The following is a 57,671-nucleotide window of genomic DNA, read 5'->3' on the forward strand; positions in this document are numbered from 1 at the left end:
TTAATGCAGTGGCCAAAAGAGCTATTGTTAGTATTGACGAGGATGGTGTTACGTATAAGATTTTAGAATTTAAAAAGGTTAATAATTCTAAAGCCTACCTATTTGAAATGTTTAAGGCTTACGGGTTTACCGAGTGGAATGATATAGTTGGATTATTGGATGCAGAAACAGGTAAATACGTGAAGTCAAACTCACATAAACTTACTAAGCATCGACAACATCTAATTCTAACAGATTTGGATAAGGAATTGCCAAATAATGAGTGTACCTTAATTGACGAGACCAATATGTCTAGTGAAACACCAATAGGGACATTAACACTTGAGGATACCAAAAACGCACAAGACAATACTAGTACTACGATTTATGTAGATAGAGCTAAATTAAAGTTTCCACTTAAATTAAGACTTTGGCAAAAAGGAGAATACATATATCCGCTCGGAATGCAAGGAAAAAAGAAATTGAGCAAATTCTTAAAAGACGAAAAACTTACACCTTTTCAAAAGGATACAACCTGGGTGTTAGAGTCTAATGGAGATATCATCTGGGTTGTTGGGCGACGAGCGGATGATCGATTTAAAGTAACTAAACATACCGATAAAATCCTTAAAATTGAAATTCTTTGAAGGTTCGAGGAAACATAATAGATATTCTAAATAGAAGAATTTTCAAAGGTGAAATCACGATTGAAAATGATAAAATCGTTGAAATCCTTGAAAAGAATTGTCAAGAAAGCCATTACATCTTACCAGGTTTTATAGATGCTCACATTCATATAGAAAGCTCCATGCTTGTTCCTTCAGAATTCGCGAAAATTGCTGTAAAGCACGGCACTGTGGCAACGGTATCAGATCCTCATGAAATTGCTAATGTACTTGGCCTGAAAGGTGTTGAATTTATGATTGAAAATGGCAATAAAACGCCGTTCAAATTCAATTTTGGTGCACCTTCTTGTGTGCCGGCAACACATTTTGAGTCTGCCGGAGCTGTTATTGATGCAGATGGTGTTAAACAACTTATGGCTAATCCAGATATAAAATATCTTTCAGAACTCATGAATTACCCTGGAGTAATCCATGAGGATGATGAGGTCACAAAAAAAATAGAGTATGCCAAGTATTATAATAAGCCCGTTGATGGTCATGCTCCCGGATTACGGGGAGATGATTTAAGCAAGTATATAAAAGCAGGTATAAGTACAGATCATGAGTGTTTTGCTTATGAAGAAGGTTTGGAAAAACTTCAAAAAGGCATGAAAGTGCTCATCAGAGAAGGGAGTGCAGCTAAAAATTACGAAGCGCTAAAAAATCTGATCGATAAGTATTACGACGAAATGATGTTTTGTAGTGATGATAAGCACCCTGATGATTTGTTGTGCGGCCATATCAATCAACTTTGTGCTCGTGCTGTTTCGGATCGAAAAGATGTTTTTAAGGTATTGCAGATGGCTTGTATAAACCCTATAAAGCATTACAATTTGGATGTGGGATTGCTAAATGTTGGCGATAGTGCAGACTTCATTATTGTTGAAGATTTAGAATCTTTTAGAACACTTCAAACCTACATCAATGGAAAATTGGTCTATGATAATGGTAGATCAAATATAAAATCAGTAGATTTCGAGATTCTCAATAATTTCCGCGTTAAACCCAAACAGATTGCAGATTTTAAGATTAAGTCTATTGCAAAACAAATACGCGTCATCGATTGCTTGGATGGTGAGTTAATTACGAATGAGCGTATAGAAAATGCGACTGTTGAAAATGGTTATCTAGAATCAAATACCAAAGAAGATGTTTTAAAAATTGCTGTAGTTAATCGTTATAAAAATGAGAAACCAGCAGTAGCCTTCATTAAAAATTTTGGCCTCAAAGAAGGTGCAATTGCATCTTCTGTGGCCCATGATTCGCACAATATTATTGTTGTGGGCGTATGTGATGAAGCCATATGTAAAGCAGTAAATCTCATTATCAAAAACAAAGGAGGTATTTGCGCCGTTACAAACGCCGCGGAAGGTGTTTTGCCGCTCCCAGTAGCTGGTATAATGAGCGATAAACATATAGAGGAAGTTGGTAAAGCCTACGCTAATTTAGATAAAATGGCAAAACAAATGGGGTGCACTCTAAAAGCGCCTTATATGAGTTTGTCTTTCATGGCTTTGTTGGTTATTCCGTCACTTAAAATCTCAGATAAAGGCTTGTTTAATGGTCAAATATTTCAGTTTACCAGTTTAGAAGTCAATTAACATTTCCTTCAAACTTTTATGTTTTCAATCAATTATCTTTAGGAATTTAAAATCCAACTGAATTATGTTTATTAGAATTGCTCTTGTAACCTTACTTACAATTTATTTTGCGCATTCCAAAAATGTCATAGATTCCATTGCCACCGTACAACCTTTAGCAGTAGTTGAAGATAATTTTGTAGAAAATAATTACACAAAAAAAGAGGTAATGATAGAAATGCGTGATGGTATAAACTTGCACACTACTATTTATTCCCCAAAAGATATTTCAAAAACCTATCCTATTTTAATGATGCGTACACCTTACAGTTGCAGACCCTATGGAGAGGAAAATTATAGATCAAGAATAGGCCCAAATAAATACCTCATGGAAGAAGGTAATATTATGGTCTATCAAGATGTTCGAGGTCGCTGGAATAGTGAAGGGGTATACGATAATATGAGAGCTTACATTCCCAATAAGACTGGTGATGAGACGGATGAGGCCAGTGACACCTATGACACTATAGAATGGCTCATAAATAATGTCGAAAACAATAATGGTAACGTTGGAGTTTACGGTATCTCTTATCCAGGTTTCTATGCAACTTATTCACTGTTAGACGCGCACCCAGCCTTAAAAGCAGTTTCGCCTCAGGCATGTATTGGTGATTTCTTCTTTGATGATTTTATTCATAATGGCGCTTATTTATTAAGCTATTGGAGGGCGACTACAGTCTTCGGTTACATGAAAGATAAGCCTACCACCGAGTCTTGGTATACATTTCCCGACATTGGTACAGAAGACCAGTATCAATTTTTCTTAGATCATATGCCTCTGAGCAAATTAGAAAAGTTTTATGATGAGGACAACGTTTTTATGGAGCAACTCAAAACACATGTTGCATACGACGAGTTTTGGCAGAGTAGAGGAATAATTCAGCATCTAAAGGATATTAAGCCAGCAACAATGATTATTGGAGGGCAATTTGATGCTGAAGATCTTTATGGACCTTACAATACATACCAAAGCATAGAGGTAAACAGTAATAACTATAATACCTTAGTTTTTGGTCCATGGAGTCACGGCGATTGGGCAAGAACACGAGAAAGACAGGTTATCGGAAATATTTATTTTGGTGACGGCATATCAGACTATTTTCAAAAAAATGTTGAAACTAAATTCTTTAATCACTTTTTAAAGGGAGAGGCCAATGGTAAAACAGGATTGCCTGAAGCACACATGTTCGATACGGGTAAAAACACATGGCATTCATTTGAGTCTTGGCCACCTGCTAAAACTGAAAAAGAAATTTATTATTTACAGGCAGGAGAACAATTAACAAAGCAAGTGCCTAAAGAAGACGTTTCTTCAGATTTTATAAGTGACCCAAAAAAACCAGTTCCATATTCTGAAGATATTAAAGTGGTTTTCACCCCAAGAAAATTTATGACTGACGATCAGCGTTTTGCAGCACGAAGACCAGATGTATTAACCTTTGAAACAAATGCATTAGAGGAAGACGTCACCTTAGCCGGCGAGATAATAGCAAAACTCAATGTCTCAACTACAGGTACCGCTGCAGACTGGATTGTAAAGGTAATAGATGTGTTTCCAGCCGATACAAAAAACACAAATGATGTACAAGATCACTTAAAGTTAAGTAACTATCACATGATGGTTAGAAGTGAAACCATTAGAGGCCGATTTAGAAATAGCATGACAACACCTGAGCCTTTTGTGCCTAACCAAAAGACCAAAGTAAATTTAAAATTACAGGATGTGTTTCATACGTTTAAAAAAGGACATAAAATACAAATACAGGTTCAAAGTACATTTTTCCCTTATATAGATGCCAACCCTCAGACTTATGTTGAGAATATTTTCCAAGCAAAAGAAGAGGATTTTGAAGCTCAAACACATAAAGTGTTTAATGATTCAACAGTAGAGTTTACAGTTCTAAAATAAACTTATGACATGCCTGTAATCGATTCGGATTATAAACCGCCTTTCTGGGCTAAAAAAAGCTTTGTATCTACCGTTTTTTCGGGCCTTGCTAGGCAGGTAAAAGGTTTATCGCAATCTAGGGAACGCATTGAGTTGGCAGATGGTGACTTTATTGATGTAGATTGGAGTTGTGCCTCTAAAGCAACAGATAAAGTCATTATTCTATTACATGGACTAGAAGGTCATGCGCAAAGGCCTTATGTGACAGGTCCTGCTAAACTCTTCAATGAAAATTGTATTGATGCTTGTGCTGTTAATTTTAGGGGTTGTAGTGGAGAACCAAATCGACTATACCGTAGTTATCATTCGGGAGCAACTGAAGATTTGGAAGCGGTTGTTAATCATATTTTAACCAAAGATACATATAATAAGATCTATATAAAAGGGATAAGTCTCGGTGCTAATTTGGCATTGAAATATGTTGGAGAACGTGATAATATACCAAAGGAAATTAAGGCCGTTGTAGCGGTTTCTACACCATGTAGTTTAAAAGGCTCTTGTGATGAACTACTCAGTTTAAAAAACAAACATTACGCCATTCGGTTTCTGGACCATTTAAAGAAGAAGCTAAAACCAAAACTTAATCAATTCCCTGACAAATTGACGATTGCAGATTTTAATTCAATAAAAAGTTTAATTGATTTTGATCATGTTTATACATCTAAAGCACATGGGTTTAGAGATGCCTATGACTATTATGATAAAGCAAGTTGTCTTCAATTTTTACCAAATATTAAAGTGCCTTCATTAATTATAAATGCACTTAATGATTCATTCCTTTCGCCAGAATGCTATCCTGTTAAGGAATCAAAAAACAATCCAAGTCTATATTTAGAAATGCCGAAGTATGGTGGCCATGTTGGATTTATAGATAGTAACAATATCTACTACAATGAGAAAAGAGCTTTGGAGTTTGTGAATCAATTATAAATCTAAAATCTCATCAAAACTATTTTTTTGGACTACTGGTTTTATGAGTCTATCTTGTCTGGAGTGTTATGGATACTAAACTTAAAACCTATTTATTGTGTTTAGGTGTTCTGATATATGAATCAATTTATTCGTGAAATTCTAAAACTTTTATCTTGTTTCTTGTAGAAAATATCTTGCCTTCATCATGCAACTGCTTAATGACTCTTGTTATCACAACTCTCGAAGAATTCAGGTCTTGCGCTATTTCCTGATGCGTTATTTCCAGATCCACATCATTGTTTATTTTCACTTTATCGGTTAGATATTTTAGCAATCGTTCACTCATTTGCATGAAAGCTAAACAGTCTATAGATTCTACCATTTCGATCAATCGGAAATGATAACTGTCTATGATAAAATGTCTCCATGATTTAAAATTAGCTAACCAGCTATCAATATTTTCAACTGGTATGAAGATGGCTTCTATGTCGTTTTGGACCACACCTTTGAATATACTCTTTTTTTTATTGATGCAGTTTACAAATGATATGGCGCAAGTATCTCCTCGCTCAAGAAAATACAAAAGAATTTCTTCCCCTTCTTTTTCCTTACGAATGATTTTTACGACACCATCTAAAATAAGTGGGATGTGAGTTAGCTCTGAGCCTATATCTATTAAAAGTTCACCGCTCTTTATTTTATCATAGCGGCCAACTTTTACAATTTCATCAATTAATTTCTCTTCAAAGATATCAGAGTAGCATACGGCTAATTTCTCACGTAAAACAAGTTCTTGGTTTGTCACTGTACAAAAATGAAATTTATTTAGGTAAAGGTAATAAATTGACAAAGAAAAACCCTCTAACTTTTGCTAGAGGGTTCTAAGTTCAAAATTTAGTTTAATTTATACAGTGAAAACAATTAAAAAATTAGAACTTTACTTGTATCTGTGCTGCAATTTGGTCATTGTCAACATTTGTTACAGTTTCTATGTTTGCAAAATAGTTTATTTGTAATCGATACATTTTATTAAAGAAATAATTAAAGCCAAATGTCATTCTTTCCTGATAAATACCAGGGATATCGCTTACATCAACATTTTGATCAAAATATTCCCACTTGAAGACAGGTTGGAACTTCTCATTGACACTGTAAGCAGCCATAATATAAGCACCATCAGAGGTAAGTCCATCTAGTGATACTGGATCTAAACCACCACATCCACCTCCAGCGGCAGTTAAATATGCTCCAGTATCGTGAATGTATTCACCTTGAATTTTAAGTTTATTCAATTCGGCTAAGAATTCAAAACCATAAGTTGTTCGGTCAGATTCATTGTCGTTTAACAACGGGAATCCATAGCGAAAACTACCTCCTACTGTTAGGAAGTCCGTCAATCTATAGGTCGCTCTTCCGACAATATCTTTTTTAGTATTATTGTCTAAAGGTTTGAAGCCTCCAATACCCGAACCATTCATTATGGCAACAGCATAGTTGAGTCTATTGTATTTGTTGCCTCCAAATATACCGATACCAAAATCACGTTGTGGCGTAACTAACTGATCTACAACGATTGCCCTTTCAATGGTTGTTAAGGCAAAACAAGGTGTTGCTAGATCTAAGCTAAATGGTTGTTTGTAAGAACCAAGTGAAATTCTAGCCCAATTGTCTGCATGATACGTAATAAATACATCCATGAGGTAGACATCGCTTTGGTTACCAATAAATGGACTAGCTTCGAGCATGAAGTAGTAAGAGAAATCTTCATAAATGTCCCCTCTTACTCCAATACGCGCTCGTCTAAATTTAAAGGTGTTATTCTGGTCCCCATCTGTAAAATTATAGTCAAACTGAGGTTGTAAATATCCGAATAATTTAATCTTCTTTGTCCCTGTAGTATCACTGCTACTAGAAGGGTCATCAACATCACAACCTTGGGATAATATTGTACTGGTACTAAATAGCAGTACTAAAAAGATCAATTTATATATGAGTTTCATTATATGTGTTTTTTATTCAATAAAAATTTATGGCACTATTGGTAGATTTTTTGGTCCTGAATCACCACCCCATTGATTTGAGGTCCAGGCAGGATTATCATTGTATATACCATTCATTCCAAATGTCATTGAATAGGCGTCATAACCAAGAACTCTTAAACAAGCTGTCAATATAGCAGATGTCTGACCTGTGTAACAGTAAGTAACTAATTGTGCATTACTTCCAGAATTTAATGCTTTATAAGAGTCATCACCAAGGCCAAATGGTAAAATACGATAAGCACCCTCAATATGGCCAAATGCAGCATAATCTCCTTCACTAAAATAGTTATTGATAAAGTAATTTCCAGGGCTATTTAATACATCTGAACCACTTACAGTAGCAGGACCAAATCCAGCTGCTACAACAGCTTCAACACGTTGTTGAAGGATTGCTTGTCCATTTGTTAAACTGGTTGTAATTGTTGGGTCGTCAAATGTTAAATTTGTAGGTGCTGTATCAGTATCCGACCAATTTGGGTGGCCATTTGCAATGGTTCCTATGTTGTTATCCCATTTGCCAGAAGTTGCAGCATTCCATCCAGACATACCCCATTTTAGAGCATAGGTATCAGGATAGCCATATAATCTTAATAAAGCAGTTGCGTAACAAGCGGTTTGTCCTGTATAGCATACTACTAATATTGGTTTAGTAGTAGTCGCAGCCGTTGTTAAAATATCAGAAAAAGGGACATTGTTTGCACCATCAATGCGAGCTGCAGCAAAGTCAGCACTGCTTCTTATATCCATTAAATAATATGTGTCAAGAAAAGTCGCTAGATCTGCTTCTGCAGGAGCAGGTTTAACAAAGAAAGTAGGTTGACCTTTAGTGCCTTTTATATTATTTATATCCAGATTGTTGTCTACCATATACTCTTTCATAAGAGTAAAAGCAGGTGTTGCAACAAAATCACCATCAGTTGGTTCTTCACCTCTATCACAGGAGGTGAAAAGTGCAGGGACTAATAATAATCCTATTAGAAATAACGATAATTTTTTCATGATTTATTTGTTTATGTTATTTGATTAATTTGTTTTTATTCTATTACTGGGAACATGTTAATTTCCTTTTTAGTGAATGCGTTCCAGTCGTTATCTTTCATTACTCCATTCATAAATCCGTTTTCGCCGTAGGCAATGTTACCCGTGTTGTATCCCAACACATTTAGGTAAGCAACTATGTAAGCGGCTTCTTGCCCTGTAGCAGAATAAAGCGCTATTTTTTTGTCAATTGGAAGTGATAATAGATCAGATTCTAATAATATTGACGTACCGGGTTGATATTGAACAGCTCCAGGAATATGACCCTTGGTATAGGTTTCAGAGTTGTCAAAATTAACAACAAAGTAGTCTCCAGGCGCTTCAAAAACCTCTGCTGATTTTACTATAAAGTCACTGTAAGGTGTCGCAAATAGTTCCTCAAGTCTTGCATTAAGAATATCTTTTGCTTCTGTCTTTCCTGTTTTTATAACTGGGCTTTCACCTAATTCTGGTTTTGTGTTTGCAGTTGCCTCAAGCTTGTCAGCAAAGTCATTTTTTGCATTTTTAGTCCAAGCATTGGCGGCAAAGTCTTCTCTCCAGGCACTCATTCCCCATTTCATGCTATATACATTATCGTATCCAGCTAAATTGAGTAAGCTCGAGTAGTAAGCAGCGGATTGACCAGAATAACAAATAAGAACTATCTTTTCGAAATCTTCTGGGTTAATGGTCTCTTTAAAATAAGTTGGCAATTCTGTAGCGGGAACATTGGCTGCATTTTTAATATGACCATATTCATACCAGCTATCTGTTCTTAAATCAACAATGTGATATTTAGGATTCTTAAAGTTTTTCTTAACCTCATCTGCCATAATTATTGGCAATTCGCCTTTAAGAAAGCTTGTATTTGGTTCTAGATAATTTACCAGAGTTGTAAATTCATCTACCGTGTTTGCGGCATTAACTTTTTCTTGAGCATAACTATTAAAAGCAGCAAAAGAAATGGATAATGCAATTAAAATTAAAACTGATTTTTTCATGTCATAATTATTTAAAATTCAAAAAAATTAATTGTTTAAACTCGAGTATAAATTTATTGCTGAAGACCTGTGTTTTTTATGACTTTTATCAGAAATAGATAATGTATATTGGGTAAATACAGTATCATTTGTTACATTCTTTAGTGACTAATGTTACAAAGCAATTCAATTAGGAATGGTTTCAATGTTGTATCGTAAATAATTGATTTACAATATTTTATAATAAAAAAATAAAATTGTGAATATTTGCAAGAATAGCTATTTGGCACTAAATTTTAAATCCCATTCTATTGAATGGGATTGAAGACCTTTTTATGTGACTTGAGTTACATAAACTCACCTTATAAAGAAGAATATTTTTAGTATTGATGCTTGAAAGTTAAATCAATACATCAATCTTATTTCTGCCTAATTTAATCTTACCATCATGCTCTAAAGTTTTTAGAAGTCTCGATATAACTACTCTGGATGTATGTAGGTCGTTAGCTATTTCTTGGTGTGTGATGGATAGCTTTTCTGAATGCTTCAGTTCCACTTGTTTTTTAAGATAATCTATGAGTCGATCATCTAAATTTAAGAAGGCTAAACTCCGTATTGCTTCGCCAAGCTCAAGCAGTCTATTGTGGTAACTATCTATGATAAATATGCGCCATGATTTATATTTAATCAGCCAATCTTCAATTAAATTCACAGGAAGCATTAGGCATTCTGTTTCTTCTTCTACTGAAGCTCTAAAAATACTTTTGCTCAAGTTGATACAGTTAATAAATGAAATAGCGCAAGTATCACCTTTTTCTAAGAAATACAACAACATTTCATCTTCGTTTTGATCTTCTCTTAATACTTTAACCAGTCCTTTAATAATTAAAGGAATATGTGTCATATTGTCTCCAATATCCAATAAGATCTCTCCTTTTCCGTATCTCTTAAGCACACCTTTTTCAACAATTTCCTGAATCAGTTTTGGCTCAAAAATTTTATGGAATTGCCTAACAAATCTTGATTTGTTGAGACTTTTATTAGTTGCCATTTTGTTGGTTTTAAAGGTTAGTAAAAAAACTAAATTTTAAGACTAACAACCTCCTTCTACAGGCATTTTTTTCTTCTTTTTTGGGACTACTATCTTAGGGGCTATAATTGGTTTTGAAGCAACATATTTAGTTTTGGCAGCTGCATCTTTTGCCTTTTTCATGGCTTCTTCTTTCTTTTTTATTGATTCTTGAATAAAAGCATTCACATCTGCTAGCGCATTTTCGACCGTTACGTCTTTTGTAATCAACTTGTTCTGATAATAGCTGTTTACAACTGATAGTATTTTTATATTATCAAAACCTAATTGATACAAAACCATATAGGGTGCAATGGCTTCATTTGGGTTGTTACTATACAAGACCAAGGTTTTACCTTGTTCTTTTAAATCTGTTAATACATCTGAATTCTCATCATTCAAAATTTCAGGAGCATACATATTAATTGCATTTTCAAGATGCCCTTTATCAAAATCAAACTGGCTTCTTAGATCAATCAAAGCTTGGTTTGTCAAATTAATGTCCTTTTGCGATAATAGATAATCTGTGTTCAATATTTGAGCCAATGCATCAGTTGGCTGTGTTGTATATAAATGCTTGGGACGTTTATATGACAATAACGCAATTATGACTACTAAAATTGTCATTACAGCTGCTATGGAAATTCGTTTGGTTTTTTCTAATTCTTTCATAAGAAATATATTTTTAGCTGGTTAACAACCTCCTTCTAAAGGCATTTTTTTCTTTTTCTTCTTTGGTACTACTTTTTTTGGAGCCTCAGGTTGTTTAGGAACATACTTTTTAACTTCAGCTTTTTGAACCACCTTTTCTGGATAAGCCACACCAAAATACATGCTGGCCGCTTTACGAAAATTGTATTTTTCAAACTCGATAGAAGCCATATTCTCTGTTGGTTTTTTTGGATTTATAATCGTGTTGTACCATTCATTCAAACCGCCTTTTAGAACATGCAAATTCTTATATCCCAATCGGTTGCATAAAATCCAGGCCTGGTCTGAATGAAAGTTGTCATTGGAGAAAAGAATCACATCAAAGGCATTTTGATTAAGATAAGGTTGTGAGTCTTCTTCTAGTACCTTACTTAATGGGATGTTGATGGCATTTGGTAAGGTGTATGTCTTAAAGCTACTTTCGTCACGAACATCAAGCAATAATAAAGAAGGATCCTGGTTTATGATTCTATCTGCAAGCTCATCCGTTGTAATATATCGCTCTGGACTAAAGGCATTGGCTAATAAATTCTCAGGACTGATGCCTTCTTGTTTTTCATGTTTAGGAAGCAATAACAAACCTCCGGCAAGAATCACAAATACAACCGCCAGAATGACGTATCTGAAGGATAAAACCTTAACTAATTTTCGATTTAACATTATCCAATATTTAAATAATTTAGTAAAACACTTTTTTAACCCGTTTGCGAATCAAATCAGAAAAGGCAAAAATAATAACTGCGGCAATAGTAAATAAGAAAATAAACCAATAAGGATCAAAATCTAACGAATCCATTAAGGTAACGTATCCTTGAAAATATCCATTGTGAATAGGATCTAAAAGGCCATAGAGCTGTGAAAAAATAAAAATTCCAATCATAATACCAAAAACATATACTATGGCGTCAATTTTACCTATTGCTACAGCACATAAACTTGTGCCAGGACAAAATCCAGCGGCTACAAATCCTATACCCATAATAGCTCCACCTATTATAGCGCCCCATAGGTAGGTAGGATGTATATATAGCATACTCATATCTAAGTATCCCAGATAATCTAAGTATAGAATGCCTATTGCAGATACCAAAGCTGCTGTAAAGAACACTTTCAATACTGCAAAGTCATAACCATAAAATACACCAGCCAATTTTCTGGACGATGAGAATCCTGAGGCTTCTAATATAAACCCGAAGAAAATACCAATTACTATCGCGATGATACTATTCCACTCAAAAGGTATGATGTCGTTTGGAATTAGTGGTCCCATAATCTTATTCTGTTTTTAAATCCAATTTTTTCTAAAAAAGTAAGCCACCAGGAACCCTGTTCCGAATATAGCCAACATTGTTATAAATCCTCCTGTAGACAGCACAGCAATACCGCTTAAAGCAGCTCCACTTGTACATCCTCTGGCTATTTGTGAACCCACACCAAATAAAACACCTCCCAAAAGGGCAAATATTAAACGTCTTCTTTTAGTAATTTTTGGTGAATGTTGCGTACGCCAACCAATTCGTCCGGCTAATCCACCCGAAATGAAGGCGCCGATTAAAATACCAATAGTTTCAAAAACAATCCAGTTATTCATTGGATTTTTGTCACCTTCGACAAATTTGCTGTAAAAGGCACTTTTTTTGGCGTATTCATGTGATGTTGCATCAACCATGGTAACAACGCTACTTTTCATAGCTCCACTTGCACCAAGGCCTCTACCGGTTATATAGAATGTTAATATGATTAACAATCCCAGCAGGAAACCTCCAAAATAGGGGTTCCAATAAACGTGTCTGTTTTGTTCTTTATCCATTGCTTAATCTTTAATAGAGATAACGTGTTATTTGACCTGCTTCAACCATGACAAATCTAAAAATCAATCCACCAATTAATACCAGTAATGCAGGAATTGCTACGGGAACTTTATAGCCTTTTATTTCAAGAGCTTCCAGAATTCCAGGAATTATCAAACCTAGAATAACCACAAACCCAAAGAATAATACTGTGAACTCACCACCAACCAACAGGCGCATGGCTTCCAGTTGTACTTCAGACCCAGCATACATTCCCATAAGCATGTGAATGATCAATCCAAGTTCAATGATAATCAAGGCTAAGTCTACTTTTCCAAACAAATGACGTTCCTGGGCAGTCTTGGCAAGTAGAATGATGGCCGCTGCTCCTGTTGATAATCCAGAAGTCAAGAATAAAGGTCCCAAAATAGCATTATTCCAGAGAGGTCTGGCATTGAATGCTGATAACAGAATTCCGGTATACACCCCTAAAATTATCGATAATGGAACCAATAGGTACGCCATATTCTTTCGATTCTTTTTAACGAATTGTTCGAATTTTTTCAACCATTCAAACTTTAAATCCCAAGTGGGGAACAATTCTGAGAAATAGCTGAACACCCATAAGAAAGATAACGGTGTTACGATAAGTAATACCCATGCTCCCCAAGACATAGGCGATTCTATTCTAATAGTAGTATATAATTGCCATGAATAAAGGGGATTCTTTAAATCATAAATCAGGGCTATCAATCCAATTACCAGAGCAATAGGTGGAATTATGGATGCATATTTTACAGTTGTAGGATACTCATCTTCTTTGTTGAGAATAACGACTATCGAAGCAAACAATATAATACCTGCTGCCAAACCACCTAAAAACAAATACAATCCAATTGGCCAATGCCAAATTTCCAATGAAGGGTCTATATTCGGAATGTCTCTTCCGCTTACGAAAATTTCTTCTTGCATAACTTTAATCTTATATTAAATAATATACTTGTGGTTTGGTTCCAGCTTCGGGAGCCAAAGTTTTATATTTTCTATTCTTCAATAATCTGGAAACTTTACTGTTTGGATTATCCAGATCGCCAAAATACATGCAGTTGGTTGGACAGACAGATACACATGCAGGTAACTGTCCTTTTTCCAATCTATGATTACAGAACGTACATTTATCTACATAGCCACCTTCAGGATGAGAATAACGTGCATCGTAAGGACAAGACTCGATACATGCACCACAGCCAATACATTCATTTGGCGTAACCAATACGATTCCACCATCAATTATATGACTTGCGCCAGTTGGACAACATCGTACACAAGGTGCATTTTCGCAATGGTTACAGCGTTCTGATTTTAGTTCCAATACTACGTTTGGATACGAACCATCAACAGTTTCTGTTATCCAATCTCTACAATATCCAACAGGCACATCGTTTTCTGTTTGGCAAGCCACGACACAGTCGCTACAACCAACACATTTTAAGGTGTCTATAACCATTGCATATCTCATATCGTTACAGTTTTATGTGGGTTTTCAGTTAAAATTTCAACAAAGTTGCCTCGCATTCCTGTTCCTCCCATAATTGGGTCTACAGCAACTTTTGTTATCATTTGTGTGTCGTTGATTCCTTTACCAAAGGCTTTGGTCAGTTTTTTATTGTCATGACCAAAACCATGAACCATATACACAGAATCCCAACGAATTCTTTCGGTAATTCGAACTTTTATAGGAAATGTTGAAGTCACCTTATCCTGATTACGCAACCAAACTTTCTGACCTGTTTTTAAATCAAGAATTCTGGCAACTTTAGGGTTAACCCAAAGTTTGTTCTCATTCATTAGATCATTTAGATTAGGATTATTGGCAGTTCTGCTAAATGTATGCATAGGTGCTCTTCCATAATTTAATCTATAGAATCCTTGAGGTGGTTCCGGATGTTTGGTGAAGACAGGGATTGGGTCGAATCCAAGTGATTTCAATTGATTGGAATACAATTCAATTTTTCCGCTTTCGGTAGCAAACTCATGGGTTTTACCTTCTTCAAGATATAACGAACCAGATTTACGAGGGAATTGTTTTACGCCAATCTTTTTCATTTCTTCCAGAGATGTGCCTAGTTTATTCAATTGCCATTCAATGACTTCTTCATAATCATCAAATTTGAAATATTCACTTAAACCAAGACGTTCACCTATTTGTTTTGCAACCCACCAACCTGGTTTGGAATCATATTTTGGTTTCACTGCTGGAATTCTGACTGCAATGGATGGTTCTCTGTTAGGTGAAGAGCGAATGTCATCGTAACGTTCTAAATATGTACATTCCGGAAGCACAATATCAGCGTAACCAGTAACGTCCATTGGCATCGTATCTAATACAACTATGAATTCGAGATTTTCAATGGCATCCTCTAGTAATTTTTTATTAGGAATAGATTTCGTGATGTTAGTTCCAGCAATCATCATCGCCTTTACTGGATATTTTTCGTGGTTTTCTTCAGTTGGAATTGCACATTTCATTACTTCTGTAGTGATTCCCATTTGAGCCAATGGAAATTTTTTACCAATATCTTGCCAACCCCATTTTGGTTCTGGATATTTAGGATGAGGGAATTTTGGCACTTTCAAACTCTCCTTAAAGTAGAATCCGCCTCGTCGTCCCCAGGAACCTAATAAAGCGTTCAATATTGCCATTGCTCTAGCACGTTGTGAGTCGTCTCCATACCAAGTTACATGGCGACCAGGGTGTATAATGACAGATGGAGCAGCATTTGCCATTGCTCTTGCAGTTTTTCTAATTTCTGCGGGTTTGATGGTTGTAATACCATAAGCCCATTCTGGCGTGAAGTTCAATACATGGTCTCTAAGCTGGTTAAATCCAGTACAATATTTATCTACATATTCTTTATCATATAACTCCTCTTCAATCAACACATTCATCCAAGCCAACATTAAGGCTATATCTGTAGCTGGCTTAATTGCTAACCAATGCTGTGATTTACTTGCTGCTGTTGAGAATCTCGGGTCAACTGTAATGATTGTTGCACCATTATCTATAGCGTCAGACATTTCCTGTACTTGTGTATTATGCATGTTCTCGCCAATATGAGAACCAATTAACACCAAACATTTTGTGTCTCTTATATCCGTAGGTTCAGGAGAACCAACCCAAGAACCATAGGTTAATGCAAAACCTGTCTCCCTTGGTCCACGACATTGTGCGTAAGCTGGTTCTGCAATGGTATCCGATCCATAAGCTTTAAAGAGATGCTCTAAATGCTTGCCAGGTGAACCATGTTTTAATAAAGCAATAGACTCGGCACCATGAGTATCTTTAACTTGCTTAAACTTGGATGCAATTAAATCTAACGCTTCATCCCAAGATGCTTCCCTAAAGGTTTGCTCTCCATCAATAGTTGTTCTAATTAAAGGTGTTTTTAATCGGTCTTCATCGGAATACATACCAATTCCGCCTGTGCCTCTTGGACATAGTCTTCCGTTACAATGCGGATCGATATCATTACCAATGATTTTTTTGATATTTCCTTGTTCGTCTGAATGCGCCCAAGCTGCACATTTCCAAAAACATACTTCACAGTATGTAGCCGTCTTTTTTAATTTTTTCGCGATGTTTTCAGCAACTAATTCATTTAAAATTGAATTGCCGCCAAATGCACTAATTACAGAAGATGATGCAACAGCACCGCAAAAACCAAGGGCAGATATTTTAATAAATTTTCTTCTAGATGTGACCATGTCCAATAATTTCTTCGGAAACAAATCTATCAACTATTAGGCATTGAAATTGTGACATATGTCATAATAGACAGATTTTTAATGCAACCTAGGTTACATAAATTAGAATGTTTTTTTCGGATTCTTTACTTTGGAGATAATTTCCAAATTATTGTACATTTGATCAACTCGCATTTTTAATGAAAAAAAAAGAATATTCTATAGCCTTTTTTATCTTGATTTTTTTCGTATTTGCAGCGCTTTTTTTTGCAAGAAATGGGGCTTATTTTTTTTCTGAACCTGCATATCAAAGTACTACTGAATTCAGTCAAATAGCAGAAAAGGAATCATGCTTTCAATGTCATCAGGATACCAAGGGTTATTCAAAATATCATAATCCAGAATTTATAGGTTGCGCAGGTTGTCACTTAGGAAATATAGCTTCTAATGACAAAAATGAGGCTCATAAAGGAATGGTTTTGATTCCCGGAAACTTGTCCGACGCAAAAGAGACTTGTGGTAAATGTCATCCTAGTGAATTGTACAAAATAGAACAGTCTTTAATGACAACAAATAGTGGAATTGTCGCAGTTGACAAATTTGTTTTTGGTGAAGCGGATAGTTTAGATTATCATTATCATATTAAAGATTTGGGGTATTCGGCTTCAGATAAGCATTTAAGAGATTTATGCGCTAACTGTCATTTAGGTGCAGAAAAAATGGAATATGGTCAGATTACGCAATTAAGTCGCGGAGGTGGTTGTAATGCTTGTCACTTAAATTATTCTAACGAAGCTAAATACGATTTAGAAAGTTATTTAGCTTCCAATAAAAAGGAATTACCTCAATATCATCCTTCAACTGATATTTTTGTGAATGACACCCATTGTTTTGGATGCCATAGTCGTTCAAGCAGAATTTCTACTAATTATATGGGCTTGCAAGAGACCTTGTTAGAAGAAAGCGACATTATTAATAAAACTGATTATAAAGTTTTACAAGATAAAAGAGTTTATAAAATCCTTGAACAAGACATACACCATACCAAAGGGATGTTGTGTATTGATTGCCATTCGTCTCATGAAGTGATGGGTGATGGTAACACGTATGCACACGCAGAACAAGCCGTGAAATTGCAATGCTCTGATTGTCACTTCAAGGAAAAGCCTAATACGATTCCATACGATTCTTTAGATCGAGAGAGTTTGCTAGTCTTTTTGCATAGAGATTACAAGCATCATGACAAACAAATTATAGTCGCAGAAAAAGATGGTCATCCATTAGTAAATACTTTTGTGGATTCTCTTGGTAATGCCTTTTTAATTGGCAAAAAAGATGATACTCTATATAGTTTAAAACCGCAATCTGAATTTTGTTCTCGAGATAATGCGCATCAGGATGTGAGTTGTGCAACTTGCCATTCGTCTTGGACGCCAAGATGTATTGGTTGCCATAATGAATATGACAAAGAAGAACCGAGGGGATTTGATTTACTTGATAAAAAATATATTCGAGGACAATGGAAGGAATATGTTGCTGAGTTTTCATCGTCTTTGCCAGCCATGGGAGTTCGTGAAACTGAAGAAGGAAAACATATAGAGCCTGCAATTCCCGGAATGATAATGACCATTGATTTAAATAGTTATTCTCATAATGACGAGAACGAGAGTTTGTTATTTCACAGATTATACGCTCCAAATTCACCTCATACCACAACAACAGCAGTACGCGATTGTAAATCTTGTCACTCTAACTCAGCTAGTTTAGGCTATGGTAATGGTATCTTGGAATACAAAATAAAGAATAAAAAAGGGACTTGGATTTTCACTCCTGAATACGCATTAAACGAAAACGATAGCTTACCAGAGGATGCATGGATTCCATTTCTAAAAGAAGTAGATAAAGCAACTGTAAGATCTACACGGCATGACTTTAGACCATTTTCAGTTAATGAACAAAAGAGACTTCTATTAGTTGGTGCTTGTTTGCAATGTCATAAAGGAAATTCTGAGGTTATGCAGAAGACTTTAAATATTGGAATAGATTCTATACTGCCAATTATTAATAAAGCATGTATATTGCCTGAAAATTTTTAACCACATTAGCCTCCAATAGTAATCATACTTCTGTTATTGGAATGCAATTTAGGTTCTTTTAGCTTTTCAAGCGTATCCATGCCACCACGGACTTTAAGTTTTGCTTCAACAGCTTTCTGAATTACGGATTCAATCGATTTTCCAGAACGCAATACCGATAATAAATCACTTTCTTTGGAGGAAAACAAACAATTTTTTAATTGACCATTAGCTGTTAGGCGCAATCTATTGCACGAATCACAGAAGGGATTTGTAACCGTGCTAATAATGGCAAAAGATCCTTTATGGCCTTTTATTTTATAGTTTTTTGAAGTGTCATTTGGGGCGTCTTGCAGACGTTCGACATTATCATCTGTGAAGACTTCATTAACCTTATCCATTATTTCTTTGTAAGAAACCATTTTGCTAATATCCCATTTGTTACCATCAAAAGGCATAAACTCAATAAAACGAACTGAAATGGGCAGGTCTTTCGTGAAATTTATGAAGTCAATAATTTCATTATCATTGAAACCCTTCATTAAAACAGCATTTACTTTTACAGTAAAGCCTTCTTTAACCAATAGTAAAATATTATCATGGACTTTTTGAAATTCATCACGACGTGTAATCTGTTTAAATTTTTCACGGTCTAGAGAATCTAAACTCACATTAATTTTTTGAACTCCGTTTAATTTCAGTATCTGAATAAATTTATCAATAATTACAGCATTCGAGGTAATTGACAATTCTACAGGAAGCGTTGCTAACTTTTCTAAAATAATAGGAATATCCTTTCTTATTAAGGGTTCTCCTCCTGTTAATCTAATTTTAGTAACACCGTGTTTTACAAAAGTTTTTGCAATGTCATAAATTTCCTCATAACTCATTAAATGACTTTTTGGTGACAACTGAACACCTTCTTCTGGCATACAATAAGAACAGCGCAGATTACAACGTTCAATTAATGAAATGCGCAGGTAGGTATGTTGTCTACCGTGTGAATCTTGTAATATATTTTTATTGTCTTGCATTAATCGTGTCTTGCACCTTTTAAAATTCTAAAACTATGTAATACAGCAGGAAATATGGCATCCATAGATTCTTTTGCTCCGTTTGTAGAGCCTGGTAAAGCTAAGACTAGAGTATCTTTTATGGTCCCAGCTACACTTCGGGACAGCATTGAAAATGGTGTGCGTTCTTGACCATAATTTCTAATAGCTTCTTCAATGCCTGGGATTCTTCTATCAAGCAAGGGTAGTAATGCTTCTGGAGTTACATCACGACCAGAAAGTCCCGTGCCTCCCGTATAAATAATCATATCTACACCTTGTTCTTGGTAGGTTGTTACTTTTTCCTGAATAATATTAATTTCATCAGGTATTACGATATAATCTGCAATTTTTACTTGGTAAAATTCTAGTTTATTCATTATTGCCTTACCTGCTTTATCGTCTTTGTGACCTGCAGAAATAGTATCTGAACACACAATAACTGTTGCTGTTAGATCTTTCCTAAAGCGGTCTCTGAAGTCGGATTTCCCACCTTTTTTGTTTAAAAGTTTTATAGCCAGTATTTCAACACCTTTATCAATAGGCTTAAGCATATCATACATGTTCAATGCGACTACACTAGCGCCATGCATGGCTTCGACTTCAACACCAGTTTTATAAATGGTTTTTACTGTGAAAATGATGGTTATTTCTAATCCATTGATATCGTATTCTACACTTGTAAACTCAATAGGTAAAGGATGGCAATCTGGTAAAATATCTGGCGTACGTTTTACGCCCAATAGTCCTGCTGCCTTGCTCATAGCAAATACATTTCCCTTGGGAACCGTATCGTTTTGAATGGCAGTAATGGTTTCTAGCTTGCTAACTTTAACAATAGCTTGAGCTACTGCAATTCGTAATGTTGTGCTTTTTTCGGTGATATCTACCATATAAGTTCAATCATTATAAGTTCAATCATTTTTTAATTGTTTTGTTTCCATTGGTGTGTGCTGTCCTCAAAAATTTCCTTACCAAAAATGGGAACATCGGCTTTAATAGCTTCAACAATGAATTCTAAAGCTTCAAAAACCACTTTCCGTCGCGGTGAAGATACAAATACAAATAAACAGATTTCACCAACGTTTACTTTCCCTAAACTATGGTATATATGCATGCAAGTGAGTTCAAATTTTTCGAAAGCGGCTTCCCTGATTTCGTGAAATTTAGCATTAGACATTTCTTCATATGCAGTATACTCAATAGCAGAAACTGTTTTGTTGTCAATAACGTCAGCACGTACTTGACCTAAGAAAATATTGTGAGCACCAATACTTGTTTTAGTTTGATGTTTGTAAATAGAATTCCCAATGAATTCTGAGGATATAGCACCTTCTTTAAAAACGCTTTTAGGCTTTTTATCTTTCATTTAATGAAGTTTTTTGTATGTAATTATTGATTTCTACAGCACCTTCCGTTATACTAAAGCAATTAGTAATATTATAATCAAGTAAAAGTTTGAAAGCAATTTTACTTCTTATTCCAGATTGGCAAAACAGTGCTTTTATTTTTGAATCTTCGATTTTATCCAAGTTATTCTTAATGTCACTTAATGGTATATTGGTAACTTCCAAACGTTTTACTCTTGGTTTTTCATTTAGTTCCCTAACATCAATATATTGTATGTTTTCATCATCAATAAGGTCTTTGATAGAAATTTCTACGGGTTCTACGCCAAAATTAGACTTAGACGATTCATTTTCAAAATCCGCTACGTTATTTAAAACCGACTCAATATTGGCTTCATTTCTGTTTATTTTTAGAGTAACGGTTTTAGATGTTAATGCGTTATAGCATAACAGGATTCCTGAAAGAACATTTCCGATATTTAGAATAATCTTTAGGACTTCATTTGCTTGTATGCTGCCAATAATGCCTGGAAGGACACCTAAAACACCTATTTCTGAGCAGTTAGGATACGCACCTTTTTTTGGTGCTTTAGGAAATAAACACCGGTAACTAGGTCCGTTTTTATAATTGAAAACAGACACCTGACCTTCAAATTTATAAATACCACCAAAAACAAGAGGTTTATTTAAAATGACACAGGCGTCATTGACTAAATATCGTGTTTCAAAATTATCTGTACCATCAATAATGATGTCGTAAGTGCTAAACAAGTTCAGCGCATTCTTGTACGTTAATTTTTGAGGGTAGGCATTGATTGTGATTTCATCGTTTAAATCTTGCAGACGTTGTTTCGCAGCCATGGCTTTATTAACTCCTAACGAAGTTGTTCCATATAACACTTGACGCTGAAGATTAGAAATATCTACAGTATCAAAATCAATAATACCAATCGTTCCGACTCCTGCAGCTGCTAAATATTGTAGAACAGGGCAACCTAATCCACCAGCTCCAACAACTAAAACCTTAGCTTTAGCAAGCTTATTTTGACCTACTTGTCCAATTTCTGAAAGTACGATATGTCTACTGTATCTGCTCATATTATTTAACCACCTGCAAAAGGTGGCAATAGTGCGATTTCTTGTCCTGTTAATTCTGTTTTAAGTGCTACCAACTCTTGATTTTGAGCTACTTGAAAATCTTTAGTTTTTAGCAAAGTATATTTTGAATATAGCGATTCCATTAGTTCCGAAATCGTATGACCTGAAAACTCTAACACCTCTTTTTCCTTGTTGGTGATTTCAGCTATTTGGCCAAAATATCTAACTGTTATACGCATTTTCTATGGCTTTAAGGTCCTTTATTGTATTTACATTAGTTGTGCAGAGTTCCTGCTCTTTTTTTAATTCTATATTTTTATAATTACAGCTTTCAATAGCAACGCGAAGGCGTCTTTCGTTTGCGATTAAGAGTTTGTTGAAACAATCTTTTACTTGTCTTTTGTAAAATGCGATTAGGGGCATAGACTTACCCTTGCTTTCAACTTGAATAATTTCTGAAGTATCATCAATGGCATAAATTAGCATTTCTAATATCTCGGGAGTAATTAAAGGTATATCACAACTTAAAACCAAATTATTGTCATTGGATGAAGCTTCTAATCCTGAACATATACCAGCTACTGGGCCAGAATTTTTTGTAATGTCATTGATGCGCCTTAAGCTAAATACATCATAATTTGGATTGTCTGAAACAATAATTATTTCAGAGACAAAAGGTTTTAGAGCATCAATACTATATTGTATCATTGGTTTTCCATTTAGTAAGAGAAGGCCTTTGTCTTCTCCCACACGCGAACTTTTACCACCTGCTAAAATAATACCTGTTATGGTCGTTTTGTTTATCATTTATGTGAAAAATAATTTAAAAGAAGCAATAGTCAATACAAAAGCTAAAATGTACCGAAGTCTTCGGTTGTTTATTTTTCTACTTCCGTAGAAACCGCCTAAAACACCTCCAAATAGTGCAATAGCAACTAATAAAAAGGATTCTTTTTCAAGTGTTACACCCACACTGAGTTGGCCGATTAAACCTGAGGCTGAATTTACCCAAATAAATAGGGCAGAAACTGCAGCGGCTTCTTTCATCTTGCCCCAATGAAACAACAAAATAACAGGCGTTAATATTATGCCGCCACCAATACCTATAAGTCCTGAGAAAAATCCGATAATAGCACCAATAATAAATCCTTGCCATATTTTTACACGTTTTATAGTGTCACTTTCTTTTCCAAGAAGATTTAAAATTTTCAAAATGGCAAATACGAGCAAAATCGCTAGTGTTTTTTTGTAAAGTGATGCGTCAAGTTCAATTCTGCCTCCAAGCATTGAAAATGGGATAGAGGTAATGGCAAATACAAAAAATAGTTTTTTATTAAAGTAACCAGCTTTAAAGTAGTAGTAGAATGAAATTCCTGCTACGAATAAGTTAAGCAGTAGGGCAGTAGGTTTCATAGTTTCTGGAGCAAAGGAAAATAATGCCATTAGTGCTAAATAACCACTCGCACCACCATGACCAACACTAGAGTATAAGAATGATACTATAGGTAGTAAGCACAAAAAAATAAGTATGTTTTCGTTTTGTAACATACTATAACAGCTTAAATTTTTCAATTTGTTGGTCTAAAAACGCCCAACAATTTTTATTAATTTCATCAAAAGTAAAAATCAGAGATTTGCCATAATCGGTAAGTTCTGTACCGCCACCTCCTTTACCTCCTATATGATTAGTTGTAACAGGTCTTTTAGCAGATTTGTTTACGGCATCTAACAGTGACCAAGCTTTTTTGTAGGAAAGATTTAAGGATTTAGCCGCTTTTGATAGAGAACCTGTTTCGCCAATAGCCTTTAATAGCTTAACGCGACCCTCTCCTAAAAAAACACTTTTATCGGATTCTATCCAAATTCTACTTTTAATTTTGTAGCTCATAATCAATAGTTTAGGACGGCAATAAAATAACTTCTACCATATCATTGACAGAAATATTGGAAACGGTTTCTGGTAAAAAAACTAATGCATTTGAAAGCGCAAATGTTTGAAGCATTGATGAATTCTGACCTTCTAAAATTTGTACTTCATTATCCTTATATATTGCTTTCAAGAACTGAGGGCGGTCACCACTTTTTTTAAAGTTTGATTGCGACTTTGCGAATATCTTTGGTAATTCTAATGCATTCCGATTCATCATTTTCTGTAAGGCGATGTATACATAGCAATAGAAACAACTAAGCGTAGCTGCAGGATTTCCTGGTAATGCAAAAATGATGGTATCGTCTTTCTTTCCAAAGAATAATGGTTTTCCTGGCTTTTGTTTAACCTTATAAAAGATTACTTCTGTCTTAAGTTCTTCGAGCGATTTTCCAACAAAATCATAATCTCCAACTGAAATCCCTCCAGTTATGATAACTAAGTCGTTGAGGTTTATAACGCTTTGAAGTTTAGAAGTTGTATTCTCAAAATTATCATCAATGGTATGCAGAGTCACATCGTAAAAATCTAAATTACCTAAAGCGCTTTGAAGCATTACAGAATTACTTTCATATATCTTTCCGAAAGGCAATGGTTTACCTGCTTTTATCAACTCGTTGCCAGTGGTTACAATTGCAATAGAGGGCTGTTTATAAACTAAAACGTCTGTAATACCTAAGGATGTTAAATAGCCAATAGCTGCAGGTGTGAGTTTTGTCCCTTGTTTTAATGCAATCTCACCTTTTTTAACTTGTTCTCCTAGAGGTCTAATATTGTGTTCAGAAGGAATATTAGACTCAATGACAATTTTGTTACCGCTGACTTTAACTTTCTCTTGCATTACCACTGCATTTGCACTATCAGGAACAGGTGCTCCCGTGAATATTCTCACAGCCTCTCCTTCTTTCAAATACAATTTATGATTATCACCTGCCTTCATTTCTCCTTGAAGATAATATTCGAGCTTTTCATGCACGTTTAAAGCATAACCATCCATAGCAGATTGCCTAAATGGTGGCATATTAATAGGCGAGTGAATATCTTGAGACAATATAAAACCACTGGATTTCTCGACTTTTAAAACAGCTTCCTTCATTAAAGGTTTGCAAGTAGTTTTTATAGCTGATATGGCTTGGTGTATGGAAATCATTTACGTTGTATACTAACAAACATAACGAATTTTTCTATATTCATTAGGAGAGTCTAATAAGAAATTTTTTGAATGATCCTCTTCTGTTAGTCTTATATAAATAGTGGTATTATCTTTTAATAGATTCTTTTTATTCACTTCAATTGTTCTAGTATTAGGAAACAAACTTATCATTCATTCTAAAAAAATATTTGGAAGCGCTGTATTTGGCGTTAGGGCTTCCTCAATTACTTTTAAGGTCAATGCTGAAAAAACAATTTATTTTCTATCTTGTTGAAGCTATCTAATCAACACTTTATGAAACTTAGGTTTAAGTTACCCCACGTATTTATTTTTCTTTTTTTAATTATTGTTGCCTGTTCTGTATTGAGTTATCTTATTCCATCTGGTTCTTATGAACGTCAAAAGAAGGTGATTAATAAGGTAGAGCAGAGTATTGTTGTTTCCGGTAGTTATAAACAAATTCCAAAACACATTTCAATAAAAGGTGTTTTGTTAGAAGAGAAAGTAGATAGTCATGCATCTCCCACGTCCTTACTTAGCCTATTAACTTCAGTCCCCAAAGGACTTCAGCAGTCGGCCTCACTTATTTTTTTCATTTTTATGATTGGTGCGGTTTTCAATATCATCGTAGAGACTAAAACCATACATGCTTTTTTATCTGCACTAATAAGTCGATTTAAGCGAAAACCTATTGTTTTGTTTTTCCTTATTTATGTTTTAATTTCTACAGGTAGTGCTTTTATGGGTATATATATTGAATTAATCCCATTGATTCCCATTATAATTCTTCTGGCAAAACAAAACGGATATGATCATATGTTTGGCTTTGCTTTAGGCGTTTTGCCTGTATATGTCGGTTGGTCCACAGCAACAACCAATCCCTTTACGGTTCAAATTGCCCAGCAAATTGCAGAATTGCCCATTGGGAGTGGTATCGGATTACGCCTTATTGTTTTTTTAGCGGCTATTATCATTGGATTCGCCTATTTGCTTAACTATGGGAGAAAAGTAAAAAGTGGAAAACGAATATCATTAACACAATCAATAAATGGAGACGCAACAGAACAAATTGAACATGTTCCTTTAACTAAGATACATTTACGCATATTGGTTGTGCTCATTTTTGGTTATGCGGGAATACTATCTGCAGTTCAATTTATGGGTTGGGGACTTATAGAAATGAGTGCTGGTTTTTTAGCCATAGGGATTGCAACCATATTTATAAGCGGCTATTCAGGTGATAGAGCAATGGGGATTTTCGTAAAAGGGTTAGAATCTATGATTATCCCTGCACTGATAGTTGGTGTAGCAAGAGGCATTAGCATAGTGATGCAAGAAAGCCAAATAATGGATACCATTTTACATTCTTTTGCATCAACCTTAGGTGCATTACCCACCTCTCTGGCGGCGATTGGGATGCTTATTTTTCAAACATTTTTAAATTTCTTTATCCCTTCTGCTTCTGGACAGGCTTTGGTGTCTATGCCCTTAATGACACCACTTTCGGATTTGATAGGCGTTTCAAGGCAAACGGCAGTTTTAGCTTATGTTTTTGGAGATGGATTTTCAAACTTAATAATACCTACCAATGGCATTCTATTGGCTATGCTCGGTGTTGGAAATGTGCCTTTTAATAAATGGATAAAATTTGCTTTTCCTATATTTCTCATTTTAATGGTTTTAGCTATAATAACCATGATTATATCTATTTGGATAGGGTACAGCTGATTTAGAAATGTTGAATATTTTTTGAAATAATTCGTATAATATATGCTTAAAAAGGTTTTTGGAAGTGCTGTCTTTGGCGTTGAGGCAACAACGATAACCGTTGAGGTCAATGTTGACAAAGGAATCGGGTATCATCTAGTAGGGCTTCCAGATAATGCGATAAAAGAGAGTAATTATAGAATCGCTGCGGCTCTTCAAAATAATGGTTATAGAATTCCAGGAAAGAAGATTACCATTAATATGGCACCAGCTGATTTACGCAAAGAAGGATCGGCTTACGACTTAACATTAGCCGTTGGCATTCTGGCTGCTTCAGACCAAATAAAAGCAGATAACCTTGAGGATTACTTAATTATGGGCGAATTGTCCTTAGATGGTAGTTTGCAACCCATTAAAGGGGCTTTGCCAATTGCAGTTAAGGCTAGGGAAGAGGGTTTCAAGGGATTTATACTACCTAATCAAAATGCTAAAGAGGCAGCCATAGTGAATGACTTAAAAGTCTATGGTGTTGACAATATCACTGAGGTGATAAATCACTTTGATAAAGGTGAATTGATTGAAGAGGTTGTTGTTAACACAAGAGAAGAGTTTTATAAGAATCTAGATTTTCCAGAATTTGATTTTGCCGATGTCAAGGGACAGGAAAGCATAAAGCGTTGTATGGAAATTGCGGCAGCAGGAGGTCATAATATTATCCTTATTGGACCACCAGGTTCTGGTAAAACAATGTTGGCCAAACGTTTACCAAGTATTTTGCCACCAATGACTTTGCATGAAGCTCTAGAAACAACTAAAATTCATTCTGTTGTTGGTGGATTAAGCGCAAACACTGGGCTTATGTCGCAACGACCATTTCGGAGTCCACATCATACCATAAGTGATGTCGCCTTAGTTGGAGGTGGAGCCTATCCGCAACCGGGAGAAATATCCTTGTCCCATAACGGCGTTTTATTTCTGGATGAATTGCCTGAGTTTAAACGAAGCGTATTAGAAGTGATGCGGCAACCTTTAGAAGATAGGGAAGTCACTATATCAAGAGCTAAGTTCACCGTTACATATCCCTCATCATTTATGCTAGTAGCAAGTATGAATCCAAGTCCAGGAGGCTATTTTAACGATCCTGATGCTCCTGTGACGTCTAGCCCAGCTGAAATGCAACGTTACTTGAGCAAGATTTCTGGTCCGCTTTTAGATCGGATAGATATTCATATAGAAGTGACTCCAGTACCGTTTGAGAAACTATCAGATGACAGAAAAGGTGAATCGTCCGTGCAGATAAGAGAACGTGTTACCAAGGCTAGAGATATTCAAACCAAACGCTTTAAAGAACTGGAGAATATTCATTACAATGCACAAATGAATACCAAGCAAATAAGAACCTATTGTAAGTTAGATGATGCATCCTTACAATTACTTAAATCTGCCATGGAGCGTTTAAATCTCTCTGCGAGAGCTTATGATAGAATTCTTAAAGTTGCCAGAACTATTGCGGATCTAGAAAATTCTGAAAATGTTGCAGGAACTTATATAAGCGAGGCTATACAATACCGTAGTTTGGACAGAGAAGGCTGGTTGGGGTAAAATGAATTACCTAATACAATAAATATTAATATATCTAAAATGGTAAACTTCTTTATAATATTTTATTTGTCCATTACCCTCGCCATTGGATTTTGGGCTTCCAAAAAAATAAAATCCGCGGGTGATTTCGCACTTGCTGGTAAAAGTTTGTCTACCCTTTTAGTCGCAGTTACGCTGTTTGCTACATGGTTTGGGAGCACTCAAATTATGGGAAATCCTGGATATTTTATTACTGACGGTTTCTCATCTTATATAACACTTGTAGTATCAGGAGGTTTCTGTTTAATTATTGTTGGTCAATTCTATGCTAGAAAGTTGTATCGAATGAATATCGTTACCATAAACGATTTCTTTAGGGTACGTTATAACAAAACCCTCGAAACAGTTTCTTCACTCTTAATGGTATTGTCTTATCCGCATTGGATAGCGGCTCAATATGTTGCTTTAGCGTACTTGTTTAATACGGTTATGGATATTCCCTTTCAATATGGGATTATATTAGGTGCTTCTATTGTAGTTTTCTATACCTATATTGGTGGTATGTGGGCTGTAGCTTACACGGATATGGTGCAGAGTGTCATGATTCTCTTGGGTTTATTTATATTGTTATTTCAGGTTCTTGATGAAACTGGTGGAATTGCTGCAATTTTTGAGAAACAACCCAGTAAATTTTACCATTTAACGCCAGATGGTGGTTTGGATGAGTGGTCTGATTATATCGCACTGCTATTGGCATTTACAGCGGGTGCAATTCCTGTTCAGGAAATTTATCAAAGAGTATTTTCTGCGAAGGATGAAAAAACGGCCCGACATGGTCTTTTCTTAGGTGCTTTTTTAATGGTTTTAATACCTAGTATTCCCTTAATTATTGGATTGGGAGGTGTACAATTATATCCGGAACTTCTAGAGAATGGCAATAGTCAAGATATTATCCCAACACTAGTTAAAACTATGACTACTATACCAGTTCAGATACTATTTTATGGTGCTATGATTTCAGCAATACTAAGCACATCAAGTGGCGCCATGTTGGCACCTGCCACAGTCATTGCAGAGAATTTGATTAAACCAAATGTGAAGACGCTTTCCGATAAAAAATTACTACTATTTACAAGATTAAGTGTTGTTTTGGTAGCGATTGTTTCTTGTTATTTTGCTTTTGACAATTCTGATATCGTTGGTTTAGTAGAAGCATCTTTAAGTTTAATTTTAGTGTGTCTATTTGCACCATTTACTTTAGGTTTATTCTGGAGCAAAGCATCGGTAAAAGGGGCGTGGGCAGCTATAATTTTTGGAGGTTTAACGTGGTTTTGTTGTTTTATTTTTGAAACCAGAATTGACGCCACAATTTACGGAACCATAGTAAGTTGTTTTTCTATGGTCATTGGAAGCATTATATATCCCGATAAAAAACAAAACACCGATGTTTTATAGTTAGATGTAAGAGCTGGTTGTGTTAATTGTCTTTTGGCGTCAGGAATAAATATACTTATAATCTTTTTACAACAAATTATCGTTTAGCTTTTTTTAAATTGGCTATTTGATATGTCTTTGTATTATTTACAAAAGTTACATCATAGCACAATTAAATTGTATTTTTACTAGACTTGTAAACTTCCATTATGACCAAATATCATCTAAGTATTATTTTGCTCTTAACTATATTAAGTTGTAATACGGTAGAAGAAAAAAAGGATACATCTCTCGCAACTACTTCCATTGAAATTGCTGACACACCAACTTTAAACCTAGAACAAGCCAATACCTTGGCAGAATTGCCTTTAGCATGCGTATCTGTTGAATATCCCAACAAACTAGGTCAGACCCTTGGTGGTTCTGAGGACTTAAAGTCGCCAAATGAATTACATCCAACATTTTATGGTTGCTTTGATTGGCACTCAGCTGTACATGGACATTGGAGTATGGTGAGTTTGTTACGGCAATTTCCGGATTTGGAAAAAAAGGATGAAATAAAATCATGGCTTCAAACAAGCATTACCAATGAAAATGTAGGGCAAGAGGTAGCCTATTTTCATGGAATACACAACAAATCCTACGAACGTACTTATGGTTGGGCTTGGCTTCTTAAACTGGTTGAAGAACTTCATATTTGGGAAGATCCTTTAGCAAGAGAGCTCGAATCTAATTTAGAACCTCTAACGGATTTAATTGTTTCGCGTTATATAGAGTTTCTTCCTAAACTTAACTATCCGATTAGAGTGGGTGAGCACCCAAATACCGCATTTGGATTAAGTTTTGCTTATGATTATGCTATTTCACTAAAGCATGATGAATTAAAGACAGTGATAGAATCGAGAGCTAGGGATTTTTATAGTGATGATAAGAACTGTCCTTTAACATGGGAACCAAGTGGTTTCGATTTTTTATCACCTTGTTTGGAAGAAGCGGCCCTTATGAAACGCGTGTTGACTCAAGACGAATTTAAAGCTTGGATTAATGATTTCTTACCACAATTGATGGACAAATCATTCAATATTGATACGGGAAAGGTGTCAGACCGAAACGATGGCAAGCTTGTGCATTTAGATGGCGTCAACTTTTCTCGGGCTTGGAGTTTAAACTATATAGCCAAAGGCCTACCAGAGTTTCAGCATTTAAAAAACATCGCCAATGCGCATATCAATTATTCCTTGCCAAGTATTGTTGGTGACAGTTATGAAGGTGGGCATTGGTTGGGAAGCTTTGCTATTTATGCATTGAATTCTATCGAATAATGATAAAAAAATTCTTTAAAAACATTGGTCCAGGACCCTTGGTTGCAGCGGCATTTATTGGTCCAGGAACAGTAACGGTTTGCACCTTAGCAGGTGCGAATTTTGGTTTTGCACTATTGTGGGCCATGGTTTTATCCATTATTGCAACGGTAGTACTTCAGGAAATGGCGGCAAGATTGGGTATTATCTCGCAAAAAGGATTGTCGCAGGTAATAAGAGAGGAAATTAAAAATCCATTTTTTGAACGAATGGCCATTTTATTGATTCTTTCGGCAATTGTAATTGGTAATGCTGCTTACGAAGCGGGAAACATTAGTGGAGGTATGTTAGGCTTGCAAACCATATTAGGTGAGCATATAGTTACATTTGGAGGACTAAGCATCAATTTCATTGCTGTTGTAATAGGGATTTGCGCCTTTATACTGCTCTATATTGGTAGTTATAAGGTCTTGGAAAGAGTCCTTATTACATTGGTTATTCTAATGAGTTTGGCTTTTTTGGCAACAGCGATAATTACCAAGCCAGACCTAATTGAAGTAGCTAAGGGTGTTTTCACGCCTAGAACACCTAGTGGAAGCATTCTAACTATAATTGCCCTAATTGGTACTACAGTAGTACCCTATAATTTATTTCTCCATACCTCTTTGGTTAAATCCAAATGGAAATCAAAATCAGATCTCACTTATGCTCGAAAAGACACCTTTATAGCAATTGTATTAGGTGGTATTGTGTCTATGTGTATTATAATTTCTGCAAGTGCGATTCAAGATCAAAGTATAACAAATGCGATCGATTTGGCTAAAGGCTTAGAACCACTATTTGGAAGCTTTGCAAAATATTTTTTATCCATTGGGCTTTTTGCTGCGGGTATTACCAGTGCCATCACAGCACCACTTGCTGCTGCTTTTGTAACAAGTGGATGTTTAGGTTGGGAAAGTAATTTAAAATCGCTGAAGTTCAGATTAGTATGGATTTTTATTCTGATTCTAGGAGTTTTGTTCTCATCCATAGGGTTTAAATCCATAGAAGTTATAAAGTTTGCTCAAGTAGCGAATGGTTTGTTGTTGCCAGTCATTGCAATTTTTTTAATTTGGATTATGAACAAATCCAGTGTTTTAGATAGCTATGTGAATTCCAAATTACAAAATGGTTTGGGTATTATAGTTGTTCTAATTGCTACCTTTCTAGGAATTAAGGGGATTTTATCGGTTTTCAATTTAATCTAATGTGAAGTGAGTGCTTTCAAAATAGATATTAATGCAGATTTAGGCGAGGGGATTGGCAATGATGAATTATTAATGCCATTACTATCCTCTTGCAATATAGCCTGTGGAGGACATGCTGGGAATGAAATCAGTATGCGCATGGTGCTAGGATTAGCAAAGAAGCACAAAGTTAATATAGGAGCACACCCTTCTTTCCCAGATCCTGAAAATTTTGGCAGAAAAGTCATGGAGATGGAAGCAGAAGCTTTGATTAACTCACTTACAGATCAAATTTTAGCCTTGAAGGATATTGCGGACGAATTGGATTTACAAATAAACCACATTAAACCACATGGCGCACTGTATAATCTCATTGCTGTTGATAAAAACGCAGCCATAACCGTAATCCAAGCTATTGAAAAACTCGATTTTAAGACCAAACTTTATGCACCTTATAATTCGGTTATCGCTCGATTAGCCACAGAAAACAATATTGAAGTAGTTTTTGAAGCTTTTGCCGATAGAAATTATAATGATGATTTGACTCTAGTTTCTCGGAAAAAAGACAATGCTATAATTCATAAAGAAGAGGAAGTTTTGAGTCATATTTTGGAGATGGTTAAGAAGCAAAAAGTCACCTCAGTAAATGGTCGTAAATTAGACATAAAAGCATCTACTTTTTGTGTTCATGGCGATACAAAAAATGCAGTCGAAATCCTAAAATATTTGAATGAAGAATTACCCAAAAGGCGAGTTGAAATAGAGTAATTAGAATATGGCATTTAATCTTAAATATTCTCAGTATAATAATGCTTCAATTTTGGTGGAATGGCCACAGAAAATTGATGAATTAATATTGGATGACATCATTATATTTAAAAGTAAGATTGAAAATTACTATTCTAAACAAAAAGTTGAAGTAATCAATGCATATACCTCAATATTAATAATATATAGTTTTACTATAGATAAATTCAATGATGAATTATCTGTATTAAAAAACCTATATTCCAAAAAAAATTCACAATCTGAAGTCAATAAACAACTATGGGAAATTCCTGTTTGTTATGATCCTTATTTTGGCGAAGATTTAGTTCAATTTTCACGAACAAAAGAGTTATCAATTTCAGAAATTATTGAGCTTCATACCAACAAAATTTATACGGTTTACTTCATTGGATTTCTACCTGGTTTTTTATACTTAGGAGGACTCGATCCGAAACTTAAATTAGCTCGAAAAAGAACACCATCTTTAACTGTTAAAAAGGGTGCAGTTGGTATTGGCGGAAATCAAACCGGAATTTACCCTCAAGATAGTCCAGGTGGCTGGCACATTATTGGTAATTCTCCAGTTGAAATATTTAATCCAAATGAAAGTCTACCTTGTATTATATCTCCCGGAGATAAAGTACGATTTGTTCCAGTTAGTAAGTCAGAGCATTCTGAAATACTAAAATTGATTGAAGTTGATCAATATAACCTAAAATCAAAGCCAATTTATGCTTAAGGTCCTTAAATCTGGTCTTTACACTTCAATTCAGGATACTGGTCGATTCGGTTATAGATCTTTAGGTGTACCTGTTTCTGGTGCAATGGATGCTTATTCAAGTACTTATGCCAATACAATTTTAGGCAATTCAATTGATGATGCCGTTTTAGAGATTACCATGTCTGGTCCTCAATTGCAATTTTTAAAACCTACACAAATCGCAATTGCTGGTGCAGATCTGCAACCTAGATTAAATGGAAGAGCGGTACAGAACAATAGAGCTATTATGGTTACGGAAGAAGATGTTTTGACATTTTCTGGCCTAAATTCAGGTTTACGTACCTATTTGGCTGTTAAAGGAGGATTTATTACTAAAACAGTTTTAGAAAGTAAAAGTATGTATAGGGCTATCACGGATTCAGAACGTATCCAAGCTGGTGAAATCATAGAGTACACAGAATTCGCTAAAGCATCACAAACGACAAATGCACATATTAAATATGATTCAACAATACTTTCTTCAAAGGTATTAGAAGTCTCTAAAGGTCCAGAATTCGAGAGATTAAATGAAGTACAAGTAAAGAGATTGGAAAAACAACGTTTTGAGGTTTCCAAATTCAATAATCGTATGGCTTACCAGTTATTACCAATACTGCCTAACGATTTAAACCCAATCATTACGACACCTATTTTACCAGGAACGGTGCAACTAACACCATCAGGTCATCTCATTGTATTAATGCGTGATTGTCAGACTACAGGTGGTTATCCTAGAATCTTACAATTAACGGAAAGATCAATAAATATACTATGTCAGAAGCGTCAAGGGGAGGAGATTATCCTAAGAATTAAGGATTAATTGTGTAAGAAAAATTTGATGCTTTATTTTTTTCTGTTGAATTATTTCGATAATTTGGTAATAACTATTAATTAAAATTCTCATTATGAAAAAAATTGGACCTCTTGTTCTAGGAGTTATCATTGGTGCATTAGCAATGTACTTTTATTGCAATCAGACTCAATCTGAAATGGCTAAAGCTCAAGACATCGTAAAACCTAAAGGGGTTATTACGCCTAAAGAAGCAAAAACGTTAGATCAGGCTTATAATTTAAAGCATAGTATAATAAACGATTCATTATTTAAAAAGTCTGCTGATGGTGGTGACAATCGTTCGTCTTGGTGGTCTATAGAAGATATTAAAGATTACATCAAATATGCTGATAAACAGGCTGGTGAACTGGGATATACCATGGATGGCCTAAGAGTTTATTTAGGGTCTTATCCCGCAACCCCAGGAGAAATGGCAGGCTTAACAACCATGTTCATTGTACCAACTGGTAAAAAGAACACCTCACAAGGTGCTGTATTTGCACTACAACCAATGAGTGGTGATATACCAGGTGGTGATCCTTTGAATATTGGACAAAGCGGTCAACCACCAGGAGCAAACTACCCGCAATAATAATTTAAAGTGCCTACTCAGTTAGTAATTATTCACATAATTGAATTAATCGCTGCAATTGCAGGGTCGATTTATTATCTAAAAACAAAGGATAAGATATTAAAGCCATTTGTTTGGTATCTATGGTTCGTAGTTTTTGTTGAGACTGTAGGCATGTATGGTTATATCATGCAATGGAATTTTGATAATGAACTTTTCATCAAATTAAAAAATAGTGCATTTTGTGAAAACAGATGGCTGTATAATACTTTTGCTTTTGTATCTCTATTATTTTACTGGTTTTTTTATAACAGCATTATTTCAGATAAGAAATCAAAAGGGTTATTGGACGTTTTAGGTATCCTGTATGTGGTTTTTACTTTAGGATTTTTTATTGTAACTGATGGGTTTTTTGTGAAACAGATTCCCTATGATGCATTTTTAGAAACACTTTTCATATTTGTTGCAGTAATATTATATTATAGGCAATTGTTGATTGGCGAGAATGTTTTGTACTTTTATAGAGAACCATTATTCTATGTGAGTACCAGCCTCTTATTATGGCATTTAATTATTACGCCATTGGTAATTTTTGATGGTTATTTTAACTTAATCAATAAACGGTTTATTGGCTTCAGAATGAATTACCTATTATTTACAAATATTATACTGTATTCATGCTATACATTTGGTTTCTTATATACTTTACAATTCAGAAAACAATTTCGAATGAAGAAATAGCATTAGTTTCCTATGCAATCTTCATAATTTTTACTATTTCCGTAGTATTTATAATCTTTTTCGTGACCTTTCAGCGTCGTAAAAACCAACTTTTGATGGATAAGATTAATCAGCAAAAGGCCTTTGACGAAGAATTGGCTAAAACTCAACAAGAAATCCAGGAAGAAACCTTAAAACATGTTGGTAGAGAGTTGCATGACAATGTTGGGCAACTACTGGCCTTTGCGACCATGCAGTTAAATGCTGTAGAAAAGGTTTCAGATCAAACTATTCTGCCTAAAGTATCAAATGCTCAAGAGGCTTTGGCATCATCGTTAACAGAGGTTAGAGCACTATCGAAGTCTTTAAATAATGATGTAATCCTTAATTCTGGTTTTGACACTGCTGTAAGTAATGAGATTAATAGGCTTAACAATTCAGGTTTAATTGAAGCATCTATAAAAATAACAGGTAAGAAGGTGGATTTTGAAAACAACCAGGATGAAATAATGCTGTTTAGGATCTTACAAGAGTTCTTTTCAAATACACTAAAATATGCCAGTGCGGAAAGGCTTGACGTTGAAATTAACTATTTAGATAACGTTCTTGTGATTAGCGCTGTTGATGATGGTGATGGATTTGAATTAAACAATGGACATAATGGGTCAGGGCTGATTAATATGAAGAAGCGTGCAGAATTGATTAACGCTGAACTTGAATTAACTTCAGAGCTTGATAATTTCACAAGACTAATGTTAAAATACCCTTATAGAATTAATTAGAATCAGAGGCATTCCAAAGATTATCATCTGGTGTTGGAGCAACAATATTTATATGCTCCTTTTTTACTGGATGGATAAATTGCAATCTTCTTGCATGTAAGCTGATACTAGCATCTTTGTTGCTTCTGTCATAACCATATTTTAAATCACCTTTTATCGGACAACCAATTGTTCCTAATTGCGTTCTTATTTGGTGATGTCGTCCTGTTTCAAGATCTATTTCAAGCAAGAAAAAATTATCCAATGTCTTGATCACTTTGTAATGTAGAATCGCCTTTTTACTATCCCTAACTTCTTTCTTAAAGGCCGTTGACTTATTGTTTTTAGGATTTTTTCGTAACCAATGAATAAGAGTTCCCTCTGATTTTGGTGGTTTATTTTTTACAAGGGCCCAATAGGTTTTTTTAGCCTTTTTCTCGGCAAATAGCTTGTTGAGTCTTGGAAGAGCTTTACTGGTCCTGGCAAATAGAACAATACCTGTAGTTGGTCTATCTAAGCGGTGTACAACACCAAGATAAACATTACCAGGTTTGTTGTATTTTTCCTTTAAGTATTCTTTTACAACTTCAGAAAGCGGTTTATCACCAGTTCTGTCACCTTGTACTATGTCTCCCGGTCTTTTGTTTACAACAACGACGTGATTGTCTTCATATAAAACCTGAAGATTATCTTTATTAGAAAGTACCTTTGTATTCAACTATCTCTAATACTGTTCCTTTTCGTTAGGGAAGTCTTGAGATTTAACATCAGAGACGTATTGCCCAATGGCGCTCGTCATCTCCTCATATAAATTCATATATCGTCTTAGGAACCTTGGGTTGAACTCATGCGTCATACCTAACATGTCGTGTAATACTAAGACCTGACCATCAACACCATCACCAGCTCCAATACCAATAACTGGAATGGAAATGCTCTCTGCTACTGCTCTAGCAAGTTTTGCTGGAATTTTTTCTAGAACTATAGCGAAACAGCCTGCTTTTTCGAGCATTAATGCATCTTCCTTGAGTTTTTGTGCTTCTTGTTCTTCCTTGGCCCTTACCGTATAAGTTCCAAACTTATAAATAGATTGTGGTGTAAGCCCAAGGTGTCCCATTACAGGAATGCCAGCATTTAAAATTCGTTTGATAGATTCTTTAATCTCTTTACCACCTTCGAGTTTAACAGCGTGTCCACCACTTTCCTTCATAATACGAATAGCAGATCTCAAAGCTTCCTTTGGGTCACTTTGGTAGGTTCCAAAAGGTAAATCTACCACCACTAGTGCTCTGTCAATAGCTCTTATGACTGAAGAGGCATGGTAGATCATTTGGTCTAGAGTAATTGGTAAAGTTGTCTCGTGACCAGCCATAACATTACTTGCAGAATCACCCACTAAAATCACATCAACTCCGGCGCCATCAACTATCTTCGCCATTGTGTAATCATATGCAGTTAGCATTGATATTTTTTCACCCTTAGATTTCATGTCTACCAAGGTCTTAACTGTAACTCGTTTATATTCTTTTTTAGCTATGGACATAATGTTTAAATTAGCAGTTGTAAAAATAAGGGTTTTGATAAACTTATTGGTAATAGTAAGTTAATTAACCTTATTTCCTTCTAACAAAAAAATCATTAAAAATGAAAAAGCTAATCCTGGTCATTACTATTTGTTTTGGCATGAGCATAAATGCACAAGACGTTGAAATAGAAAATGTAAAATCTACAATCGATACATTTTTTGATGCCTTTCATAAACAAGATACAACTGCAATGAGAGCAATGGCCAAAGGTGATATTTTGATGCAATCCGTTTCCGTAAATAAGGAAGGTAAGACCGTCCTTAACGAGAATAGTTATAACGATTTTCTTAGAAATATTGCTAGCATCCCTGAGGACAGGTCTTTTGAAGAAAAAATTCTTGATTATTCTATACAAATAGACGGTAAAATGGCAAATGCTTGGACGCCTTATGAGTTTTGGTATATGGAAAAATTAAGTCACTGCGGCGTAAATTCATTTCAGCTTATTAAGGAGGAAGACAACTGGAAAATTATTTACCTAGTAGACACAAGACGCAGAGAGGGATGTAGTGAATAAAAAACAGTTTTGAATTATTTCAATTCAAAACTGTTAATAGAAAATATGTCTTCGTGTTAGCGTCTTGAAAACTCGGTAATACCAAATGCTTCCTGTACAGCTTCTAAATTAGATATGTCTATCCTACCAACATTATCTGCTGGTACGACAACCACTCTAAAAACCTGAGCGTCAGTGTAGGAAGGATCTAACAGTGAAAAGTCCGTTGTTCCGTCAAGAAAAAAGCGAACATCAGTTTGTGTAAAATCATAATTATAAACCAGAACGCCATCATTAAAATATTCTGTCTGCGGTAAAAGGCGCCATACATCTTGACCATTGTCAACTTCCCATGAAATGTAAACTAAAGTTACATCGGTAGGTAATACGTTAAACCCATAAGGCTCAATGAACTCATAATTATTTGCTGGCGTAAAATCCAAAACAATTTCAAAAGCAGATGATGCTATTACTTCACCATCCAAACCATTTAATCCGTCCCTTCCATCAAATCCTGGAGGACCTTGTGGCCCTTCACAAGCCAAAAATAATAATGTAAATACTGTAAAAAAGGATACTAATTTTCTCATAATAACTAATGTTTTTAAGTTGTATAACAAAGCCTGTACCAAAGTAAAGCATTATTGATTTTATTTTTTAAACTTTGGTATGACATCATGTCATATTTTTTGACATGGCATAATCCTTGACTTATTGAAAGCGAGTTTAAAATATAAAATCAACAAAACACAAATAAATATTATGAGTAAGATTATTGGAATAGATTTAGGAACAACCAACTCTTGCGTTTCAGTAATGGAGGGTAATGAGCCTGTGGTAATACCTAATGCAGAGGGTAAACGCACCACACCTTCAGTAATCGCTTTCGTTGAAGGTGGTGAAATTAAAGTTGGTGATCCGGCAAAAAGACAAGCTGTTACCAATCCCCAAAAAACGGTTTATTCGATAAAACGTTTTATGGGTAATAAATATTCGGAATCTAAAAACGAAGCAGAACGCGTACCATATAAAGTAGTAAAAGGAGATAACGATACACCTCGAGTAGATATTGATGGTCGTTTATACACACCACAAGAATTATCTGCAATGATTCTTCAGAAAATGAAGAAAACAGCCGAGGATTATTTAGGTGCAGATGTTACAAGAGCGGTAATTACAGTACCAGCTTATTTTAACGATGCACAACGTCAAGCTACAAAAGAAGCAGGTGAAATTGCTGGTTTAAAAGTAGAACGAATTATCAATGAGCCTACTGCAGCTGCACTAGCCTATGGTTTGGATAAGAAAGGTCAGGATCAAAAAATAGTTGTATTTGACTTTGGTGGTGGCACACATGATGTATCTATCCTTGAATTAGGAGACGGTGTATTTGAAGTACTATCCACAGATGGTGACACACATTTAGGTGGTGATGATGTAGACGAAAGAATTATCGATTGGTTGGCTGAAGAGTTTATTAAAGACGAAGACATGGATTTGCGTAAAGATCCTATGGCGTTACAACGTCTTAAAGAAGCTGCCGAAAAGGCGAAGATAGAATTATCATCTTCATCTCAAACTGAGATTAATTTACCATACGTCACTGCAACTGCGAGCGGACCTAAGCATTTGGTACGTACATTATCTCGTAGCAAATTTGAACAATTAATTGACGATTTAGTAAAACGTACTATAGAGCCATGTGCTTCTGCTCTAAAAGCGGCAGGTTTATCTAAGAGTGATATTGACGAAATTATTTTAGTTGGTGGTTCTACACGTATCCCAGCAGTACAGGCTGCAGTGGAAAAATTCTTTGGAAAAACGCCAAGTAAAGGTGTAAATCCAGATGAGGTTGTTTCTTTAGGAGCAGGTATCCAAGGTGGTGTATTAACGGGTGATGTAAAAGACGTTCTCTTATTAGATGTTACACCATTGTCACTAGGAATCGAAACTATGGGTAATGTAATGACTAAGTTGATTGAGGCAAACACTACAATTCCGACTAAAAAATCCCAAGTGTTCTCAACGGCAGCAGACAACCAGCCTTCAGTAGAAATTCATGTACTGCAAGGTGAGCGTCCAATGGCTGCAGATAACAAAACAATTGGTCGTTTCCATTTAGATGGAATTCCGCCAGCAAAAAGAGGTGTACCTCAAATTGAAGTTACTTTTGATATTGATGCCAACGGTATTATTAAAGTATCGGCAACAGATAAGGCAACAGGAAAATCTCAAGATATAAGAATTGAAGCTTCTTCTGGTTTAACTGAGGAAGAAATAGCAAAAATGAAGGCTGAAGCAGAAGCTAATGCTGAAGCAGACGCAAAGGCTAAGGAAACTGCCGAAAAATTAAATCAGGCAGATGCTATGATTTTCCAAACAGAAAGCCAGTTATCTGAATTTGGAGATAAGCTGTCAGATGATAAGAAAAAGCCAATTGAAGATGCTTTAGAAGAGCTGAAGAAAGCTTATGAGACAAAGGATATCGCTGTTATAGAACCGGCTTTAGAGAAAATCAATGAAGCCTGGAAAGTAGCTAGTGAGGAAATGTATAAGGCACAAGCTGAAGCGCAACAAGGTGGTGCTCAACCAGGTCCTGATGCAAGTCAAAGTGACGCAGGTGAGACTAACGATGTTGAAGATGTAGACTTTGAAGAAGTGAAGTAAAACTTCATAATTAAAAATTTTAAAAAACCCAGCTAAAGTGCTGGGTTTTTTTGTTGTAAAGGGACCTTTCTGTTTATCTTAGAAAATTATATGACGATAGAAAGACGGTACATATCTGAAGCACCAAAAAATCTGGCGGTTAAACTAAATGCGAAAGGCGAACAATCTGTAGTCAAGGGGCATCCTTGGGTTTTTTCAAACAGTATCGTAAAAATATCAGACAATCCAAAAACAGGTGATTTAGCTATAATTTTTAGTAAGAACAAGAATAAAGTTATAGGGATAGGACTTTATGATGCAGATTCTCCAATTCGTATTAAACTTATACATAGCTCAAATATTAAAGCAGAAATCAATGCAGAATTCTTTGATGATAAGATTAAAAGTGCTTTTAAGCAAAGAAATAGACTACTTCAAACACCAACCAATAGCTACCGTCTGCTATTTGGTGAAAATGATGGATTCCCTGGTTTAATTGTAGATGTTTACAATAAGGTCATTGTTGTTAAACTTTATTCTAGGATATGGTTACCTTATTTAAACAATATTTTTAGGAGTCTTTTAGAAACTTCAAAAGCGAAAACTATTGTTTTAAGATTAAGCAGAAGTCTTCAGGATAATGATAATTTAAAGCTCGTGGATGGCGAAGTGATTTACGGCGATCTAGAAAATGAAGTTGTATATTTCATAGAGCATGGTGTAAATTTTTCGGCAAATGTTATAAAAGGTCATAAAACGGGATACTTTTTAGATCACCGAGAAAATAGAAGGAGGGTAGGCAAGTTAAGCAAAGGGAAAGTGGTATTAGATGTATTCTCCTATGCTGGTGGTTTTTCTGTACATGCACTCGCAAATGAGGCTAGGGAAGTAACAAGTGTAGATATTAGTAAACAAGCTCTGAATCTCGCTAGAGAAAATGCCAGGCTCAATGACTTTACAGGAGTTCACAAGACCATTTCGGGCGATGCATTTAAAGTGTTAGAGAATTTGCTAGAACAAGGAAAAAGTTATGACCTTGTTGTTATTGACCCTCCGAGTTTTGCGAAGCAAAAGTCTGAAATAGAACTAGCTAAGAAAAAGTATCTGCAACTAGCGCTACTAGGTGAGAGGCTTACGGATAAGAATGGTATATTAGTTTTGGCTTCGTGTTCATCAAGAATTACGGCCCAAGCGTTTTTCGATATTAACCATCAAGCTTTAAAGTCTATTAATCGAAAGTTTAAACGTATTGATAAAACCTTACATGATATAGACCATCCAGTTACATTCCCTGAGGGTGCTTATTTAAAATGTGGCTACTACAAATTCGACACATAAAAAAGGCCCACTATTTTAACTGGGCCTTTGAAGTTTTACATACTACATAAAATCACCTTTTTCAGTTATCTTAACTTTCATTTTTTTGTTGCCATTTTCAAGTCTTACCTTGTAAAATTTATCAGTGATTTCGTTCATGTAGTGAAAATTAACTCTGTAAACATCACCTACAGCGATCCAATTTGGGAATCGCTCAGCAATTGCTTCTCTAACAGCAATTGGTAGTTTAATGTCTTTATACTTTTCAATAGTTCTAATGAGCTTTCCATTTTTATCGTAAGCCGCCAATATTTTACCATCTGGAATGTAGAAAGAAATATTATATGTGGCATACTCATCGTTGTAAAACTCTGAACTCTTAAGATCAAACATTGCAACTTTTTCTTGCAACATTTTTACTGAAATCGGCGTGTCATCAGAATCGACAGAACTCAAATATTTGTAGTTCACGGCCGTAATTTCAATTTCAGGTAATTCAATAACCTGTGCAAATACTTGACCACTAAATGCTAGTAGAAGTAAATAAATAGATAGCTTTTTCATGTTTGTGCTTTTTATGGTTAATAGCCTAAATATAAGATGGTTAATTAAATCTCAAAATGATGTAGGTCAGTATTTGATAAATATTCAAAAGTTAGTAATTATTATGCATGCATAATAAAATTTTCTATATTTGACAAAGCTATTTTTTTATGAAAACCAAGCTCACCGAATTACTTAACATAAAATATCCAATCATTCAGGCTCCAATGTTTTTAGTGTCTAATGTTGCAATGGTTTCAGAAGCGATGAGCTCGGGAATCGCAGGTTGTATTCCGGCATTAAATTATAGAACACTTGATGAATTGCGAAATGCCATAAGATCATTAAAAGATAATAAGGTAGAAGGAGGGTCCTATGGTTTTAATTTAATTGTGAACAAGTCCAATGTAAAGTATAAAGGACAACTGGAAGTACTATGTGAAGAAGGGTGTGATTTTATTATTACTTCACTTGGAAGTCCTGAAGAAACAATTAGACAAGCTCATAAAGCAGGTATAAAAGTCTTTTGTGATGTTACAGACTTGAAGTTTGCAAGAAAAGTTGAGGATTTGGGAGCCGATGCACTTATTGCCGTGAATAATGAAGCTGGAGGGCATAGAGGCAATTTATCACCAGAAGAATTAATAAGGCAATTAAAAGATAATTGTAGTATACCCGTTATTTCTGCAGGGGGAGTAGGCTGCAAAGCAGATATTGACGAAATGATAAGTTATGGAGCAGAAGGTGTATCTGTTGGAAGTCCTTTCATTGCATCTGTAGAAGCCAATGTAACAGAAGAATATAAACAAGCCTGTGTTAATTATGGCGCTAATGATATTGTTGTGACAGAACGTATATCTGGTACGCCTTGTACGGTAATTAACACACCTTATGTTCAAAAAATAGGAACAAAGGCCACCTGGATAGAGAATTTATTTAATAAAAACAGAAAGCTTAAAAAATGGGTTAAGATGATTCGCTTTTCAATAGGAATGAAGGCAACAGAAAAAGCCGCCAAGAAGGCTACCTACAAAACAGTTTGGGTTGCAGGTCCAAGTATAGAGCACACTAATGCTATTCTACCCACTAAGAAAATAATTGAGCGCTTAATCACCAATTGATTTTGCAAGAGCTCGTTTTTTCTTTTTTCTTTTACCTGTAAAAATATTAATCGTATAGCTTGCCACTAGGCCACCAGAAAAAGTTGCTACAGCCTCACCAGTGTCAAACCTTCCATCTATAATATAACCATCATATACTTCTTTGGCCAAACCAACAAAACCAGCTGTTGCCAAGCTAAACCAAAATGCTTTTTTCTTATTTTGAGTTTTGTTATATACGATTGTATAAGTAGCTCCTGAAATAACTGCACCAACTCCAAAATGGGCCATATCATCCGATGAAATAAATTGCGCATGTATTGTATTAATAAAAGCAAGAGAAATAATTGAGACAAAGATTTTCATTGATTGAATGTTAGGTTTTCAATGTATAAGAAATATGATTGTTTCAAGAGTTTTATCGCTAATTCGCAGGATATATCGGTGGAATTAAAATTGTAACAATTTTAAGTAATGTTCTACCAATAAGTAAAATAAGGTTTAATTTAACGAGAGAAATTATGATTCAGGTAAAAGGAGCATTAGTATTAGGCACAATAATTGGCGCAGTTGCTGGTGTTTTATTAGCACCGGATAAGGGAAGTGTTACGAGAGATTATCTTAAAAAAGAGGGTAAGGAAATTAAAGATAAACTGGTAGTCGACTTCAATGAGGTTAAGGACGATTTGTCTAAAGCAACAAAATCTGGTAAAAATAAGTTTAAAGAAGATGTTAGAGACTTTGCGTCTAAAGCTAGTTATAAAACAGAAGAAGCTATTACCTATTTAGAAAAGCAGTTGGCCTTATTAAAGGAAAAAAATAAAAGTTATCAAAACCCAATTTAAAGACTTTGAACAAGCCTCTTTTTTATTGTTGGCCATTCACTTTTTAGTATTCCATAGCAACAGGTATTACGTCTATATCCATCAACCATGAGGATGTTTTTGCGTAAAGTTCCTTCAAGTTTTGCACCGATTTTTTCAACGGCGCGTCTCGATTTTGAATTTCGTTCGTCAATTCTAAACTCAACTTTTTCAAAACCCATAGTTTCAAAAGCGTGTTGAAGCATCAGAAACTTCATATTTGTGTTTAAACCAGTACCTTGAAATTTTTTGCCAATCCAGGTCCATCCTATATGTAAAACCCTGTTCTTGTGATCAATATTTCCGAATCTAGTGGAACCAGCATAAGATTTCATTTTTTTATCATAGATAATGAACGGAATAATCGTTTTATGGTAATAACCGTTAACCGCAAGTTCAACATAAGATCTTAATTTTTCTGTAGTTAATATGTCTGATGGCGAATAATATATTAGCTTCTTTTCCTTCGCTATGTTTTTTAAATTTAAGTAGTTGCTCAAATCTAATAAACTCAGTTTAACACGTTCATTTTCTAATAAAGGCATACTCATCCTATTGCATTTATAAGGTCAATATTTACAATGTGTTTGCCCTTAAAAGGTTTTACATGCAATTTGTCATGGAATAATTTCTTTGCCTTTGCTGTTTCTTCTTTTATCCTATCGTCATTTAAATACTCATCCATTGTACCATAAACCAACAATACATTCGTGTTTTTATTTAAATAACTATAGTCTTCAGGATTCAATTCTTTAGGTATGCCACCTGAGTGTATAATCAATGTGTCACATTGTATCTTTCGTTTTGCGAGATAGCGTAAAGCAACACTGACTCCCTGGGAATATCCTAAAACGATCAATTTATGATTTGAAGGCAGTTTTTCATTGTCAAGAATTGCATCGAAATAATTTATGATGTTTTTCATACCGGATTTGGTATTGTCTCGAGTTAACCAATTGGCTCCTACATGCATTTTTGGTTGTTGATAATACTTGCTCGGAGCCTGTGGTGCTATAATGTAATTTTCTTCTGGATTGAGATCTTTAAAATACTTTAAAAAATATCTGCTCAAATAACCCATACCATGACAAACAAACCAGATATTTTTTGTCGTTTCGCTCAAGGTGTTTAATGTGGAATAAGAATTATTGGCTTGGTAGCTTATTTCTTTTTCGTAAGAATTCATTATTCTAAGTATCTTTGCAATCGACTTTAAAAATAACCATTTTCTATGCAACTTTCTAAAGAAGACTTTCTGAAAAAAGCTAACACAATTTGCAAAAACACCTTGATGGAAACCTTAGAAATCGAGATGATTGACTATGGAAGAGATTACCTTGTTGCTAGAATGCCTGTTACACCGAAGGTACATCAACCAGATGGCGTATTACATGGTGGCGCAACCGCTGCACTTGCTGAAAGTGTTGGTAGCTTTGCTTCTCATGTATTTATTGATGTAGAGAAATATTTTGTAAGAGGATTAGAAATAACTGCTAATCATTTAAAAAGTGTCAAATCTGGATTTGTTTATGCAAAGGCAACTTTTATTCATAAAGGGAGGACTACCCAATTGTTAGATATAAGGATAACAGATGAAAAAGACAATTTAATTTCCGTCTGTAGATTATCTACTATATCGCTACCCAAAACAAGCTAGAATGAATAGAAATTCATTTTTTTCTGTATTAGAGGATCATTATCACAAAAAATTACCCTTTGTAGTTTATAGCAGGCCAATAAATACTATCATAAAATGTTGGCTGCAACAAAATGATGAATTGTATACGACAGATTCTTATGAAGAATCTGGGTTTGTCTTCGCACCTTTTGATTCTAGTATGGATAGCATCCTAATTCCAGTTGAAAAATCTGCTCACTCAATTCTAAATATCAAACCTAACGAACAACTACAAGTTCGATTTTCTACAAAAAGGAGTGAACCATTAAACGTAGAAAAAGAAATCCATATTAATCTATTAGCCAAAGGTATATCTGAAATTAAAAAAGGTAATTTAAATAAAGTAGTTCTATCAAGATTTGAAAAACGTAATATCGAAACAGTAAGACCATTAGAGTTATTTAAACAGCTTTATAATACCTATAAAAATGCAATGGTGTATTGCTGGTATCATCCAAAAGTAGGATTATGGCTCGGTGCAACACCTGAATTACTTTTTAAAGTTGTCGGTAATCACTTAACAACTATTTCCTTAGCTGGTACCCAACCTTATATTAAAGATGAAGTGCCCAAATGGAAAGCAAAGGAAATTGAAGAACAAAAAATCGTAACGGATTTCATAGTTGAACAGATTAAAGACTATACATCACATATCAATATATTAGATACCGAAACCGTGAGGGCTGGAAATCTAATTCATATAAAGACACGAATTAAAAGTAGAATTAATAGTTCATCAAGCCTAAAAAATATTATACAAAATTTGCATCCCACACCAGCGGTATGTGGCAATCCAAAAGAGGCTTCAAAAGCGTTTATTTTGGCAAATGAGAACTATAATAGAGAATACTACACAGGATTTTTAGGCGAGCTAAATTTAAAAGATACGCTCAATAGGAACACAAACAAGCAAAATGTAGAGAACAGCGCATATTCGAGTGTGAAGACCATTTCAAATTTCTATGTCAATTTAAGATGCATGCAGATAAAAGGAGGTGTTGCAAAGATTTATGTCGGAGGAGGCATAACTAAAGATTCAGTACCTGAAAATGAGTGGCAAGAAACTGTAAATAAAACTAAAACTATCGTTAACGTATTAAGGTAAAACAGCTATAATCCTTATCTTTGCACGCTGATGAAATATTCCAAGATTCCTTTATCTCAGACCGTTGTTGCATTGTGCCAAATGTATAAAATTGAGCACGTTGTAATTTCGCCAGGAAGTAGAAACGCACCATTAACCATAGGTTTTTCTTATAATAATAATTTTAAGTGCTATAGTGTAGTTGATGAGCGTTGTGCTGCATTTTTTGCATTAGGAATTGCACAACAAACTAAAAATCCCGTTGCCCTAGTTTGTACCTCTGGCAGTGCTTTACTTAACTACTTCCCCGCTGTTTCAGAAGCATTTTATAGCAATATTCCATTAATAGTACTTTCAGCAGACAGACCAAAGCACTTAATTGATATTGGTGATGGACAAACGATAAATCAGCAAAATATTTACGGTGTACATGTGCATTACAGTACTAATTTAAAATTAGATACAAAAGATGAACTCAATACGCCAAAGGATGGAGAGTTGCCAATTATTAAAAACATTGAAAATAAATTAGAGCGTTTCCTCGGAATTCAAAAAGATATTCAAACTTATAATGAAACTGAAATTGCAACAGCCTTATCAATTGCAAGGTTAAAATCTGGTCCAGTTCACATAAACGTTCCTTTCGATGAGCCCTTATATGATACCCTTGATAGCCCAACCATAACTGTAAACCCAGTAGTACTCAAACAAAGGAAAGAAAAAGTTGATGATTTTGAAATTAAGAGTTGTTTGGATATCTGGCAAAGTTGTAAGCGTAAAATGATTTTAGTTGGTGTATTGTTACCAAATACGGTGGAGGAGAAATTACTCAACGAAATTGCAGATGAAGACAGTGTTATTGTATTTACAGAAACAACATCAAATCTAAATCACCCAGATTTTTTTCCAGGTATAGATAAGATTATTGCACCATTGGATGATGAAGATTTCAAAAAACTTCAACCCGATTTACTATTGACATTTGGTGGATTAATTGTTTCAAAGAAAATCAAGGCGTTTTTACGAAAGTATAAACCTGAACATCATTGGCATGTAGGTTTGAACAAAGCCAATGATACATTCTTTTGTCTTAGTAGGCATATTCAACTTTCTCCAAATACATTTTTTGAAGCCTTTTTGCCAAAGATAACGCACCATCCTAAGAGTGATTATAAACAGTTTTGGTTAGAGATAAGGCAAAGAAGACGAAAGTTGCATAAGGCATATATTAATGAAATTGAATTTTCGGACTTTCTGGTTTTTGAAAAATTGCTAAGTACCCTGCCAAAGCAGAGCCAATTGCAGGTTGGAAATAGTTCTGCTATTAGATATACACAATTGTTTCAATTAAGAAAAGACATATCTGTTTTTTGTAATCGTGGCACAAGTGGAATTGATGGAAGTACTAGTACTGCTATAGGAGCATCAATTGTATCTAAGAACCGAACGACCTTTATAACTGGCGATTTAAGCTTTTTCTATGATAGTAATGCACTTTGGAACGGTTATATACCATCTTCGTTTAGAATTGTGATTATAAACAATGAGGGTGGAGGTATCTTCAGGATTCTTCCGGGCCACAAGGATAGCGAAAATTTTGACACTTACTTTGAAACCAAGCACAATTTAAAAGCTCAGCACTTATGCGAAATGTATGGTTTTGAATATTCTACGGCAAACGATAATGCTTCATTAGACAATGTACTAGATACATTTTATAACAAATCAAATAAACCAAAATTGCTAGAGATATTCACTCCTGCTAGATTAAACGACCGGATACTACTCAACTATTTTAAGTTTATTAAATAAGATAAATTAAACTTTATAATTAAAGTGACTTTTAGGTTTTTTAGGTGTCTAAAAAATAGTTAACTTTAAAGAGTAAAAATTTTAATCTAAAACAACAAAAATGAGTAAAAGAGATGACTTAATCGCAAAATATGCGGCGGACCTCAAAGACAAGTGTGGAGTAAATCCTGATATGGACTTATTAACTAAGGTGACTGTGGGTTTAGGACCATCAATTTATAATGCAGATGCGGCTACAGTTTCTGGTTCTGATGAAAAGGAATTAGCAACTGTAAAAAATAATTTTTTAGTTAAGAAATTAGGTTTAAAAGATAGTGCTGATCTGGATAAAGCTATAGATTCTGTAATTGAAACATATGGTCGTTCAAATAGAAATAAATACAGAGCTGTTATTTATTATTTATTAACTAAGCATTTTAAGAAAGAATCTGTATATAAATAATTCAGAAATTAAATAAAACTAAAAGCGTCATAATTACCATTGTGGCGCTTTTTGTTGTCTTTTAATATATACCTTTGTGGAATGATTGTACTTGGCCAATATAATACCTTAGAAATACTTAGAGACACCAATCCTGGTCTGTTTTTAGGAGATGAGGAAGGCAATGAGGTATTGTTGCCTAATAGATATGTTCCAAAAGAATTTGAAATTGGAGAAAAGATTAAAGTATTTGTTTATTTAGATAATGAAGAAAGGCCCGTTGCTACAACAGATAAACCATATATAACTAAAGGCGATTTTGCTTTGTTAAGATGTAATCAGGTGACTAAATTCGGTGCATTTTTAGATTGGGGTTTGGTCAAGGAATTATTTTGTCCATTTAAAGAACAAGCCTTCAAGATGAAAGTAGGAGGCTGGTACTTAGTTCATTGTTATTTGGATGAAGAAACGGGGCGCCTTGTGGCCTCTAGCAAAACAAACAGATTTTTAGACAATAAAGAACTCACAGTATCCAGATTTGATGAGGTAAATTTAATTGTATCTCATCCTTCTGAAATAGGTATGAATGTAATTGTCAATAAAAAACACTTGGGGCTTGTATTTAAGGATGATATTTTTAAGGATATTAGTGTTGGAGATAAACTCAAGGGAATTGTAAAAAAAATACGAACAGACAATAAAATTGATATTTCACTGAGTCAAATAGGTTATAGAAATATAGAGCCAAATGCTCAGTTGATTCTAAATGAACTTAATGATAATAGTGGCTTTTTACCTCTGCATGATAAATCCAGTCCTAACGCTATTAAAGCACAGCTTCAAATGAGTAAAAAAAGTTTTAAAAAGGCCATTGGGAGTTTGTACAAAGAGCGAAAAATAGACATTAAATCAGACGGTATTTATTTAAAGTAGTCTATTTAAAAACTCAGACTCCAAGACATTGAATCCTTAAACAGATGTTGCTACAGCATTGTGATTTATTCATTATTTTTGCAAACAAATTGTGAGAAAAGATGAGCCATATCAATTGGAAGATTGCAAAAGAGTATGAGGATATTACCTATAAAAAGTTTAATGGTGTAGCTAGAATTGCCTTTAACAGACCCAATGTTAGAAATGCCTTCAGACCAAAAACAACATCTGAATTATATGATGCATTTTACGATGCTAACGAAGATACCAGCATTGGAGCCGTCCTATTAAGTGCTGAAGGGCCTTCTACAAAAGACGGTGTTTGGAGTTTTTGTTCTGGTGGAGACCAAAAAGCGCGTGGACACCAAGGTTATGTGGGTGAAGACGGGTACCACAGATTAAATATTCTAGAAGTACAACGGTTAATAAGATTTATGCCAAAAGCTGTAATTGCAGTGGTACCAGGTTGGGCAGTTGGTGGAGGACATAGTTTACATGTCGTATGTGACTTAACTTTGGCTAGCAAGGAACACGCTATTTTTAAGCAAACAGATGCAGATGTAACAAGTTTTGATGGAGGTTATGGTTCTGCGTATTTAGCCAAAATGGTGGGGCAAAAGAAAGCTCGAGAAATCTTTTTCTTAGGCAGAAACTATTCTGCTCAAGAAGCATTTGAGATGGGTATGGTCAATGCTGTAGTTCCTCATGAAAAGCTTGAGAAAACTGCTTATGAGTGGGCACAAGAAATATTGGCAAAGTCACCAACGTCGATTAAGATGCTAAAATTTGCTATGAATTTAACCGATGATGGCATGGTAGGTCAACAAGTTTTTGCGGGAGAGGCAACGCGTCTAGCCTACATGACCGATGAGGCAAAAGAGGGGAGAGATGCATTTTTAGAAAAAAGGAAACCTAACTTTCCTAAAAAATGGATTCCGTAATTCTAACAATATTTAAATGAAGAACATTAAACCGTGGCTTTCTGCCATGCGCTTAAGAACGTTGCCCTTGTCTGTATCGGGTATTATTTTAGGAACGTGTTTTGCTATTTATAATGGATTTTTTAGTTGGTGGGTTTTGGTTCTTGCTATTCTTACAACGATTAGCTTACAAATTCTATCCAATTTGGCAAACGATTATGGAGACGGTATTAAAGGAACGGACAATAAAGATAGGGTTGGTCCAGAAAGAGCCATTCAAAGTGGGGCAATAACACCGGATCAAATGCTCGATGCAATAAAATTCAATATCATTGTTGTTATCATACTTACTTTCGCTTTAATCTGGGCGGCCTACGGACCAAATGAATTCTTATTGCTATTGTTATTTGTTGTATTGGGAGGACTTTCTGTTTACGCTGCATTGAACTATACAATGGGAGACTCACCGTATGGTTATAGAGCGTTAGGAGATGTCTTTGTATTTATTTTTTTTGGGTTAATTAGTACTTTAGGAAGTTATTTATTGTACACTAAAACTATAGACCATGTGGCATTATTGCCAGCAATTTCACTCGGTTTGTTTAGTGTTGGGGTTTTAAACCTAAATAATATGAGGGATATTGAATCCGATATAAAATCAGGGAAAATTACGCTTGCTGTAAAACTTGGATTAAAAAAAGCTAAACTTTATCATTACTGTCTTATAGTCGGGGCAATGCTCATCACTATAGTGTTTTCTTTATTATATTATGTTCAGATATATAATTTTTTATATCTCTTGTCCTTCTTTCCTTTCATAATTCATTTGGTTAAAATTAAAAATGCTGTTAAGCCCAATGATTTTGACAGTCAATTAAAAGTTTTGGCACTGTCAACATTTCTCTTTTCAATATTATTAGGGATTGGATATATTTTATATTAATTTTAATCATATAATTGAAGATTAAATAATTTAAAATGAAAGTAACATTTTATGGTCATGCCTGTTTAGGTATTGAAATAAAAGGAATTAACATTCTTGTAGATCCTTTTATTACAGGAAACGAAAAAGCTTCTCATATTGATATTGATGCAATAAAAGCAGATTACATATTATTAACACATGCGCATCAAGATCATACTTTGGATGTGGAGTCCATTGCTAGTCGCACTGGAGCAACAATTGTTTCTAACTATGAAATTGTTGTTCATTATCAAAATTTGGGTTTTAAAGGTCATCCAATGAACCATGGTGGTTCTTGGCAATTTGATTTCGGAAAAGTAAAGTATGTTAATGCGATACATACATCGTCATTTCCAGATGGTAAATATGGCGGTCAACCGGGAGGCTTTGTTATTCAATCAGATAAAACAATCTATATAGCTGGTGATACCGCTTTAACTTATGATATGCGATTAATAGGAAAAGGATTTGACCTTGATCTTGCAGTACTGCCTATTGGTGATAATTTTACAATGGGAGTGGATGACGCTATTCAGGCTGCGCGGTATGTTGACTGCGACCTGGTTTTAGGTTATCACTATGATACCTTTGGGTATATTGAAATTGATAAACCTAGAGCAAAGGCAAAATTTGATTCTAAATTAAAGCGCCTAGTTTTATTGGATATTGGGCAAAGTATGGATTTATAAAATCTATCTTACAGCACTTTTCAAAATTACTCTATGCAGTAGTTTAGGGAAAAATCGCTTTAGATAAATACCTTTAGTTTCACCCTTACCAATGTAAGCTTCAAACTTTTGCTTCTTTATAGCTTTTAGCATTCGTTCTACAAAAATTTCCGGTTCAAGGCCATTTTGGGTTGCATTATCTTGTTTGTTAAGTTTGGTGCCATCTCCAATTAGAGCATTTCTTGAAATATTTGTATTTACAAATCCTGGACAAATCATTGTAACTTTGATGTTGTCTTGGACATGTTCTAATCGTAGCGCATCAAAAAAGCCATGTAGGGCATGTTTAGCACCACAATAAGAAGACCTATATGGAGAGCTAAACTTACCCATTAAGCTGGTTACGGTAACAAAATGCCCAGATTTATTTTCAATAAAATGAGGTAATAATGCTTTACTCAGGGCTACAGTGCCTAAATAATCAATTTCCATTAGTTTTTTATCTACAGAAATAGCAGTTTCTATAATTAGCGAGCGTTGGCTAATACCTCCATTATTAATTAACATATCAATTTTACCAAAAAAGGATATAGCTTTGCTAACTATTTCGTCCATTGATTGGTAATTTGCAAGATCAAAAGGTAAAACGCGGATATTTCCACTATTATCACATTCGTCTTTTACTCTTTTCAATTCGTTCTCGCGTCGGGCTGATAAAATGAGATTGCAATGCTCTTTAGACAAAGCCTTTGAAAGTGCTTCACCTATACCACTTGATGCGCCGGTAATCCAAATAACCTTACCTCTAAACATTAAATATTCTTATTTGATTTAAGCCACTCTTTACGCAGGTCGGTACTTATTTTACCGGTTCCATCATGTTTCCAACCGGGTGGTTTTATAAGATATAACCATCTATTCTTTAATGATTTTTTACCGCTGAAGGCATCTCTAAACATATAAAACCATTCAATAAATGCAATTTTTATTGGATTAAAGGTGTTTATGTTCTTTACCAAACCATAGGTTACTTTTTCATTTTCAAGTTCAGGTTGGAAAGTACCGAATAATTTATCCCAAATGATTAAAATACCTGCATGATTACGGTCTAAATATATTGGATTACTACCATGGTGAACACGGTGATGGGAAGGAGTGTTGAAAATTGCTTCAAACCATTTTGGCATTTTATGTATTATCTCGGTATGTATCCAAAATTGATACAATAAGCTTATAGACATTTGCAACATAATCATAGCCGGATGAAATCCTAAAAGTGGAAGCCACAGCCAGAAAATAAAGGTGTAAAAACCACCGCTCCATGTTTGTCGCAAAGCTGTACTTAGGTTATAGTGTTGTGAGGAGTGATGCACCACGTGAGAGGCCCAAAATAGACGACACTCGTGCGAGATTCTATGAAACCAATAATAGGAAAAATCATCTGCAAAAAATAATAGAACGAAAGACCACCAAGCTATTGGTATTTCAAAAAATTTGAAGCTGTCGTAAATCAAGAAAAAGGCAAAAAGCACTAATGCCTTGCTTGCAAACCCTAAAAACACATTTCCGAGACCCATGGCAATAGAGGAAAAGGCATCCTTCGGTTCATAGGTTTTTAATCCCATTTTCACGGTAACATAAAGTTCCAACAACATAGCAAATATGAAGAATGGAATAGCATATAAAATAATATTTGGAAAATCTGGCATTACTTCATTTAAAAATGTGAGTTGCGTATTTTTGCAATTCAAAAATAATGGATTTTACACGAAGTAAAAATTACTCTTGTTCAATTTGTCATCAACCTCTGATGTAAAAATCATAAGATGGCCAAAAGTGAAAATTGTAAATGGAGGTAACTACCAAAATCTTTGGGCTTGCAACAAGGTATTAATTTATGAACGCAAAATATCAGAAATATATATTAGATTTTAAAAGACCTAGTGGTACATCGAGAGGCGTTTTAACTACTAAAGAAACTTGGTTTATCCAAATAAATGATAGTGGTAAAACAGGTATTGGCGAGTGTGGTATTTTGCGTGGATTGTCTATTGACGATCGTCCAGATTATGAAGAAAAATTAAACTGGGCCTGTAAAAATATTGATATCGGATTAGATAAGCTGTTAAACGCGTTGATTGAGTTTCCTAGCATTCAGTTTGGGCTAGAACAAGCATTTAAATCTTTAAATGCGGTGTCACCTTTTGAATTGTTTGAATCCCCTTTTACTAATGGCGAAGATAGCATACCTATAAACGGTTTGGTATGGATGGGTACAGAGGACTTTATGCGAGAACAGATTGAAGAAAAAATTGCATTAGGTTTCACCTGTATAAAAATGAAAATTGGAGCTATAGATTTTGATACTGAGTTAAATATATTAAAGTCAATACGCAAGGAATTTTCAGTTTCCGATATAGAGTTACGCGTGGATGCAAACGGCGCATTTTCTTCAAATGAAGCACTTGAAAAATTAAAGCGATTATCTGAGTTTAGCCTTCACTCAATTGAACAACCCATAAAACAAGGCCAATTGGAGGAAATGGCCGAATTATGCGATGTTACACCACTTCCTATAGCACTTGATGAAGAGTTAATTGGCGTTTTTGATTCAATATCAAGAAACGAACTTCTAACAACTATTAAGCCACAATACATAATACTCAAACCAAGTTTAGTTGGTGGTTACAAGGGTAGTGAGCAATGGATAAATTTTGCTGAAGAAAATAACATTAAATGGTGGATTACGAGTGCTTTAGAAAGTAACGTTGGATTAAACGCAATTGCCCAATGGACCTACACCTTGGATAATCCTATGCCACAAGGATTGGGTACGGGAAGTTTATTCACTAATAATTTTGTTTCGCCATTAATTGTAAAAAATGGTACTTTGCAATACGATAAAACACACAAGTGGGATTTTAATTTATGAGTATGGTTTATATACAACAAGCATTTAAAGGGTTAAGCGATGGTTGGCGATATTTCGTTGGTACTGTCGTGGTAATTGCCTTTGTAATATTAGGTCAAATTCCTTTCACAGTTGCAACTTTTATTGAAGCTTCCAATCAAGGCTTAAGTCTGTTTGAGTTAGATGAAAATAAATTAATGACCATTTTAGAGCCAAACCTAAACCTATTCTTGATGTTATTATCCTTTGCCGTAGGTCTATTAGGAATACTTTTGGTTAACAAGTTTTTGCATAAAATGACTTTAACTCAATTGACAACTGCAAGGCAAAGAATCGATTGGAAACGGTTTTGGACTGTTTTCTTTGGATGGGGAATTTTATCTTCTGGGTTTGTACTATTGGATTATTTTTTAGCTCCAGAGGATTATGTTTTAAACTTTGATTTTAATAAGTTTTTAATACTATGTGTTATTGCAATTGTAATGGTACCCTTGCAGACAAGTTGTGAAGAGTACTTGTTTAGAGGATATCTCATGCAGGGACTTGGGGTTATTACTAAAAACAGATGGTTTCCACTTTTGTTTACTTCCATTGTTTTTGGCTTATTGCATATAGCCAACCCAGAGGTTGAAAAATTAGGTTATATTATTATGGTTTATTACATAGGCACAGGTTTGTTTTTAGGTATTATAACATTAATGGATGAGGGTTTGGAACTGGCCTTAGGATTTCATGCGGCTAATAATCTGTTCACAGCACTCTTGGTTACAGCAGATTGGACCGCTTTTAAAACCTATTCTATTTTAAAAGACATGTCAGATCCTACAGAAGCAACATTAACTGATATTATAGTGCCAGTTTTTGTAATTTTTCCAATACTTTTAATAATTCTTTCTAAGATGTATGGATGGAGTAAT

61 protein-coding genes (2 of these 61 running past the window's edge) are annotated in these 57,671 nt (G+C 34.8%); 31 read left to right on the forward strand and 30 right to left on the reverse strand.

All coding sequences use genetic code 11. The features are described from left to right. From tilS to LBU54_RS11205, 4 genes are all read left to right on the forward strand, one after another. A protein-coding gene (gene tilS / locus LBU54_RS11190) for a tRNA lysidine(34) synthetase TilS (RefSeq protein ID WP_224529455.1) crosses the window boundary here: on the forward strand, positions 1-626 show its 3' portion. It extends 691 nt beyond the left edge of the window; 626 of the gene's 1,317 nt are visible here — the last part of the coding sequence; its start codon lies beyond the left edge, outside the window; its stop codon occupies positions 624-626. Continuing rightward, positions 623-2,245 (forward strand): adenine deaminase, encoded by a 1,623-nt coding sequence (gene ade, locus LBU54_RS11195; protein WP_224529456.1) that lies wholly within the window; start codon positions 623-625, stop codon positions 2,243-2,245. Before tilS ends, ade begins: the two co-directional genes overlap by 4 nt. A 64-nt stretch (positions 2,246-2,309) precedes the next feature. Beyond that, positions 2,310-4,193 (forward strand): CocE/NonD family hydrolase, encoded by a 1,884-nt coding sequence (locus tag LBU54_RS11200; protein ID WP_224529457.1) that lies wholly within the window; start codon positions 2,310-2,312, stop codon positions 4,191-4,193. 9 nt (positions 4,194-4,202) lie between these two features. Further along, the gene (locus tag LBU54_RS11205; protein ID WP_224529459.1) at positions 4,203-5,162 is read left to right on the forward strand and encodes a YheT family hydrolase; all 960 of its coding nucleotides are present in this window, start codon (positions 4,203-4,205) and stop codon (positions 5,160-5,162) included. Between the two features lie 127 nt (positions 5,163-5,289). Here LBU54_RS11205 and LBU54_RS15430 read toward each other — a convergent pair whose 3' ends face one another. From LBU54_RS15430 to LBU54_RS11265, 12 genes are all read right to left on the reverse strand, one after another. Continuing rightward, positions 5,290-5,949, reverse strand: a complete 660-nt coding sequence (locus LBU54_RS15430) for a Crp/Fnr family transcriptional regulator (protein WP_224529461.1) — start codon at positions 5,947-5,949, stop codon at positions 5,290-5,292. A 124-nt stretch (positions 5,950-6,073) separates the two neighbouring features. After that, positions 6,074-7,144 (reverse strand): porin, encoded by a 1,071-nt coding sequence (locus LBU54_RS11215; protein ID WP_224529462.1) that lies wholly within the window; start codon positions 7,142-7,144, stop codon positions 6,074-6,076. A gap of 27 nt (positions 7,145-7,171) precedes the next feature. Continuing rightward, positions 7,172-8,185: a rhodanese-like domain-containing protein gene (locus LBU54_RS11220; RefSeq protein WP_224529464.1), complete on the reverse strand. Its 1,014-nt coding sequence runs from the start codon at positions 8,183-8,185 to the stop codon at positions 7,172-7,174. A gap of 35 nt (positions 8,186-8,220) precedes the next feature. Then, on the reverse strand, positions 8,221-9,204 hold the full coding sequence (locus LBU54_RS11225) for a rhodanese-like domain-containing protein (protein WP_224529466.1): 984 nt from the start codon (positions 9,202-9,204) through the stop codon (positions 8,221-8,223). 379 nt (positions 9,205-9,583) lie between these two features. Then, positions 9,584-10,234, reverse strand: coding sequence for a Crp/Fnr family transcriptional regulator (locus LBU54_RS11230; RefSeq protein WP_224529468.1), 651 nt, complete (start codon positions 10,232-10,234; stop codon positions 9,584-9,586). Between the two features lie 42 nt (positions 10,235-10,276). Beyond that, positions 10,277-10,924 carry a rhodanese-like domain-containing protein gene (locus tag LBU54_RS11235; RefSeq protein WP_224529471.1) on the reverse strand — a complete coding sequence of 216 codons (648 nt, stop codon included), beginning with the start codon at positions 10,922-10,924 and terminating at the stop codon, positions 10,277-10,279. Positions 10,925-10,945: 21 nt separating this feature from the next. Next, on the reverse strand, positions 10,946-11,623 hold the full coding sequence (locus tag LBU54_RS11240; RefSeq protein ID WP_224529473.1) for a rhodanese-like domain-containing protein: 678 nt from the start codon (positions 11,621-11,623) through the stop codon (positions 10,946-10,948). A gap of 19 nt (positions 11,624-11,642) precedes the next feature. Beyond that, positions 11,643-12,233 (reverse strand): YeeE/YedE thiosulfate transporter family protein, encoded by a 591-nt coding sequence (locus LBU54_RS11245; RefSeq protein WP_224529475.1) that lies wholly within the window; start codon positions 12,231-12,233, stop codon positions 11,643-11,645. A gap of 15 nt (positions 12,234-12,248) precedes the next feature. Then, positions 12,249-12,773: a YeeE/YedE thiosulfate transporter family protein gene (locus LBU54_RS11250; protein WP_224529478.1), complete on the reverse strand. Its 525-nt coding sequence runs from the start codon at positions 12,771-12,773 to the stop codon at positions 12,249-12,251. Positions 12,774-12,783: 10 nt separating this feature from the next. Beyond that, positions 12,784-13,725, reverse strand: a complete 942-nt coding sequence (nrfD, locus tag LBU54_RS11255) for an NrfD/PsrC family molybdoenzyme membrane anchor subunit (RefSeq protein WP_224529480.1) — start codon at positions 13,723-13,725, stop codon at positions 12,784-12,786. A gap of 10 nt (positions 13,726-13,735) precedes the next feature. Continuing rightward, on the reverse strand, positions 13,736-14,272 hold the full coding sequence (locus LBU54_RS11260; protein ID WP_224529482.1) for a 4Fe-4S dicluster domain-containing protein: 537 nt from the start codon (positions 14,270-14,272) through the stop codon (positions 13,736-13,738). Then, positions 14,269-16,518: a molybdopterin-containing oxidoreductase family protein gene (locus LBU54_RS11265; protein WP_224529484.1), complete on the reverse strand. Its 2,250-nt coding sequence runs from the start codon at positions 16,516-16,518 to the stop codon at positions 14,269-14,271. The genes LBU54_RS11260 and LBU54_RS11265 overlap by 4 nt, the downstream gene beginning before the upstream one ends. 179 nt (positions 16,519-16,697) lie before the next feature. Here LBU54_RS11265 and LBU54_RS11270 point away from each other — a divergent pair, with 179 nt between their 5' ends. Next, positions 16,698-18,593: a cytochrome P450 gene (locus LBU54_RS11270; RefSeq protein ID WP_224529487.1), complete on the forward strand. Its 1,896-nt coding sequence runs from the start codon at positions 16,698-16,700 to the stop codon at positions 18,591-18,593. A gap of 5 nt (positions 18,594-18,598) precedes the next feature. On the opposite strand, the gene moaA is transcribed toward LBU54_RS11270, so the two are convergent. From moaA to LBU54_RS11315, 9 genes are read right to left on the reverse strand one after another with little or no spacing between them, the layout of a single operon-like run. Continuing rightward, positions 18,599-19,606: a GTP 3',8-cyclase MoaA gene (gene moaA / locus LBU54_RS11275; RefSeq protein WP_224529489.1), complete on the reverse strand. Its 1,008-nt coding sequence runs from the start codon at positions 19,604-19,606 to the stop codon at positions 18,599-18,601. Next, positions 19,606-20,517 (reverse strand): bifunctional molybdenum cofactor biosynthesis protein MoaC/MoaB, encoded by a 912-nt coding sequence (gene moaCB, locus LBU54_RS11280; protein WP_224529495.1) that lies wholly within the window; start codon positions 20,515-20,517, stop codon positions 19,606-19,608. The genes moaA and moaCB overlap by 1 nt, the downstream gene beginning before the upstream one ends. Positions 20,518-20,549: 32 nt before the next feature. Further along, the gene (locus LBU54_RS11285; RefSeq protein WP_224529498.1) at positions 20,550-20,993 is read right to left on the reverse strand and encodes a molybdenum cofactor biosynthesis protein MoaE; all 444 of its coding nucleotides are present in this window, start codon (positions 20,991-20,993) and stop codon (positions 20,550-20,552) included. Next, positions 20,983-22,071: a HesA/MoeB/ThiF family protein gene (gene moeB / locus LBU54_RS11290; RefSeq protein ID WP_224529502.1), complete on the reverse strand. Its 1,089-nt coding sequence runs from the start codon at positions 22,069-22,071 to the stop codon at positions 20,983-20,985. The genes LBU54_RS11285 and moeB overlap by 11 nt, the downstream gene beginning before the upstream one ends. Positions 22,072-22,076: 5 nt before the next feature. Next, complete coding sequence (locus LBU54_RS11295; RefSeq protein ID WP_224529505.1) at positions 22,077-22,310, reverse strand: MoaD/ThiS family protein; 234 nt, start codon at positions 22,308-22,310, stop codon at positions 22,077-22,079. Then, positions 22,294-22,878 (reverse strand): molybdenum cofactor guanylyltransferase, encoded by a 585-nt coding sequence (mobA, locus tag LBU54_RS11300; RefSeq protein ID WP_224529507.1) that lies wholly within the window; start codon positions 22,876-22,878, stop codon positions 22,294-22,296. The genes LBU54_RS11295 and mobA overlap by 17 nt, the downstream gene beginning before the upstream one ends. After that, complete coding sequence (locus LBU54_RS11305) at positions 22,879-23,619, reverse strand: sulfite exporter TauE/SafE family protein (RefSeq protein WP_224529510.1); 741 nt, start codon at positions 23,617-23,619, stop codon at positions 22,879-22,881. A 1-nt stretch (position 23,620) separates the two neighbouring features. Next, positions 23,621-23,959, reverse strand: coding sequence for a winged helix-turn-helix domain-containing protein (locus tag LBU54_RS11310; protein WP_224529513.1), 339 nt, complete (start codon positions 23,957-23,959; stop codon positions 23,621-23,623). A 10-nt stretch (positions 23,960-23,969) separates the two neighbouring features. Then, positions 23,970-25,148, reverse strand: coding sequence for a molybdopterin molybdotransferase MoeA (locus LBU54_RS11315; RefSeq protein WP_224529516.1), 1,179 nt, complete (start codon positions 25,146-25,148; stop codon positions 23,970-23,972). A 297-nt stretch (positions 25,149-25,445) separates the two neighbouring features. Here LBU54_RS11315 and LBU54_RS11320 point away from each other — a divergent pair, with 297 nt between their 5' ends. From LBU54_RS11320 to LBU54_RS11370, 11 genes are all read left to right on the forward strand, one after another. Beyond that, positions 25,446-26,879 carry a YfcC family protein gene (locus tag LBU54_RS11320; RefSeq protein WP_224529521.1) on the forward strand — a complete coding sequence of 478 codons (1,434 nt, stop codon included), beginning with the start codon at positions 25,446-25,448 and terminating at the stop codon, positions 26,877-26,879. A gap of 42 nt (positions 26,880-26,921) precedes the next feature. After that, positions 26,922-28,460 (forward strand): YifB family Mg chelatase-like AAA ATPase, encoded by a 1,539-nt coding sequence (locus tag LBU54_RS11325; RefSeq protein WP_224529524.1) that lies wholly within the window; start codon positions 26,922-26,924, stop codon positions 28,458-28,460. Between the two features lie 39 nt (positions 28,461-28,499). Then, on the forward strand, positions 28,500-29,894 hold the full coding sequence (locus tag LBU54_RS11330) for a sodium:solute symporter family protein (RefSeq protein WP_224529531.1): 1,395 nt from the start codon (positions 28,500-28,502) through the stop codon (positions 29,892-29,894). Positions 29,895-30,082: 188 nt separating this feature from the next. Further along, on the forward strand, positions 30,083-31,195 hold the full coding sequence (locus LBU54_RS11335; RefSeq protein WP_224529545.1) for a DUF2891 domain-containing protein: 1,113 nt from the start codon (positions 30,083-30,085) through the stop codon (positions 31,193-31,195). After that, positions 31,195-32,421 carry an Nramp family divalent metal transporter gene (locus tag LBU54_RS11340; protein WP_224529560.1) on the forward strand — a complete coding sequence of 409 codons (1,227 nt, stop codon included), beginning with the start codon at positions 31,195-31,197 and terminating at the stop codon, positions 32,419-32,421. Before LBU54_RS11335 ends, LBU54_RS11340 begins: the two co-directional genes overlap by 1 nt. 6 nt (positions 32,422-32,427) lie before the next feature. Next, positions 32,428-33,168 (forward strand): 5-oxoprolinase subunit PxpA, encoded by a 741-nt coding sequence (gene pxpA, locus LBU54_RS11345; protein ID WP_224529563.1) that lies wholly within the window; start codon positions 32,428-32,430, stop codon positions 33,166-33,168. Between the two features lie 7 nt (positions 33,169-33,175). Next, positions 33,176-33,907: a 5-oxoprolinase subunit PxpB gene (gene pxpB, locus LBU54_RS11350; RefSeq protein WP_224529566.1), complete on the forward strand. Its 732-nt coding sequence runs from the start codon at positions 33,176-33,178 to the stop codon at positions 33,905-33,907. After that, positions 33,900-34,748: a 5-oxoprolinase subunit C family protein gene (locus LBU54_RS11355; RefSeq protein ID WP_224529569.1), complete on the forward strand. Its 849-nt coding sequence runs from the start codon at positions 33,900-33,902 to the stop codon at positions 34,746-34,748. Before pxpB ends, LBU54_RS11355 begins: the two co-directional genes overlap by 8 nt. An 85-nt stretch (positions 34,749-34,833) precedes the next feature. Continuing rightward, entirely contained in the window at positions 34,834-35,352 is a 519-nt protein-coding gene (locus tag LBU54_RS11360) for a hypothetical protein (RefSeq protein ID WP_224529571.1), read from the forward strand. A 9-nt stretch (positions 35,353-35,361) separates the two neighbouring features. Then, a complete protein-coding gene (locus LBU54_RS11365) occupies positions 35,362-36,072 on the forward strand; it encodes a hypothetical protein (protein ID WP_224529591.1) in 711 nt (236 codons plus the stop codon). Positions 36,073-36,167: 95 nt separating this feature from the next. Beyond that, positions 36,168-36,833 carry a sensor histidine kinase gene (locus LBU54_RS11370; protein ID WP_224529593.1) on the forward strand — a complete coding sequence of 222 codons (666 nt, stop codon included), beginning with the start codon at positions 36,168-36,170 and terminating at the stop codon, positions 36,831-36,833. On the opposite strand, the gene LBU54_RS11375 is transcribed toward LBU54_RS11370, so the two are convergent. Further along, entirely contained in the window at positions 36,826-37,530 is a 705-nt protein-coding gene (locus tag LBU54_RS11375) for an RluA family pseudouridine synthase (protein WP_224529596.1), read from the reverse strand. The two genes, LBU54_RS11370 and LBU54_RS11375, sit on opposite strands and share 8 nt — an antisense overlap. 6 nt (positions 37,531-37,536) lie before the next feature. After that, entirely contained in the window at positions 37,537-38,355 is an 819-nt protein-coding gene (panB, locus tag LBU54_RS11380; protein WP_224529598.1) for a 3-methyl-2-oxobutanoate hydroxymethyltransferase, read from the reverse strand. 101 nt (positions 38,356-38,456) lie between these two features. On the opposite strand from panB, the gene LBU54_RS11385 reads away from it, so the two are divergent. Then, a complete protein-coding gene (locus LBU54_RS11385) occupies positions 38,457-38,915 on the forward strand; it encodes a nuclear transport factor 2 family protein (protein WP_224529600.1) in 459 nt (152 codons plus the stop codon). 56 nt (positions 38,916-38,971) lie between these two features. Here LBU54_RS11385 and LBU54_RS11390 read toward each other — a convergent pair whose 3' ends face one another. After that, positions 38,972-39,484 (reverse strand): hypothetical protein, encoded by a 513-nt coding sequence (locus LBU54_RS11390; protein ID WP_224529603.1) that lies wholly within the window; start codon positions 39,482-39,484, stop codon positions 38,972-38,974. Positions 39,485-39,656: 172 nt separating this feature from the next. Between LBU54_RS11390 and dnaK the strand changes: the two genes are divergently transcribed. Together dnaK and LBU54_RS11400 are read left to right on the forward strand one after the other, a co-directional pair. Further along, positions 39,657-41,561 carry a molecular chaperone DnaK gene (gene dnaK / locus LBU54_RS11395; RefSeq protein ID WP_224529605.1) on the forward strand — a complete coding sequence of 635 codons (1,905 nt, stop codon included), beginning with the start codon at positions 39,657-39,659 and terminating at the stop codon, positions 41,559-41,561. A gap of 90 nt (positions 41,562-41,651) precedes the next feature. Continuing rightward, positions 41,652-42,878 (forward strand): class I SAM-dependent rRNA methyltransferase, encoded by a 1,227-nt coding sequence (locus LBU54_RS11400; protein ID WP_224529607.1) that lies wholly within the window; start codon positions 41,652-41,654, stop codon positions 42,876-42,878. Positions 42,879-42,920: 42 nt separating this feature from the next. On the opposite strand, the gene LBU54_RS11405 is transcribed toward LBU54_RS11400, so the two are convergent. Then, entirely contained in the window at positions 42,921-43,421 is a 501-nt protein-coding gene (locus LBU54_RS11405) for a nicotinate-nucleotide adenylyltransferase (protein ID WP_224529616.1), read from the reverse strand. Between the two features lie 149 nt (positions 43,422-43,570). On the opposite strand from LBU54_RS11405, the gene LBU54_RS11410 reads away from it, so the two are divergent. Beyond that, positions 43,571-44,521: an NAD(P)H-dependent flavin oxidoreductase gene (locus LBU54_RS11410; RefSeq protein ID WP_224529619.1), complete on the forward strand. Its 951-nt coding sequence runs from the start codon at positions 43,571-43,573 to the stop codon at positions 44,519-44,521. Here LBU54_RS11410 and LBU54_RS11415 read toward each other — a convergent pair. Next, positions 44,507-44,866: a hypothetical protein gene (locus tag LBU54_RS11415; protein WP_224529622.1), complete on the reverse strand. Its 360-nt coding sequence runs from the start codon at positions 44,864-44,866 to the stop codon at positions 44,507-44,509. The two genes, LBU54_RS11410 and LBU54_RS11415, sit on opposite strands and share 15 nt — an antisense overlap. 155 nt (positions 44,867-45,021) lie before the next feature. Here LBU54_RS11415 and LBU54_RS11420 point away from each other — a divergent pair, with 155 nt between their 5' ends. Further along, positions 45,022-45,345: a YtxH domain-containing protein gene (locus LBU54_RS11420; RefSeq protein ID WP_224529625.1), complete on the forward strand. Its 324-nt coding sequence runs from the start codon at positions 45,022-45,024 to the stop codon at positions 45,343-45,345. On the opposite strand, the gene LBU54_RS11425 is transcribed toward LBU54_RS11420, so the two are convergent. Further along, positions 45,342-45,914: a GNAT family N-acetyltransferase gene (locus tag LBU54_RS11425; protein WP_224529626.1), complete on the reverse strand. Its 573-nt coding sequence runs from the start codon at positions 45,912-45,914 to the stop codon at positions 45,342-45,344. The two genes, LBU54_RS11420 and LBU54_RS11425, sit on opposite strands and share 4 nt — an antisense overlap. Beyond that, positions 45,911-46,549: an alpha/beta hydrolase gene (locus LBU54_RS11430; protein WP_224529628.1), complete on the reverse strand. Its 639-nt coding sequence runs from the start codon at positions 46,547-46,549 to the stop codon at positions 45,911-45,913. The genes LBU54_RS11425 and LBU54_RS11430 overlap by 4 nt, the downstream gene beginning before the upstream one ends. A gap of 45 nt (positions 46,550-46,594) precedes the next feature. Here LBU54_RS11430 and LBU54_RS11435 point away from each other — a divergent pair, with 45 nt between their 5' ends. From LBU54_RS11435 to LBU54_RS11470, 8 genes are all read left to right on the forward strand, one after another. Further along, positions 46,595-47,020 (forward strand): PaaI family thioesterase, encoded by a 426-nt coding sequence (locus LBU54_RS11435; RefSeq protein WP_224529630.1) that lies wholly within the window; start codon positions 46,595-46,597, stop codon positions 47,018-47,020. A 1-nt stretch (position 47,021) separates the two neighbouring features. Next, the gene (locus LBU54_RS11440; protein WP_224529632.1) at positions 47,022-48,146 is read left to right on the forward strand and encodes a chorismate-binding protein; all 1,125 of its coding nucleotides are present in this window, start codon (positions 47,022-47,024) and stop codon (positions 48,144-48,146) included. A 30-nt stretch (positions 48,147-48,176) separates the two neighbouring features. After that, the gene (gene menD / locus LBU54_RS11445) at positions 48,177-49,937 is read left to right on the forward strand and encodes a 2-succinyl-5-enolpyruvyl-6-hydroxy-3-cyclohexene-1-carboxylate synthase (RefSeq protein ID WP_224529634.1); all 1,761 of its coding nucleotides are present in this window, start codon (positions 48,177-48,179) and stop codon (positions 49,935-49,937) included. Positions 49,938-50,037: 100 nt separating this feature from the next. After that, the gene (locus LBU54_RS11450; RefSeq protein ID WP_224529636.1) at positions 50,038-50,379 is read left to right on the forward strand and encodes a DUF2853 family protein; all 342 of its coding nucleotides are present in this window, start codon (positions 50,038-50,040) and stop codon (positions 50,377-50,379) included. Positions 50,380-50,460: 81 nt separating this feature from the next. Further along, positions 50,461-51,291 carry a CvfB family protein gene (locus LBU54_RS11455; protein WP_224529638.1) on the forward strand — a complete coding sequence of 277 codons (831 nt, stop codon included), beginning with the start codon at positions 50,461-50,463 and terminating at the stop codon, positions 51,289-51,291. 101 nt (positions 51,292-51,392) lie between these two features. Next, entirely contained in the window at positions 51,393-52,232 is an 840-nt protein-coding gene (locus LBU54_RS11460; RefSeq protein ID WP_224529654.1) for a 1,4-dihydroxy-2-naphthoyl-CoA synthase, read from the forward strand. A gap of 16 nt (positions 52,233-52,248) precedes the next feature. After that, positions 52,249-53,154, forward strand: a complete 906-nt coding sequence (menA, locus tag LBU54_RS11465) for a 1,4-dihydroxy-2-naphthoate octaprenyltransferase (protein WP_224529655.1) — start codon at positions 52,249-52,251, stop codon at positions 53,152-53,154. A gap of 35 nt (positions 53,155-53,189) precedes the next feature. Continuing rightward, the gene (locus tag LBU54_RS11470; RefSeq protein WP_224529657.1) at positions 53,190-53,864 is read left to right on the forward strand and encodes a metal-dependent hydrolase; all 675 of its coding nucleotides are present in this window, start codon (positions 53,190-53,192) and stop codon (positions 53,862-53,864) included. A 3-nt stretch (positions 53,865-53,867) separates the two neighbouring features. On the opposite strand, the gene LBU54_RS11475 is transcribed toward LBU54_RS11470, so the two are convergent. After that, positions 53,868-54,656, reverse strand: coding sequence for an SDR family oxidoreductase (locus LBU54_RS11475; RefSeq protein WP_224529658.1), 789 nt, complete (start codon positions 54,654-54,656; stop codon positions 53,868-53,870). After that, positions 54,656-55,594, reverse strand: a complete 939-nt coding sequence (locus LBU54_RS11480; protein WP_224529659.1) for a sterol desaturase family protein — start codon at positions 55,592-55,594, stop codon at positions 54,656-54,658. The genes LBU54_RS11475 and LBU54_RS11480 overlap by 1 nt, the downstream gene beginning before the upstream one ends. A 146-nt stretch (positions 55,595-55,740) precedes the next feature. Between LBU54_RS11480 and LBU54_RS11485 the strand changes: the two genes are divergently transcribed. Both LBU54_RS11485 and LBU54_RS11490 read left to right on the forward strand, forming a co-directional pair. Continuing rightward, on the forward strand, positions 55,741-56,775 hold the full coding sequence (locus LBU54_RS11485) for an o-succinylbenzoate synthase (protein WP_224529660.1): 1,035 nt from the start codon (positions 55,741-55,743) through the stop codon (positions 56,773-56,775). Positions 56,776-56,777: 2 nt separating this feature from the next. Then, a protein-coding gene (locus LBU54_RS11490) for a CPBP family intramembrane glutamic endopeptidase (RefSeq protein WP_224529661.1) crosses the window boundary here: on the forward strand, positions 56,778-57,671 show its 5' portion. 66 nt of this gene lie beyond the right edge of the window; only the first 894 of its 960 coding nucleotides appear in the window; the start codon lies at positions 56,778-56,780; its stop codon lies beyond the right edge, outside the window.

It is taken from the genome of Winogradskyella alexanderae (assembly GCF_020166335.1).
Lineage (GTDB): Bacteria > Bacteroidota > Bacteroidia > Flavobacteriales > Flavobacteriaceae > Winogradskyella > Winogradskyella alexanderae.

Bases quoted from the DNA above. Each gene is read 5' to 3' on its own strand.
- LBU54_RS11200 (WP_224529457.1), top strand. From the start codon at position 2,310: ATGTTTATTAGAATTGCTCTTGTAACCTTACTTACAATTTATTTTGCG.
- LBU54_RS11205 (WP_224529459.1), top strand. From the start codon at position 4,203: ATGCCTGTAATCGATTCGGATTATAAACCGCCTTTCTGGGCTAAAAAA.
- LBU54_RS11215 (WP_224529462.1), bottom strand. From the start codon at position 7,144: ATGAAACTCATATATAAATTGATCTTTTTAGTACTGCTATTTAGTACC.
- LBU54_RS11220 (WP_224529464.1), bottom strand. From the start codon at position 8,185: ATGAAAAAATTATCGTTATTTCTAATAGGATTATTATTAGTCCCTGCA.
- LBU54_RS11225 (WP_224529466.1), bottom strand. From the start codon at position 9,204: ATGAAAAAATCAGTTTTAATTTTAATTGCATTATCCATTTCTTTTGCT.
- LBU54_RS11230 (WP_224529468.1), bottom strand. From the start codon at position 10,234: ATGGCAACTAATAAAAGTCTCAACAAATCAAGATTTGTTAGGCAATTC.
- LBU54_RS11235 (WP_224529471.1), bottom strand. From the start codon at position 10,924: ATGAAAGAATTAGAAAAAACCAAACGAATTTCCATAGCAGCTGTAATG.
- LBU54_RS11240 (WP_224529473.1), bottom strand. From the start codon at position 11,623: ATGTTAAATCGAAAATTAGTTAAGGTTTTATCCTTCAGATACGTCATT.
- LBU54_RS11245 (WP_224529475.1), bottom strand. From the start codon at position 12,233: ATGGGACCACTAATTCCAAACGACATCATACCTTTTGAGTGGAATAGT.
- LBU54_RS11250 (WP_224529478.1), bottom strand. From the start codon at position 12,773: ATGGATAAAGAACAAAACAGACACGTTTATTGGAACCCCTATTTTGGA.
- nrfD (WP_224529480.1), bottom strand. From the start codon at position 13,725: ATGCAAGAAGAAATTTTCGTAAGCGGAAGAGACATTCCGAATATAGAC.
- LBU54_RS11260 (WP_224529482.1), bottom strand. From the start codon at position 14,272: ATGAGATATGCAATGGTTATAGACACCTTAAAATGTGTTGGTTGTAGC.
- LBU54_RS11265 (WP_224529484.1), bottom strand. From the start codon at position 16,518: ATGGTCACATCTAGAAGAAAATTTATTAAAATATCTGCCCTTGGTTTT.
- LBU54_RS11270 (WP_224529487.1), top strand. From the start codon at position 16,698: ATGAAAAAAAAAGAATATTCTATAGCCTTTTTTATCTTGATTTTTTTC.
- moaA (WP_224529489.1), bottom strand. From the start codon at position 19,606: ATGCAAGACAATAAAAATATATTACAAGATTCACACGGTAGACAACAT.
- moaCB (WP_224529495.1), bottom strand. From the start codon at position 20,517: ATGGTAGATATCACCGAAAAAAGCACAACATTACGAATTGCAGTAGCT.
- LBU54_RS11285 (WP_224529498.1), bottom strand. From the start codon at position 20,993: ATGAAAGATAAAAAGCCTAAAAGCGTTTTTAAAGAAGGTGCTATATCC.
- moeB (WP_224529502.1), bottom strand. From the start codon at position 22,071: ATGAGCAGATACAGTAGACATATCGTACTTTCAGAAATTGGACAAGTA.
- LBU54_RS11295 (WP_224529505.1), bottom strand. From the start codon at position 22,310: ATGCGTATAACAGTTAGATATTTTGGCCAAATAGCTGAAATCACCAAC.
- mobA (WP_224529507.1), bottom strand. From the start codon at position 22,878: ATGATAAACAAAACGACCATAACAGGTATTATTTTAGCAGGTGGTAAA.
- LBU54_RS11305 (WP_224529510.1), bottom strand. From the start codon at position 23,619: ATGTTACAAAACGAAAACATACTTATTTTTTTGTGCTTACTACCTATA.
- LBU54_RS11310 (WP_224529513.1), bottom strand. From the start codon at position 23,959: ATGAGCTACAAAATTAAAAGTAGAATTTGGATAGAATCCGATAAAAGT.
- LBU54_RS11315 (WP_224529516.1), bottom strand. From the start codon at position 25,148: ATGATTTCCATACACCAAGCCATATCAGCTATAAAAACTACTTGCAAA.
- LBU54_RS11320 (WP_224529521.1), top strand. From the start codon at position 25,446: ATGAAACTTAGGTTTAAGTTACCCCACGTATTTATTTTTCTTTTTTTA.
- LBU54_RS11325 (WP_224529524.1), top strand. From the start codon at position 26,922: ATGCTTAAAAAGGTTTTTGGAAGTGCTGTCTTTGGCGTTGAGGCAACA.
- LBU54_RS11330 (WP_224529531.1), top strand. From the start codon at position 28,500: ATGGTAAACTTCTTTATAATATTTTATTTGTCCATTACCCTCGCCATT.
- LBU54_RS11335 (WP_224529545.1), top strand. From the start codon at position 30,083: ATGACCAAATATCATCTAAGTATTATTTTGCTCTTAACTATATTAAGT.
- LBU54_RS11340 (WP_224529560.1), top strand. From the start codon at position 31,195: ATGATAAAAAAATTCTTTAAAAACATTGGTCCAGGACCCTTGGTTGCA.
- pxpB (WP_224529566.1), top strand. From the start codon at position 33,176: ATGGCATTTAATCTTAAATATTCTCAGTATAATAATGCTTCAATTTTG.
- LBU54_RS11355 (WP_224529569.1), top strand. From the start codon at position 33,900: ATGCTTAAGGTCCTTAAATCTGGTCTTTACACTTCAATTCAGGATACT.
- LBU54_RS11360 (WP_224529571.1), top strand. From the start codon at position 34,834: ATGAAAAAAATTGGACCTCTTGTTCTAGGAGTTATCATTGGTGCATTA.
- LBU54_RS11370 (WP_224529593.1), top strand. From the start codon at position 36,168: ATGGATAAGATTAATCAGCAAAAGGCCTTTGACGAAGAATTGGCTAAA.
- panB (WP_224529598.1), bottom strand. From the start codon at position 38,355: ATGTCCATAGCTAAAAAAGAATATAAACGAGTTACAGTTAAGACCTTG.
- LBU54_RS11385 (WP_224529600.1), top strand. From the start codon at position 38,457: ATGAAAAAGCTAATCCTGGTCATTACTATTTGTTTTGGCATGAGCATA.
- LBU54_RS11390 (WP_224529603.1), bottom strand. From the start codon at position 39,484: ATGAGAAAATTAGTATCCTTTTTTACAGTATTTACATTATTATTTTTG.
- dnaK (WP_224529605.1), top strand. From the start codon at position 39,657: ATGAGTAAGATTATTGGAATAGATTTAGGAACAACCAACTCTTGCGTT.
- LBU54_RS11400 (WP_224529607.1), top strand. From the start codon at position 41,652: ATGACGATAGAAAGACGGTACATATCTGAAGCACCAAAAAATCTGGCG.
- LBU54_RS11405 (WP_224529616.1), bottom strand. From the start codon at position 43,421: ATGAAAAAGCTATCTATTTATTTACTTCTACTAGCATTTAGTGGTCAA.
- LBU54_RS11410 (WP_224529619.1), top strand. From the start codon at position 43,571: ATGAAAACCAAGCTCACCGAATTACTTAACATAAAATATCCAATCATT.
- LBU54_RS11415 (WP_224529622.1), bottom strand. From the start codon at position 44,866: ATGAAAATCTTTGTCTCAATTATTTCTCTTGCTTTTATTAATACAATA.
- LBU54_RS11420 (WP_224529625.1), top strand. From the start codon at position 45,022: ATGATTCAGGTAAAAGGAGCATTAGTATTAGGCACAATAATTGGCGCA.
- LBU54_RS11425 (WP_224529626.1), bottom strand. From the start codon at position 45,914: ATGAGTATGCCTTTATTAGAAAATGAACGTGTTAAACTGAGTTTATTA.
- LBU54_RS11430 (WP_224529628.1), bottom strand. From the start codon at position 46,549: ATGAATTCTTACGAAAAAGAAATAAGCTACCAAGCCAATAATTCTTAT.
- LBU54_RS11435 (WP_224529630.1), top strand. From the start codon at position 46,595: ATGCAACTTTCTAAAGAAGACTTTCTGAAAAAAGCTAACACAATTTGC.
- LBU54_RS11440 (WP_224529632.1), top strand. From the start codon at position 47,022: ATGAATAGAAATTCATTTTTTTCTGTATTAGAGGATCATTATCACAAA.
- menD (WP_224529634.1), top strand. From the start codon at position 48,177: ATGAAATATTCCAAGATTCCTTTATCTCAGACCGTTGTTGCATTGTGC.
- LBU54_RS11450 (WP_224529636.1), top strand. From the start codon at position 50,038: ATGAGTAAAAGAGATGACTTAATCGCAAAATATGCGGCGGACCTCAAA.
- LBU54_RS11455 (WP_224529638.1), top strand. From the start codon at position 50,461: ATGATTGTACTTGGCCAATATAATACCTTAGAAATACTTAGAGACACC.
- LBU54_RS11460 (WP_224529654.1), top strand. From the start codon at position 51,393: ATGAGCCATATCAATTGGAAGATTGCAAAAGAGTATGAGGATATTACC.
- menA (WP_224529655.1), top strand. From the start codon at position 52,249: ATGAAGAACATTAAACCGTGGCTTTCTGCCATGCGCTTAAGAACGTTG.
- LBU54_RS11470 (WP_224529657.1), top strand. From the start codon at position 53,190: ATGAAAGTAACATTTTATGGTCATGCCTGTTTAGGTATTGAAATAAAA.
- LBU54_RS11475 (WP_224529658.1), bottom strand. From the start codon at position 54,656: ATGTTTAGAGGTAAGGTTATTTGGATTACCGGCGCATCAAGTGGTATA.
- LBU54_RS11485 (WP_224529660.1), top strand. From the start codon at position 55,741: ATGAACGCAAAATATCAGAAATATATATTAGATTTTAAAAGACCTAGT.